We start from the raw sequence: 55,856 nt of genomic DNA, 5'->3' as shown, positions 1-55,856 counted from the left end.
GTTCATGGCCATGATCATCGGCATAATCGCCTCGGTCGAGGGCATGAAGGTTGGCGGCAGCGCCGAATCGCTCGGCCAGCATGTGACCGCCTCAGTGGTGAAGTCGATCTTCGTGGTCATTATCCTCGACGGGCTTTTCGCCATGTTCTATGCAGCGATCGAGTTCTGAGATGGCGCTGCCGGGCACAAACACGACCAAGGTGGCGACGAAGGCCAAAGAAGACGAGATCGTGCTGTCGGCACACGACATCACCGTGTCGTTCGCCGACCAGGTCGTTCTCGACAAATTGTCGCTCGATATCTGGCGCGGGGAGATTCTCGGCTTTGTTGGTGCCTCCGGTGCGGGCAAATCTGTTCTCCTGCGCACCATCCTTGGCTTGACGCGCAAGCAATCGGGAACAATCAAACTGTTCGGCGTCGACGTCGAGAAGGCAACCGAAAGGGAGCGCCTTCGCATCGACATGCGGCTTGGCGTGCTGTTCCAGCATGGCGCCCTTTTTTCGGCGCTGACGGTCCTCGAAAACGTCCAGGTGCCGATGCGTGAATATCTCGATTTGCCGAAGAAGCTGATGGACGAACTTGCCATGCTTAAGGTGGAGTTGGTCGGACTGCCGCCGGAGGCGGCGCAGAAATTCCCCTCCGAGCTCTCCGGCGGCATGATCAAGCGCGCCGCCTTGGCGCGCGCCCTGGCGCTCGATCCGGACATCGTTTTCCTCGACGAGCCGACGTCAGGCCTCGATCCAATTAGTGCGGCTGAATTCGACGAATTGGTCGTCAAGCTGCGCGATACGATGGATTTGACCGTGTATATGGTCACGCATGATCTCGACACGCTGTTTACCGCGTGCGACCGCGTGGCGGTGCTTGGCAACAAGAAAGTGCTGGTCGAGGGCACGATCGACGACATGCTCAGGAGCGAGGAACCCTGGGTAAAATCCTATTTCCGCGGAAAACGCGCCCGGCAACTTGATCTTGCGGCGCGCGCATAGCCATAAGTGAGCAATGGAAACCAGGGCCAACTACGTCATTGTCGGCATTTTCACGCTGGCCGCGATCCTCGCGGCTTTCGCTTTCGTCTATTGGACGGCGGCTATCGGCGAAAGGGGCGAGACGGCGGTGCTGCGCGTGCGCATTCCAGGCTCCGCTTCGGGGCTCGGCCGTGGCAGTTTCGTGCTGTTCAATGGCGTCAAAGTCGGCGACGTGCGCCGTGTCTATATCGACGTCGACAATCCGACTGCTGCTATCGCCGACACCGAAATAGACCGGAATACGCCTATCACCAAGTCGACGCAGGCCGATATCGGGCTTGCCGGCCTCACCGGCCAGGCCAACATCGAGCTCAAGGGCGCCGACCCCAAGGAGCCAAAACTCCTCGACGAGGCGGAAAAGGAAGGCCGCGTCGCCGAGATCGTTGCCAACCCGTCGGCGGTCACCAACCTGTTGCAGACGGCGCAGAACATCTTCACCCGGGCCGACAAGGTCCTTTCGGAGCTCGAAGGCTTCACCAAGGATGTTCGCGGGCCGCTGACGCAGACCGTCAACAATGTCCAGACCTTCTCCGATGCACTGGCCAGGAATGCGGACGGCGTCGACAAGTTCCTGGCCAGCGTCAGCTCGCTGGCGGACGAACTGAAGGGTGTTTCGGGCAAGCTCGACGGCACCCTAAAGGCGGCGGAAGGGCTACTCAATGCCGTCGACAAGGACCAGATCAAGAGCATCGTCGCCAACGTTGACACGGTCACTTCCAACCTCAAGGAAACCAGCAAGCAGTTCGACACGGTTATCAAGAACGTCGACACGGCGGTCGGCTCGATCAACGACTTCGCCCAGAAGACGCAAGGCACGCTGGCCAAGGTCGACGGCGTTCTCGACGGCATCGATCCGGCTGAGGTGCGCACCGCGCTGGCCAATATCCAGAAGGCCAGCGAAAACGCCAACGAGGTTGCCGCCGACATCGCCAAGGTGACCAACAAGTTCGCCAACCGAGCCGATGACATCGATGAAACCATCAAAGACGCGCACCAACTCGCAGGACGCCTCAACGATGCCTCGGTGCGAGTCGACGGTATCCTTGCCAAGGTCGACAAACTGCTCGGCTCCGGCCAGGCCGACGGCGTCATGGCCGACGCCAGAGCGACGCTGAAATCGTTCAAGCAGGTCGCCGACACGCTGAACGCCCGTCTCGGTACCATTACCGACAATCTGGCGCGGTTCTCGGGACAAGGGCTGCAAAACTTCGAAGCGCTGGTCCAGGACAGCCGCCGTTCGATCAACCGCATCGAAGAGGCGGTAACCGATCTCAGCCGCAACCCACAAAGGATCTTGTCCGGCGGCGAGGGCGAGGTCCGGCAGTTCGACGGCAGGGTGCGCCGTTGACTTCGATCCCCGACCACCGCAAGAACATAGCTGGCAGATGCGCATTGTTTCCACGATCCGGGGGGGATCGCGTTTGAAGTCGATCAGTTCAGGCAGCATCACATCGGGCGGGTCTAAGGTCGGGGCGATGTTGCTGGCGCTTTCGCTTGCAAGCTGCGCAGCCTTGCCGGGCGGCAGACCGGCGCCGCTGGATACGTTCGAGCTTTCGGCGCCGTCGCTGGAAGCGCGTGCCCGCAGCCGGCGCCAGATACTCATCGCCCAGCCTTCGGCGCTCAAGGCGCTGGATAGCCAGAACATCGTCATCAAGCCATCACCGCGATCGATCCAGTATCTCAAGGGCGCGCAATGGGCCGACCGGCTGCCGATGATCGTACAGGCGCGGCTGGCAGAGACGTTCCAGCGCTCGGGCAGCTTCACCGGCGTCGGCAAGCCAGGCGAGGGGCTGGCGATCGACTATCAGGTGATCGTCGAGATCCGCTCGTTCGAGGTGCGTGTCGATGGCGGCGAACATGCCGAGGTCGAGCTGTTCGTGCGCCTGTTGAACGACCGCAACGGTGAAGTGCGCGCTTCGAAGACGTTTAGCGCCATCGCGCCCGTTTCGGGCAATGGCAACCAGGCCTATGTCGGCGCGCTCGATGCCGCGTTCGGCGATGCGGCCGGGCAAATCGTCCGCTGGACCGACACTGTGATCTGACGCGGCCGGAACTGCTGGCACGGCACTCTACAGCGCCAATGGAATTCAGTACGGCATGAAAAAGGCGGGAAATCCCGCCTTTTCGTTTATTCTCTATCGCCCGCTCTAGTGAAGGCGGCCGCTGGCGTGTGCCAGCATCGTGTAGACCTTGCCGGTATCCGAGGTCAGGTAGGTCTGTGCCATGATGTTGTCGCGGTCGTTGCGCGACACGTCCTTGAGCAGCTTTTCGAAATCGTCGCAGTAACGATCGACAGCAGCTCGGAACTCCGCCTCCGACTGATATTTGCGGCGGATCTCGTCGAACGTCTGCTGGCCCTTCAGCGTGTAAAGTCGGCGCGTGAAGACGTCGCGCTCGCCGCGCCGGTAGCGGTTCCAGAGCTCGATCGAGGCATCGTGATCGATGGCGCGCGCGATATCGACCGAGAGCGAGTTCAGCGATTCCACGACATGAAGCGGCGAACGAGCAGCGGGAGCAGGGCGCGGCGCTTCGGCGGGCACCGCCGGCTTGGCGTCGTCTTCGCGCGATGCACCGGTCAGGAGGTCGCGCACCCAGCCGCCTTGCGGCGTGCGGCCGTTGGGGTCGCGCTGGCGTGGCGCTTGGTCTGCGGGACGTTCGAGGTCGAGCGTGCCGCGCAGCGCCGCCTCGCCCGAAGGCGCCTGCGGGGGACGGCGCTGTTCTGGAGCCGGAGCCGGGCGACGTGGCGGCTCAGCGGCGCGTGCGGCAGGCGCTTGCGGCGCCGGACGCAGGTTGCGCTGTTCCGAACTGTCGGCGCTACGGCCAGATTTCGCAACGATTTCAGAAAGTTCCTTCAGCGCATTGATCTGCTCTGAAACGGCACGGCGGATAGCCGTGGTCGATTCCTTTGCCTCTTCCGGCATCTCGATGACGCCTTTCTTGAGCTCGGCGCGGGTGAGGTCGAGCTCGCTCTTGATCGAGCCGGCGGTACGCCGCATCTCCTCGGTCGCATCGGCAAAGCGCTTGGTGGCCGAATCGACCACTTCGGAAATCGCGGTACGGATCTTGTCGGCGGATTCCAGCGTCTTGCCTTCGGCGTTCTGCAGCGTTTGGCCGACCAGATTCTCGAACGAGCGCATGACCCTTTCGAGATCTTCCGATTTCTTGACAAGGCCGACGGCGAGGTCCTCCAGCGACGATTGCCTTTCGAGCGTGTGCTCGAGATTGCTCTGGGCCGAGCTCAACAGGTCCGAGGCACTGGAAAGCAACCGGCTGTGCTCGTCGAACTTGGTGGCGATGGAAGCAACCTCGCGCAAGGTCGAGGACGACAGCTCGGTGAGCCGCGTCGTGTTCGAATCGACCAGGCGCGCCGAACTGGCGAAGGTCTGCGCGGTCTTTTCCGTGGTCGCTGCGAAGCTTTGCGTGCTCCCGGTCAGGCGTTCTTCAACCTGGCCGAGATTGCCCGCCGCCTGCTCGATCAATTGACCGAGCTGCGAGCTGGAGGTGGTCATGCGGCCGATGAGGTCGGCAACGCTGTCGGCAAGCGTCGAGCGTGCGCCTTCGACGGCCGACAGGGTTTCTGCCGTGCGGCTGGCGAGGGCGTCGACGAGGGCGGCGTTTTGAGTGCGCAGCTTCTCGGTCGCACGTTCTGTGACCTCTTCCATGCTCTTTTGCAGCTCGGAGCCGCCCTGGGCAAAGCGCTCGACCAGAGGCCGTGCCGTCTCGTCCAAGATTTTCGATATTTCAGCCGAACGTGCCGCAAGCATCGTATTGAGCTCGCGAGTATTGGCACCGATGGTCTTTGCAGCGTCATTGGTGCTCTGGCCGATATGCTGGCCGACCGCGGTGAAGGTTTCGGCGATCGTGTTGGCACGCGAGACCAACTGCGCCTCGGCGTTCGCGACCTGCTCGTTGAGCTTTTGGCCCATTGTCTCGGCGGAGTAGGCGAGGCGGTTCTCGACGCCGGCGACCTGCTCCTCGACGCGGGCCGCTGTGGCAGCCGCACTCGATGCCAGGCGTTCATCGGCACCGGCAAGCACCTGCTCGATTTCACGGGCATGGACGGCGAGTTCCTGGCCAGTCTGCCTGGCGCGCTCGGCAACCCGCTGCTCGGTGCTGGTGAAGGCGCCGACAATGGTGTCGGCATGTTCGCCGATGGCGGTGCTGCTGTCGGCGATACGGGATACCAGGCGATGATCCGCCTCCTCAAAGATGCGGCCGATCTCGGACGCACGGGCCGAAAGTGCTTCGGAGCCTTCGGCAATGCGCGAAATAAGTTGCTGGTCGGCGGCATCGAAAATGCGACCCAGATCCGACGCGCGTGCCGCGAGCGCTTCGGCGGATTCGCCGATGCGCACGCCCAGCCGCTCGTCGGCCGTTTCGAAATTGCGCAGGATGTCGCCGGCACGTGCCGCCAGCGACTGGGCCGTTTCGATGGCGCGAGAGACAAGCCTGTGGTCCGCCGCGTCGAAGGTGCCGGCAATCTCACTTGCTCTGGCTGCCAGCTGATCGGCCGTTTCCTGGGCGCGCGCGAGCAAGGTGTTCGACGTGTCGTCGACGCGGGCAATCAGTGCGCTCGACGTATCCTCGGCGCGCGCGGCAAGGCGACGGTCCGCCTCTTCAAAGGTGCGGGCGATGTCCTCCGCCCTGGCGAGCAGGGCAGCGGAGGTCTGCTCGGCGCGCTCAGCGATCTTGCGGTCGGCATCGCTGAATGCCGCGCCCGCCTGCTCATGCAGCGCGCTGGTGACTTCCAGGACCTTCTCGCGCAGCGCCCCGGCGACGAAGACCGCGCTTTTTTCGAGCACACTGCGAACGTTGTCGACACCCGTCGACAGCGCCCGCTCCATGGTGCTGGCGCGCTCCTCGATGATGCCTGTCTGCCGGCTGAACGCCTGCTCGATCTTTTCTACGTCGGCAGCGATTGCATCGGAGATGTCGGTGCTCCTGGCAGCGATCTGGTCGATATGGCCGGACAGCGAACGGTCGACATCCTTGCGCGTTTCGGCGAGCCTGGAGAGATCGTCCTGCAATGCGCGGGTCAGCATGTCGCGGCCCTCGCTCAGCTTGCCGACATGACCGGCGACGATCTCGTCGACCTCGCTGCGGCTCATTGCAAGCCTCTCCAGGTCGGCTTCCAACGCGCGCCTGAGGATGTCGCGGCCTTCCGCCAGTTTCTCCACCTGGCCGGCAACCAGCCCATCGATGCTCGAACGGCTTTCGGCCAGCTTGGCGAGATCGTCCTCGAGCGCCTTCGACAGGGTCGAGCGGTCCTGGACGAGCTTCTCTGCGTGGGTTGCGACAAGGCTGTTGACGTTGCCGAGATCGGCTTCCAACGCACGCGAAAACTGCGCGCGATTATCGGTCAATAGCTGCGACTGATCGGCGATGGCGCCCCTGATCGTGTTGAGATCGGCCTCCAAGGCGCGCTTGAGGATATCGCGGCCTTCGGCCAGTTTCTCGACCTGGCCGGAAACCAGTCCGTCGATGCTCGAGCGGCTTTCGGCCAGCTTGGCAAGATCGTCTTCCAAGGCGCGCTTGAGGATGTCGCGACCCTCGGCCAGCTTCTCGACCTGGCCGGCGACCAACCCGTCGATGCTCGAACGGCTCTCTGCCAGCCTGGCAAGATCGTCCTCGAGCGCTTTCGAGAGGGCCGAACGCTCTTCGGTAAGCTTGTTCATATGTTCGGAGACGACGCCCCGCACGGTCTCGAGATCGGTCTCCAGTGCCCGCGACAGCTGACCACGGTCTTCCGCCAGCTTTTCGGACTGGCTGGCGATGACGCCCTTGACAGTGCTCAGATCGGCTTCGAGCGCACGCTTGAGGATGTCGCGGCCCTCTGCCAGCTTTTCGACCTGGCCGGCAACCATCACATCGATGCTCGAGCGGCTTTCGGCCAACTTGGCGAGATCGTCTTCGAGCGCCTTCGAAAGGGTCGAACGGTCTTCGGCAAGCTTGTTCATGTGATCGGAGACAACGCCCCGCACAGCCTCCAGGTCGCTCTCCAGCGCCCGTGACAACTGGCCACGGTCTTCCGCCAGCTTTTCAGACTGGCTGGCGATGACGCCCTTGATCGCGTTCAGGTCCGATTCGAGCGCGCGCTTGAGGATGTCGCGGCCTTCCGCCAGCTTCTCGACCTGGCCGGCAACCAGCCCATCGATGCTCGACCGGCTTTCGGCCAGCTTGGCAAGATCGTCCTCAAGCGTCTTCGAAAGCAGGCTGCGGTCATCGGCGAGCCTGCCAGAATGATCAGCGATCAGACTCCTGATGTCGGAGAGGTCGTTATCGAGTGACTGGGAAAGGCCGCTGCGGTCTTGCGCCAATTTCGCCGAATGCGCCTCGATGAGGCCATTGATGCCGGCGATGTCGGCTTCCAGCGCACTGGCGAGTATGGCGCGACCCTCGGCGATCTTTTCGACCTGACCGGCGACGAGGCCGTCGATGGCGGCGCGATTCTCTGCCAACTTGCCGAGGTCGGCCTCGAGCGCGCGCGAAAGGATGCTGCGGCCTTCGGCGAGCTTGCCGACGTGCCCGGCAACCATTTCATCAATTATCGTACGAGCTTGCACGAGTTTTCCGGAGTCTTCGTTCAGGGCCTGGGCCAGCCTGTTGCGACCCTCTTCAAGGCTTTCGAGATGGCTGCCCAGTGACGCGTCGATCGCTGCGCGCGATTCGTTGACCTTGCGCAGATCCTCCTCAAGGGCGCGCGAGATAAGGCTGCGGCCTTCGGCAAGCTTCTGCACCTGGTTGGCCACCGCTGCGTCGATTTCGGCGCGACCCTCGGCGAATTTCGCCAGATCGGCCTGCATTGCCGCCGCCATCCGGTCGCGGCTTTCGGAAAGCTTGCGGCTATGGTTTTCAACGGCTTCCTCTATGCCGGCGCGAGCATCGGCAAGCCGCTGGATGTCCGTGTCGAACGAACGCGATACGACATGGCGTGCCGCTTCCATGCGCCCGGCGAAATCGCCGGCGCGGGCTTCAAGCATGGTCGAGGTCGATGAAATGATGTCGGCCATGTCGGCACCGATCTGGGTCTTGCCCTGATCGATCATTGCCGACAGCGTCTCCTTGCTATCCTGGAAGGTGTGGGCGATTTCGCGCGCGCGCTCGACCAGCGTCTCGTTGATCTGGCGTGCGCGAGCCTCCAGCGCGGCGTTGAGCTTCTGCGTGCCGGTGTCGAGCGCCTCGGCGCGGGTCTGGAACTCGCTGATCAGCGCCTGGCCACGTTCGGCAAGCGTCCGCTCAATGCCGTTGAGGCTGGCTTCGAATTCCGAATTGAGTGTGCGGGCGGCGCCGCCGAGCAGCGACACCATGCCGCTTGTGCGGTCGTCGAGCAGGTCGGTCAGCGACCGCGTCAGGCCATCGGTGGTGTCCGTCAGCTTGGCGATGCGGGTGTCGAGCAGGCTGGCGAAGGCCTCGCCCGACGTCGACAGCCGATCGGTGATCGATTCGAGCCGGCCTTCCACCGAATCGAAGATCGACATCGAGCTTCCGTTGATCCTGTCGATCAGCGTGTCGCCGGATTCGTTGATCGTCATCGACAGCTTGGTCGAGGCATTGAGAATGCTGTCGCGAATGATATCGCTGGCGGCGTTGATCTCGTCTTTCAGTGTCTCGTGGGCGCCGGTGATCGAAGCGCGCACGCGCTCGGCATGGGTGACGACTGCTTCGCGCTCGCTGCCCAGCCCATCGACCAGCGAGCGGATGCGGGACTCGTTCTCTGAATAGGAGCGCTCGATCTGGTTCACCTCGCTGTGAACCAGCGTTTCGAGCTCGACGGCACGCGCAAGCGTGCGTTCGATGCCTTCGCCCATGGCTGCCACCTCGCGGCGAACCGCTTGGCCGATCATCATGACGCGATCCTGGGCAAGATTTTCCGGCTCGGCCAGACGGAAGGCCACCTCGGTCATCGACTGCGCGGCAAGGCGCATCTCCTGAGCGCGGCGAATCATCACTGCGAATGCCCAGAACAGGATGACAGGCACGATTGCCGCGACCGCCAGGCCGATCAGCTCGGGACGGGCGAAAAACTGATCGAAGGTGCGGATGTTCCAGATGCCAGGTCCGAACAACAGGTTCGCAAGGCCGCCAGCACCGGCGATCCAGGCAAGCGACACGAAAGCCACGACCCAATAGATCGTGTTCGAGGCGCGCCGATTGAGGGTGTGCAGGAGCGTCTTATAGTCTTTTTGACGATCGTCGTTGGCCGGCGAGAAAGCTGCCGGCTGCGAGCCATTGCGCGTTGCGACAGGACGCAACTCAGCTGGCTTGGCCTTTGGCGCGGAATTTGCGTTCTGGCTTTGATTGGCGGCTGGTGCCGCGTTCTGGGTCTGGTCCGGCGCAGGCGGTTCGTTCTGGCTGCGACCTTCGCGCGCCAGCTCGTCGGCGGCTTGCGATATTTGCGCTTCCAGATCTTCCATGGATGCCGCCATGTCGAAGTCGCCGCCGGCATCGCCGCTCAGGTCGATATCGAGTGCCTTTTCGAGTTCCCTGGCTACGTCGCTGTCGAGCGTTCTTGTCGTCGTTGGTTTCTTCGCCATGCCTTCGCTACCCTGTACAAGCTGCGGCGGGACTTATGGTTCTGCTTATTGATTCTGCCTAGCGTGTCCCGCGCAGGAGGCTGAAAATGGACCTGTCGTATCGTAATGACACAGCCGGGTAAAGAAAACATGCATTCCGCCCGATACGTAAAACTTTAAATATAAGGTTAACACAGCCGTGATTCCGGCGCCGTTATCGCGACATTTTTCCGGGCCAATCATTAACCCGTTGTCCACCGGATACGCCTAGTTTTTGCGGCGGTCGAAGAACGGAGTCTCAAAGTGATACGTGGCGAAAACGGCATTGCCTTCTCGATGCCCGGCGGCGATGTGTCGGGGACAGCCGGGGCGCGGCCGATCGACCTGGGGCATCTTGCGCGCCAGACGATGGGCGATCGGAGCCTCGAGCAGGAGGTGCTGGCTCTGTTCGTGCAGCAGGCGCTGTCGGTGCGCGACAAGATCGTCGATGCGGATGTCGGGCAGCGGCTGCTATTGGCACACGGGCTCAAAGGCTCGGCGCGCGGGGTCGGCGCCTTCGCCATCGCCGATTGCGCCAGTGCGATCGAATGCCGGCCCGAAGACGCCGGCACGCTGAAGCGGCTTGGCTCGCTGATCGAAGAAGTGCGCGACTTCGTCGCCGCCATCAGCCGATAGCACTTATTCCCGAAACGCCACACAGCGGCGCTTTGGCGCCGCAGTTGACTTGTCCGGCAGAGTGATTATGTCGGCTCAGACTCCCTTCAGGTGACAAATGACCAAGCTGACCTTCATCGCCCATGACGGCACGCGTTTTGACGTGGATGCCGAAAACGGCTCAACCGTCATGGAAAATGCGATCCGCAATGCGGTGCCGGGAATAGAAGCGGAATGCGGCGGCGCCTGCGCCTGCGCGACCTGCCATGTTTATGTCGACGAAGCCTGGACGGCGGAGGTCGGCGAGCCGGAAGCCATGGAAGAGGACATGCTGGATTTCGCCTACGACGTCCAGCCGAATTCGCGGCTGTCATGCCAGATCAAGGTGCGCGACGCCCTCGACGGGCTGGTCGTGCGCGTGCCGGCCCGCCAGGGCTGAAGCCGATTTTTGCCGCTGCCGCTTGGCAGCGGACCAATGGTCATGCAGTGTCGCGCCGTTTTCCCATAAAGGCGCATGCTTCATGACCGCTATCATCAAGACAGACGTACTCATTGTGGGGGCAGGGCCTGTCGGCCTGTTTGCGGTATTCGAGCTCGGCCTCTTCGACATGAAGTGCCATCTGATCGACATACTCGACCGGCCCGGCGGGCAGTGCGCCGAACTCTACCCGGCAAAGCCGATCTACGACATTCCGGGCTGGCCCTCGATCTCGGCACAAGGCCTGGTCGACAAGCTGCTTGAGCAGATCGCGCCGTTCAAGCCCGAATTCACCTATAACCGCATGGTTTCGGGCCTGGAAAGACTGGAGGACGGCAGCTTCCGCGTCACTACCGACGAAAACGAGGTGTTCGAAGCCAAAATAGTCGTGATAGCCGCTGGCGGCGGCTCTTTCCAGCCGAAGCGGCCGCCGATTCCGGGCATCGAACCCTATGAAGGCAAGAGCGTGTTCTACTCGGTGCGCCGGATGGAGGACTTTCGCGGCCATGACCTCGTTATCGTCGGCGGCGGCGATTCGGCGCTCGACTGGACGCTGAATCTGCAGCCAGTGGCCAAGAGCGTGACACTGGTGCACCGGCGGCCCGAATTCCGTGCAGCGCCCGACAGCGTCAACAAGATGTATGCCATGCAGGAGATGAAGCAACTGGAATTCCAGGTCGGACAGGTGACTGGCCTGACCGGCGCCGACGGCCAGCTCGCCTCCGCCATCATCAAGGGACCGGAGGGCGATATCGAAGTACCGTGTACGCGGATGCTGCCATTCTTCGGCCTGACGATGAAGCTCGGCCCAATCGCCGAATGGGGCCTCAATCTCCACGAGAACCTGATCCCGGTCGACACCGAAAAATTCCAGACGTCGGTGCCTGGCATCTTCGCCGTAGGCGACATCAACTGGTATCCCGGCAAGTTGAAGCTGATCCTGTCAGGCTTCCATGAGGTCGCTTTGATGGCGCAAGCAGCCAAGCGCATCGTCAGCCCCGGCGAGCGCATTGTGTTCCAGTATACGACCTCGTCGACCAGCTTGCAGAAGAAGCTCGGCGTGGTCGACTGACCCTCGCTGTATTTTTGTCGGGCCGGTCTACTCCGCCAACGCTGGGGCCACAGCCTCGGCATGGCCTCGAAGCGCTTTTTCCGGCATCAGCCAGAGCGTGATGAACGACAACAGCAAGGTTGCGGCCGCTGCAAGAAAGATCATCACGAACGGCATGGCCGAGGCAACATGGCCGGCCGGCTGCGTGCCTTCGCTGGCCAGCGGCAGGCCGTAGCCAAGGGCGACGGCACCAAGCATGGCGACGCCAAGCGCACTGCCCAGCGAGCGGAGGAAGGTGAGAACGCCGGTCGCCACGCCAAGGTGCATACGATCGACGGCGTTCTGGACCGAGACAGTGGCAACCGGAAAGGTCGTGCCTGTGCCCAGGCCTACGCAGGTCGTCAACACCTCGACGAGCAACAGTGAGGCATGCCCGGCGACCAGGCTGAGCACGCCGAGGCACAGGATCGAGAAGACCGTTCCGATCATGGCAATGCGTTTATAGTGGAAAAAGCGCGGGATCATTCGCGCGCTGAAGGTCGCACCGGCCACCGTGCCGAGCATCAGCCCAAGCAACGCGGTGCCCGATTCGCTGACCGATAGGCCGACGACCGATTGCAGGTAGACCGGCAGATAGACCGACAAGCCGACATTGGCGGCCTGCAGCAGGAACATCGACAGCGTCCCGGCGAGAACGATCGGATTGCCGAGCACTTCGAGCGAGATCAGCGGTTCGGCCGCACGCAGCAGCCGCAGCGCGAACGCGCTCCAGAACACCGCTGAGCAGATGAGCAGTCCAAGGATTTCAGGCGACAGCCAGGGATACTCGCTGCCGCCCCAGTTCAAGGCAAGCAGCAGCAGCGAGGTGGCCGCGACCAGAAGCAGGGCACCGAGGCCGTCGATGCGGTGATGTTTTGCGGAGATCGGCAGCTTCTTGAGCGGGTTGTTGATGATCGCCATCGCCAGCAGGCCGAGCGGAATGTTGATCCAGAAGATCAGCGACCAATGCAGATGTTCGGCGAAGGTGCCGCCGAGCAGCGGCCCGGCGATGCTGGCGACGGCCCAGGTGCCCGAGATCCAGGCGGCGTAGCGAGCCCGCTCGCGCGGCGGCACGAGGTCGCCGATCACGGTCTGCGTCAGGGCGAACAGCCCGCCGCCGCCGGCGCCCTGGATCGCCCGGCCGACAACCAGGACCAGCATGTTGGGGGCGGTGGCGCTGACCAGCGAGCCGGCGAGAAAGATCAGGATTGCAGCATAGACGGTCGGCCGGCGACCATAAATGTCGGAGATCTTGCCGTAGAGCGGCGCCACGGCGGTCGCGGTCAGAAGATAGCCGGTCACGATCCACGGCAGATACTCGGCATGCCCGAGCAGACGTGCCATCGTCGGCATCGCCGGCGCGACGATGGTCTGGTCGAGCGCTGCCAGCAGCATCGACAAGAGCACGCCGCCGATGATGGCGTTTTTCTCGGTTTCGGTCAGCGGCGTGCTGGTTTCCACCATCGCTTGCTTGTCGATAGCCTGGTCCATATCCATTCATCCCATTACGCTTGGGTGCACGTCCGCGAGGCGCTGGAGTGCGTCGAGTGTACAGATTGGCCGTGTTCTCGTGCCTTTGAGATGAGCCCTGCGAACTCGATATATGTCGTTCGCTATAGGCCGATTTCGACAGCGGCTCGAAAGTTTTTCGAAGCTGGCACCATGTTTCGGCAAAATTGGCTTTGTCCGACGACGCGGAGTTCAGCCGGGAGCGAGTCGGCCGTTCTCAATGCGCTCGATGCGGTAATTCAAGAGCCGCAGGATGCGGCTTTGGAAATTGACGCTTTCCACACGATCGAAGCGCATCTGCTCCTGGTCGTGCTTGGCGAGCATGGCCGCCGTTATTTTTGCGGCCTTGGCCTTGGCCAGTTCGCAGGTCTTTTCCGGGTAGCTCGCCTTCAAGGCGTCTTCGAGTTCGCGGCCATGGTTCTTGGCAATCTCGACGTGGCGTTCCTCATGGCGCTTGATGTCGGCGGACAACGTATCCCAGAACAGCCTGACGCCTGCATCGGCTTTCCGCGGGCGGCGCCACTGCGGAAGGATCACCTTGACCTTGACGATGACGACAGCGTCGGCAATCCAGCACGAGCCCGGCTTTTGTGCATAGCTGACGCGGGTGGTGAACGCCATCTGGGTAGCGCCTGGATGCCGCGACCCGGTGCTTTTCACCTGAGGCCCGAGTTTCGACAGTTGGGTCTCGATGTCGTCGAGCGTCCTGCCGCCGATCGGGAAATAACTATATGTCTTGACGAGAGTTGCAGCGCTGGCCGGGAATGCGGTCAGGGCGAGCATCAGGGCGCAAAGGAAGGATCGTTTCATCGTGTTGCCTCTTTGCCCACCTTGCTTTACCGCCGTCTCCGGCGCAACGGAATTGATCCCCGGCCACGCCGCGGGATCGGACATGGTTGATGGGCAATGATGACAGGGCGATGGCAGTTAGCCCACGGACGCCATCTCGACATTGGTGGCAAGGCCGTGGTCGTCGGCATCCTCAACATCACGCCGGACAGTTTTTCCGACGGCGGCCTGTTCGATGCGCCTGAAAAAGCAGTTGACCAGGCGCGCCGCATGGTCGGGGAGGGGGCCTCCGTCATCGACATCGGGGGAGAATCGACACGTCCCGGGGCGTCTGCGGTCTCCGCAAAGGAAGAGCAGGCGCGCATATTGCCGGTCATCGAGGCGCTCGCGACGTCTGGCGGAACGCTGATCTCGGTCGATACCTATCGCGAGGATACGGCCCGGCTCGCCGTCCAGGCCGGCGCACATATCGTCAATGATGTCTGGGGCCTGCAGCGCGAACCGGGCATTGCCCGCGTCGCGGCCGAAACCGGCGCCGGGCTTGTCATCATGCACACGGGACGGGATCGACAGAAACTACCCGACGTGATTGCCGATCAGCTCTTCTTCCTCAGGAAGTCGCTGGAAATTGCGCGACGGAGCGGTGTTGCCGACGACCATATCGTGCTCGACCCGGGCTTCGGCTTCGCCAAGGAGACGGCCGCTGAAAATCTTGACCTGATGGCACGGTTTTCCGAGCTTCGTGCGCTGGGTTTTCCACTGATGGCCGGCACATCGCGAAAGCGCTTTATCGGCACCGTCACCGGCCGCGATGCAGCCGCAAGGGGCGCCGGAACCGCGGCCACCAGCGTCATCCTGAGGCTCAGAGGCGCGCATCTCTTTCGCGTCCACGATGTCGCAATCAACGTGGATGCGTTGGCCATTGCCGATGCTATGCTGGCGCGTGAGATCGGGGAAAGCTGAGCCATGTATGTCATCCGCATGAAAAACTGCGCTTTCTTCGCTCGGCACGGTGTGCTGGACGAAGAAGAGACGCTCGGCCAGCGCTTTTATGTCGATGCGGCACTCACGGTGGATCCCGGGCGGGCGCTGGTCGAGGATTCCATCGAGGACACCGTCAATTACGGCATCGCTTTTGCGGTCATCGAGAAGATCATTACAGGCGAGCGGCGCTTTCTGATCGAAGCGCTGGCGCTCGAAGTGGCGAGGGCGCTGACGGCGCGGTTTCCGCAGATAAAAAAGGCCGAGATCACCGTGCGCAAGCCGAATGCCCCGGTGCCGGGTGTGCTCGATCATGTCGAGGTGACCGTTGTCTGGCCAGAATAATACCGTCTATCTCAGTCTCGGCGGCAATCTCGGTGATCCGGCGAGGTCGATGGCTGCGGCACTGGGCATTCTGGATGCCGACGAGAGCACGCGCGTCGTTGCCGTTTCGTCGCTCTACCGCACGCCGCCTTGGGGCAAGCTCGATCAGCCGGATTTCCTCAATGCGGCGGCCGAAATCTGGACCGCGCTCGCACCGCGAGAGTTGCTGGACCTCTGCCTTGATGCCGAGCGAAAACTGAAGCGGGTGCGCGAGGAGCGCTGGGGGCCGCGCCTGATCGATATCGACATTCTGGTGTTCGGCGACCGCGTTATCCACGAGACCGGGCTGGAGGTGCCGCATCCGCGCATGCTGGAGCGCGCCTTCGTGCTGGCACCGCTGGCAGAAATTGCGCCGGAGCTCGTGGTCGACAGCAAGAGCGTGTCGGAGCGGCTGGCCGCAGTCGACACATCGGGCATTGAACGGCTGCCGTCAGGCCGGGATTGGTGGAAGGCCTGACGCTGCCGCCATCGGAGCCCGAAATCAGCCGGAAAACCCACCTCCGTCGAGGAACATTTGTTCGTCCGGTGTCGTCTCGCGGCCAAGCATCCTGTTTCGGTGCGGAAAACGGCCGAAGCGCTGGATGATGTCGCGATGCTCGCTCGCATATTTCAGGTAGGATGGCGCCTTGGCGGCTGTAAGCTCCACCGATTTGAGCTGATCGGCGAGGTCCTCCGAATGCTCATAGGGCAGATAGAGAAAAACGCGGAGCTCTTCGTCGAGCGCCAGGTCATGGCCGTCAGCGATCGCCTTCCCGGCGAAATGCCGCGCCAGCGGATCCGTGGCGTACATGTGGCCGGTGCCGCGAAAGCAGTTTCGCGGAAACTGGTCGAGGAGGATCATCAGTGCCAGCGACCCTTCGGCGTGTTCAGACCAGCCGTCGCATTCGCGGCCGGCGGCGGCGAAGTGCAGATCGAAAAACCGGGTGCGGAAGTCGGCATCAAAGGCGTCGTTCTTCTCGAACCATGCCTCCTCCCCGGCGTCGCGCCAGAATCTGGTGACGGAGAGAGCGCGCTCGTCCAGTTCGTTCATCATTCGCGTCATTCCAAGGTTTAATCGGCCGGTTCGGATTTCTGCAGCACGCCGGCGGTCTCTTCGTTGAGCGCCTGGCCCGCGCGTCGTGGCGTGCTGAGCGGCGTCGGAATGGGGGTGCCGATATTGCCTTTGAGAAAGCGTCGCCCGGCGCGGATGCCTTCGGCCAGCTGAAGTTCGAAACGGGCAACGTCGCGGCGACGGACATCCTCGATGACCTCGGCGACCTCTTCCGGGTCGACGCCAAGGGCTTCCAGTGTCGAGCCGCCGAAGACAAGCGCCGATTCGAAGGTCTCGCGGAGCTGATAGTCGACGCCGGCACGAATGAGCTGCAACGCCGTACCGCGGTCGAAAGCCCGTGCCAGCACCGTCAGCAAGGGAAATTCCGCCTTGATCAGTTCGGCGATGCGCACGGCGGCATCGGGCTTGTCGACGCAGATCAGCACTGCGCGTGCCCGCCCGGCTCCCGCGGCACGCAGGATGTCCAGCCGCGTGCCGTCGCCATAATAGACCTTGAAGCCGAAATCGGCTGCCGCCTGGATCATTTCGACCTCATTGTCGATGATCGATACGTCGATGCCGCGCAACAAAAGCGGCTGGCTGGCGATCTGGCCGAACCGGCCAAAGCCGATGATCAGCACGCTGCCGGTCAGGCCGTTGGCGACATCAACGCCTTCAAGCGACTGCTCGTCGCGCGGCGTCAGATACCGCAGGGCTACGATTGCCAACGGCGTCAGCACCATGGAAATGATGACGATAGCGGTCAGCATCGCATTGGCCTGGCTATCGATGATCCCGACTGCCGCTGCTGCGGAATAGAGGACGAAGGCGAATTCGCCGCCTTGCGCCATGAAGACCGCGCGCTCGAGCGCTTCCCGGTGGCCGGTTTTGAGGACGCGGGCAACGATATAGATGCCGATCGCCTTCATCATCATGTAGGCGACGACATAGATGGCAATGAGCTGCCAGTTGACGACGACCACATGCAGGTCAAGTGACATGCCGACGGCGAGGAAGAACAGCCCGAGCAGAATGCCGCGGAACGGTTCGATGTCGGCCTCCAGCTGGTGGCGGAAGGTCGATTCCGACAAGAGTACGCCGGCCAGGAAGGCGCCCATCGCCATCGACAAGCCGGAAAGCTGCATGGCGAGCGCCGATCCGAGAACGACCAGAAGGGCGGCTGCGGTCATCACCTCGCGGGCGCGCGCATCCGCCAGGATACGGAAGAACGGATTGAGCAGATAGCGTCCTGCAAGCACCAGCCCGACGATCGCGGCAAGGCCGATACCGACCTCCGTCAACCGATCCGACAGGCTCATATCGGCACCGCCCGGCGCGAGGAAGGCGATCAGCGCCAGCAGCGGCACGATGGCCAGGTCTTCCAAAAGCAGGACCGAAACGATGCGCTGGCCCTTGGGCGTGGCCAGCTCGCCGCGTTCTTCCAGCAATTGCATGACGATGGCCGTCGAGGTGAGCACGAAACCGGCGCCGGCGACGAAGGATTGCGCGATAGGAAAACCTCCCGCCAGCCCGACGCCGGTCAGCAGGACCGCGCAGACGCCGACCTGCAGCGCGCCAAGCCCGAAAATCTCGCGGCGCAGGCCCCACAGCCGTGACGGCTGCATCTCCAGTCCGATGATGAACAGGAACATGACGACGCCGAGTTCGGCGACATGAAGAATGGCTTCCGATTCGGAAAAGATGCGCAGCCCAAACGGGCCGATCACGACGCCGGCCGTCAAATAGCCGAGGATGGAGCCAAGTCCCATGCGCCTGAAGATCGGCACCGCAACGACGCCGGCGGCAAGCAGCGCCACCACCTGGATCAGATCGCTGTTCGATGCCTCTGCCGCCATGCCTGCCGTTCCGCTCTCTTGCAACAAGCGGCCAAGATAGGGGCTTCGGAGCGGATCGAACAGTGCGAATCCGGTGCGTCGTGGAAGCGATATTGCAGGCGCACTGCACAGGATAATGGGCCTCCGGGCGTTGCTTGTTCCAGCGATCCGGCGCTAAGGACGCCCGGCTTCGGCCAGTGGAGGGTGAGCGACGATCAAGTCGCGGCCCTTTTTGAGGAGATGACTGACATGAAGACGTTTTTGCTGGTTGCCGTTGGTATCGCGGCACTTGCCGGCTCCGCCTGTTCCAAGGCACCGGAGTGCACGACCGAGATGCTGAGCAAGAAGGCTCAGGACATGACTGCAGCGCTTCAGGCTGCGATTACCAAGGATCCGGCCAAGGCAGCCGATCTCACAGCCAAGGTCCAAGCGGTCACAACCAAGTATCCGGGTGGCACAACAGCGGCTGACGCCTGCAAGGCCTATGACGAGCTGACTGCGGCGATCAAAGGCTGAGCGCCCATTGCATGTCAAAGAGGGCGGCGCCGTTTGGCTGCCGCGTTTTTCATGCCGGAGGCTCAGTTCGGAGCGATGGAGCCAACTTCTACCCCATCGACCCGCTTCAACTTCATCCCGATGACCGGGACCAGTTGCTGGTCGACGCGCACGGCAACGGTCACCGTCATCGAGTTGTCGTCTGGGACAAGCGCCTGCATAACGCCGCGCAACTGATTGCGATTGATGGTGAAAACCACCTTGTGCGCATCGACGACATTACCACCGATAATGTCGAGGCCGGACCCGGCGGCGCCGCCCATGAAGCTGCCCTTGTAGCCCTGGCGGCCCTTGTGCTCGATCGTTGCCGACATCTGCTGGGTGAACATGCCGACCCGGCAGCCGCCGTCGAGCGACATGCCGACTTTGCCGTCAGGCGTCGAGCCGGTGAAGCTGCAGGTGAATTTCGTGCCCTTGTATTTGCCAGCGACGATTTCTCCGGGGCCGACCCATTTGCCTTCGACCGATCGAAAGAACTGCTTGTCCGGTTCCGCCCCCGTAGCCCTTCCGGCAATGCCGACGGTTGCGACAAGCGCGAGCGCCACGGGCAGCCCGCTGGACAGAATAACGCTTTTCATCGACGACACCCGGCAACAAAGAGACTGGTTTGGACGCTTCCGACCATGAACAAGATTGGTTAATGCTTTGTCACCCCAAGGCAATAGTCACGTTCGCGAAACGGATGTTTCTTTTTCTTTCTTTGCTGCAAAGGACGTCAGCGCGGAGAGGAAATCGCCTAATCCAGGCCGCCTGACCGCGTAAAAGGGCAGGGGCCTTGCGGTTTCCATCGCTGCAATGCCGATGCGCGCCGTCATCATGCCGTTGACGACGCCTTCGCCGAGCTTTGCCGACAGCCGGGCCGCAAGGCCGTGGCCGACGAGCTGTTGGACGAAACTGTCGCCGACGGCGATCGACCCGGTGACCGCGAGATGGGCGAGAACGCTGCGCGCCAGGCGAAAGAAGCCAAGCGTGCCCGGGCGGCCGCCATAGAGCTCCGACAGTCGCCGAATCAGCCGCCCGGCTTCGAATACGACATAGGCGACGTCGACCAGCGCGCGCGGGCTGACCGCGGTCACCAGGGACACACGCTTTGCCGCCTCGAGGATCATCACCTTCGCGCGGGCGTCGAGCGGGCCGAGGATCTCGGTCTCGGCCAGGCGCACCAGATTGCCGCCGTCAATGATCTCGCCGCGCAATTCGGCCAGCGAGCGCCTGCCGGCCGCGGTTTCGGGCTTGGCCGAGACAAAGACCGACAACTCGTCGACCACGGCTCGGGCGGTCTTCGGATCGTCACGGGCAATCGCATCGAGCGCCCGCTTCTGCAACTTTTCGACCTCGGCAAGCCGGGCAATCGCCATGAACTCGCGCACGAGGATGATCAGAAGCGCCAGGATGGCGATCGCGGCCATGCCGGCGGCCAGCCAGCCCAGCCACTCGGCGCGCTCGAACAGGTCGCGAATCAGCTGGTCGGTCCAGAGGCCGACGGCGAGCGAAACCAGAACGCCCAGCGCGCCGAAGAACAGGCTGCCAAGCAGCGAACGTTTTCGCGGCGCAATCGCCGGCGGCGGCTCGGCAGCGACGATATCAGGCTCGTCGAAGACGTCGATCTCCGCCGGTGTGACCACAGCTAGATCCGCCTTCACGGTACGCGGCTTTCGCGCCGGCGCGGCCTCGGACGCAGCATGGCGAGCCGTCGAATCTTCCTTCTGCTGGGGCTCCGGCTCGATGCGAAAGGCCGCCGGTCTGCGGGGCGCACTCATGCGAGATGATCTCCGATCAGGAACTGCAGCGCGCGGTCGAGCCTGATATGTGGCAGCGACAGCGTGACGCCCTCGGCGGTGCGCTCGAGCTTCGGCGGGCGAAAGCGCACGAAGCGGATTGCGGGGTCGTCATTGTTCTGCCGGCGGATCGATTCGGCAACGTCGAACAACGCATCAACTTTCTCCGGCAAGTCTCCGGGAAATATGGCTGTTTCGGTCTTTCCGTCAAAGGTTTCGCCGTTGATTTTTTCGCCACGCAACGGCGTGCCGATAATGACCGGCAAAGTCTCGCGGCCCTGCTTGACCGTGCCTTCACGGGTCGCGCGCATGGCCGCCATGGCGACGACGTCGACGTCGGCTCCGGTGAAATTCGCCCGCGCCACGGCGCGGTCGGCTAGCCGCCGCACGATGGCCTGCAGGCGGTCGTGGCTTTCGTGGTGCAGGTGGTCGGCCTTGGTCGCGGCCACCAATATGCGGTCGATGCGCCTCGAAAACAGGTCGGTCAGGAGGTTGCCCCGGCCGGGCCGGAAACAGGACAGGATTTCGGTGACCGCGCGCTCCAGATCGGCCATCGCGCCGGGGCCCGCATTCAATGCCTGCAATGCGTCGATGAGCACGATCTGGCGGTCGAGACGCGTGATGTGTTCGCGAAAGAACGGTTTAACGACATGCGTCTTGTAAGCCTCGTAGCGCCGCTCCATCATAGCCTGCAGCGATCCCGAGCGGGAGCGCCGGCCGTCCAGATTCGGCAGCGGCGCGAAGGTGAGAGCGGGCGAGCCTTCAAGATCGCCGGGCATCAGAAAGCGGCCGGGCGGCAAGGTCGAAAGCGCCCGCTCATCGAGCTTGCAGGCCTTGAGATAGGCCGCGAAGCTCTCGGCGAGACGGCGCGCCGTCATCTCGTCGGCGTCGGCGTTGGGGTCGACCGGATTGGAGAGCGCCCGCCATTCCCGCGAAAGATCGACACGCACCGGCAACACGGCCATCTCGAAGGCCTCACGCGAAAAATCGGCGTAGGACTTGCCGAGCAGCGGCAGGTCGAGCAGCCATTCGCCGGGATAATCGACGATGTCGACCGACAATTTGCCGGCGGAAAACATGCGGCTCCAGCCAGAGGCCGATTCGTATTCGATGGTGAGCCTCAGTTCGGAAATCGCACGCGTCGAATCCGGCCAGACGCGCTCGTCGACAAGAGCCGCGATGTGATCCTCGTACTGGAAGCGTGGTACGGCGTCGTCCGGCTGCTCTTCGAGAAAAGCCCGGGCGATGCGCCCCGATTTTTGTGCCTCAAACAGCGGCAAGCGTCCACCATGGACCAGATTGTGTACAAGGGCCGAGATGAACACCGTCTTGCCGGCGCGGGACAGCCCGGTCACGCCAAGCCGCAGCGACGGAGCGAAAAGCCCGGCAGCGCGGCCTGACAACGTATCCAAGGCAATCTTGGCCTCGTCGGTAAAAGTCGTCAGCGATGATGCCAAATCTGTTCTCGCGGGCCGGTCAGGCTCCGATATAGGCTTTGATGCGCGGCTTTGAAATGGCCTCAGATATCCGCAGGCGTCAGGAAGGCTTCGAGATAGCCGGTGCCTGGCGCAGCCTCGGCAAGTCCGCCGTTGAACCGGACCACGGCAAGTGCGGAGGTCGGGAAGCCGTGGTTCAGCATGGCCCGCGCGGTCTCGTTGCCGTCGCCCGACAGCGCCATGGCGAGATCCCCAATCATCGGCTTGTGACCGATGACGAGCAAGGCATCCAGCCCGCCATTTTGCCGGATGGCAGTGAGGTACGCCGCGGCATCGTCGCTGTAGAAGGTGTCACAGAACAGCACCCGGCCCGTGTTGGTATGGCCAGCCAAGCTTTCCAGCGTCTGGCGGGCGCGCTTGGCGCTTGAGCAAAGGGTGAGGGCCGGTGCGTATTTGCGGGAACGCATCAGCACGCCCATCGCTTCGGCGTCGGCGAAGCCGGATGGATCGAGCGGGCGGTCGAAGTCAGTCACGCCAGGCAGCGCCCAGCCGGCCTTCGCATGCCTCAGCAGGTAAAGTTTGGTCACGAAACCCCCGATATGTCGGGTACCGACCGGTCAAATGCGGCCGCAGGAATTAGCCATCAGAAGCGCTTCGCGCGCAATGCCGATGCCCCCTCAAGCATAATGAATCATGCGCGAATTCGGGCGTGCCGTTCATGCGAATGATGTCGCCAATGTCGGTTTGTCCCACATAAACAAATGCGTGAAACTGTCGTCGATTGCGCTTGTGCAGTTTTCGGTCCGCGAATATATAGGCGCCAAATTTGGGGTTTGTTGGGTGAGTCGAATGAACGACATCGTTACCGCCGATTACGTACCCTCCGAAGACGAGCCGTTTATGAACGAGCGGCAGAAATCCTACTTTCGCATGAAGCTCGTCACCTGGAAGAACGACATCTTGCGCGAAGCGCGCGAAACTCTCGAAATCCTGCAGCAGGAAAACGCCAACCACCCTGACCTCGCCGATCGCGCCTCCTCCGAAACCGACCGCGCGATCGAACTTCGCGCCCGCGATCGCCAGCGAAAACTCATCTCCAAGATCGATTCGGCCCTCCAGCGCCTTGACGAAGGCACTTACGGTTACTGCGAGGAGACGGGCGAGCCGATCGCGCTGAAGCGGCTCGACGCGCGCCCGATCGCCACCTTGTCGATCGAGGCACAGGAGCGCCATGAGCGGCGCGAGAAGGTCTACCGCGACGACTGAGCAGGCGGGAAAAACACGGCATCGGTAGAGCGTTCAAAATGGCCGGTTTTCCGGCCATTTTCATTGGCCGTTCGCTATCGCCCTATCTTTTCTGATTGGACAACTCGCCGAGGAGCTTCGTCATCTCGTCGTCGAGAGAGGGCGATGCCTTCGCCACCGGCTTGCTCGCCGTTTGGCTGAAGCGTGGCTCGTCGAGGGAAACCTCCAGCTCCTTCATCAGCGCATCGTCGATCGACTCATGCTGTGCCGGCGGCTCGTATCTTGCCGGGGAGTCCTGTCTTGCCGGCTGCGGCGCATGCCGCGAGGCATTGGCATTGACGGATCCATAACTTGGCAACGGTGTAACGTTCGATGCCGGTTTCGGCGCCGGCGTAGGCGCCGGCATTGTTGCCGCCATCGTCGCCGTCTGGCGGGCTCGGACAGGGGGTGTGGCCGCGCTTGCCGGCTGCGGCGGCGCTTGCCTCGCCGGCGCGGCTGTGGTCTGAGCTGGCCTTGCTGCCGGCTGATGGCTGTTGTCTCCGGTCAATGCCGGGCGGCGCAGCGCCGAGAGCCTGATGTCGCGCTCGACGACGACGTCGGTCGGACCACCGATCAAGAGCAGGTGCTCGATATCGTCGCGGCGCACCAGCACCAGCCGCCGGTGACTGTCGACCGCTGTGGCATCCATGACAGCCAGCCGCGTCTTGCGGTTCCTGCCCCCGGCGACGAATGTTCCGAATGTCAGGCTGCGGACCAGCCTGATGATAAGAAGAATGATGAGCAGCAGGACAAGTACTGCAAACGTCCATAGGATTGCTGCGGCATAACCAGGCCCCGCCACGCCATCCAGCCATTGCAGCATTGGTTCCCCCAAAATCAGCTTTCGAAGAGAGGCGACACTAGACTGTTGCGGCAGGCCACCGCAAGTTGCCTTTCACGCTTCGTGAACAGCTCGAAACCGGGAGCCGAACGGCGTCATTTTTAGCGGACATCTGCCGCCGGGCCTTTTCCCGACCCTGAGAATATGATTCAACCGACGCCGGAATTCACGAGCAGGGGGCACATGGCCAAGGAAGCGCGCGGCGATTTCTATCCGGTACCTATCGTCGACCAGAACACGCGACCGGGCGCGGTCACCCGGCTCATCGTTTTCATCGTCGTCCTGACAGGGGCAGCGATCGTCTTCGGCCTTTTCCGAGAGCGACTTGGCGATCCATTCCTGCTCGGCATGCTTGGCGTGCTGGCGATGATCGGCGTCGGCTTTCTATTCGCCACTGCGATCGGCTTCGTGCATATCACGCCGCGCTCGACAAGCGACGAACTGTCGAAAGCTTTCGTCGATTCGATGTCACAAGGTCTCCTGGTCACCGACACCAAAGGCCGTATCATCTACGCCAACCGGACCTATGCCGATATGACGGGTGCCGAGTCGGCCGCCGACATCAAGACGGTCGAAGGTTTGCTTTCAGACGTTCCCGAGGCCTCGGTGACCATATACCGGCTGGCGTCGGGCCTGCGCGACGGCCAGCCGGGCGACGGCGAGTTTCGGCTTGCGCAGTCCATTCGGCCAGGCGCCGAACCGGGCGCGCGCTGGTACCGCGTCCGGGCCCGCGCGTTCAGCGTTCCAGGCCAGCGGCTGCCGATGCTTGCCTGGCAGCTTGCCGATATCTCGCAGGAACGGGCCGAGCAGGAGCGGTTCTTTCTCGACCTGCAAAAGGCGATCGATCACCTCGATCACGCGCCGGCCGGTTTCTTTTCGGCCGACCAGGAAGGCCGCGTCACCTATATCAACGCGACCCTTGCGGAGTGGCTGGGCATCGACCTGGCCAGCTTCACTCCCGGCGCCATCACGCTGCCGGAGATCGTCGCCGGCGACGGCATGGCGCTGGTCCGTTCGGTCAAGGCCGACGCTGGTACCACGCGCAATGCCGTTATCGACCTCGATCTGACGACGATGACCGGCGAGGCGCTGCCGGTGCGCTTCATGCATCGTGTCTCGGCCAGCCGAGAGGGGCTCAACGGCCCGACTCGCACCATCGTGCTCAACCGGACGCAAGGCGAGGACGCTTCGGCCGACCTCCGTGCATCGGAAATACGCTTCACGCGGTTCTTCAACTCGACGCCGATGGCGATAGCCGGCGTCGATCATGCCGGCCGCATCCTGCGCACCAATGCGCCGTTCCTGTCGCTGTTTTCCTCGGTCGTCGACCGCGACGCGGTCGATCGGCGTGTGCGGCTGGATACGGTGATCCACGAGCGCGACCGGCCGGCTTTCGCCGCGGCCTTTGAAAAGGCACGTCAGCAACAGGCTGACATCGAGCCGATCGATACGGTGCTGCCCGGCAATGAGGAGCGCCACATACGCTTCTACGTCAATGCGGTCGCTGACGGCACCGGCGGCGAGGGCGCCGAGGAATCGGCCATCGTCTATGCCGTGGAGACCACCGAGCAAAAGGCCCTCGAGGGCCAGATGGCGCAGAGCCAGAAAATGCAGGCGGTCGGCCAACTCGCCGGCGGCATCGCGCATGATTTCAACAATGTGCTGACCGCCATCATCATGGCCTCGGACCTGCTGTTGACCAACCACCGGCCGTCCGATCCGTCATTCCCGGACATCATGAACATCAAGCAGAACGCCAACCGGGCGGCCTCGCTGGTGCGTCAGTTGCTGGCCTTCTCGCGCAAGCAAACGCTGCGGCCGGAGGTGCTCAACCTGACCGACGTGCTCGCCGATCTAAGGATGCTGCTTGCCCGGCTGGTCGGCAACGACATCAAGCTCAAGATCGACCATGGCCGCGACCTGTGGCCGGTCAGGGTCGATATCGGGCAATTCGAGCAAGTGGTGGTCAATCTGGCGGTCAATGCACGCGACGCGATGCCGGCCGGCGGCGAACTCACCGTACGTACCCGCAACGTCAGCGCCGGGGAATGCAAGACCTTTTCCTATCGCGAACTTACACCGGCCGACTATGTGCTGGTCGAGGTCGAGGACAGCGGCAGCGGCATCGCGCCTGATGTGCTGAAAAAGATCTTCGAGCCCTTCTTCACGACAAAGGAGGTTGGCAAGGGAACTGGCCTTGGTCTGTCCATGGTCTATGGCATCATCAAGCAGACAGGCGGCTTCATCTTCTGCGATTCCGAAGTCGGCAAGGGATCCGTGTTCCGTATCTTCCTGCCGCGGCACATTGCGGAGGCAAGGAAGGCGGGCGAGGCTGGAGAGGCGCCGGCCGCACCTGCCAAGATCGCCGACTCAGCCAAGGACCTGTCGGGCTCGGCCACGGTGCTGCTGGTCGAGGACGAGGACGCCGTGCGCATGGGCGGTATGCGGGCGCTGAAATCGCGCGGCTACACCGTCCACGAGGCGTCGTCCGGCGTCGAGGCGCTTGAGGTCTACGAAGCGCTCGGCGGCAAGGTCGACGTCGTGGTGTCGGACGTGGTGATGCCGGAAATGGACGGCCCGACGCTGCTCGGCGAATTGCGCAAACGGCAGCCCGACATCAAGTTTATCTTCGTGTCCGGCTATGCCGAAGACGCGTTCGCCAAGAACTTGCCGGCCGACGCGCATTTCGGCTTCTTGCCGAAGCCGTTTTCGCTCAAGCAATTGGCCACAATCGTAAAGGACATGCTGGAATCCTGACCCTTCCAACGCTCCGCTTGCGCAATGTCGTGAGACTGCCATGATTGCAGGTGAAACGGGCGACGGGTTTTGGAAAGCATGCCGTGACGCCACACAACGAAGCTAGCAAAGGCGACTACGCAAGCACGGTGCTGCTGCCGGGCGACCCGCAGCGCGCTGAATGGATGGCGGAGGCCTTTCTGGAAGCGCCGCGCTGCGTCAACCGCCGCCGCGGCGCGCTCGGCTTTACCGGGCTGTTTCGCGGCAAACCTGTCAGCATCCAATCCACCGGCATCGGCGTCTCTTCGTTCCTGGTCTATGTGCATGAGCTGCTGGACTTCTATGGTGCGAAAACACTGATCCGCACTGGTACCTGCGGTGGCCTGACCGCCGAGATGGCGCTGCGCAGCCTGGTGATCGCGCAATCGGTGCGTGGCGAAAATGCGGAGAGCGGCCAGGTTTTTGGGCTCTATCGTGCCGATGCCGGTCCCGATCCGGCATTGTTGACCCAGGCATTGGCCCGAGCTTCGGAACTCGGCATCGACCATCGGGCCGGGCTGACCATTTGCAGCGATATTTTCTATCATCCGCTGGGGCGCGAACGCTTTGCCGAAGCACAGGCACAGGGCGCGCTCGCCGTGGACATGGAAACCAGCGCACTCTACCGCATTGCGGCCGATTTCGGCGCTCGGGCGCTGTCGATCCTGACCGTCGTCGACAACGTGGCAACCGGCGAGCAGACCGACTATTCCGAACGCCAGGGGCTTTTCACCGATATGACCCGGCTGGCGCTCGATCTGGCGGCGGAGAGCTAGGCGGCTTTTGTGCTTCGGAGTACGGAACCTCGCCAGGTTCCGTACTTTTTTCAACGCTTCGTGCAGGTCGAGGCGGTAAAGGCGCCGTCTGGCTGCTTCATGATGATGTCGAAGGACGGGGTGGTTCCGCTTTCCAGCGTCGCCTGCGTAAGCGAGATCGAGTTGCCGCCACTGGTATAGCCACCCAGCGGACCTAGCCAGGTGATCACGCCGTCTGCATCCATCTGGTAATTGTAGCTCTGCGGCGCGATGCCGAAGCTCACAGGACCGCTATAGACGTTTCCCTTGATGGTGATGTCGCCGAGGCTGAGGAACATGCCAAGCAGGTAGACTTCGCAATGATAGGAGCCGTCCGGCAGCTTGCCGTCGCTGAAGCCGGCGCGCGCTACGGTCGTCGCCGCCAGCAGAAGCATGGCGGTGAAAATGCAAGAAGCTCTGAAAGCCATATGATCGCTCGTTAAAGGGGTTCAAACTTGCCCATTTCGCTGCGGCGCTGCAATCCTCACCAGCGCTCATATGATGCTGCTCAAAATTCATGCATTGGCCTATATGTGAGTAAAACTTAGGCTGATATGGGTGATCCTTTCTCGTTTCGAACATAGCAGGCGGGGTTCATCTCCTGCAGCTAATACATTAACCGACTGACAGAGCTGGGAAATCTCAAATCCTCCGAACTTGCTCCGGTGATTGGCACAGCCGTTGCATGGTCTGTCCCGATGCAGTTAACCAGCTTGGGAGTTTAAAAGTATGAGGGGCAGTTTCTCGACAATAGCAAAAATGTTTTCGGCCGGCGTGGTCACCGCCGGCCTGCTGATGAGCGTTCCCGCCAAGGCGGCCGACGACACCATAAAGGTCGGCATCCTCCATTCGCTGTCGGGAACCATGGCGATCTCGGAGACAACGCTGAAGGACGCCATGCTGATGCTCATCGAAGAGCAGAATGCCAAGGGCGGCCTGCTCGGCAAGAAGCTCGAGGCGGTGGTCGTCGATCCGGCTTCCAACTGGCCGCTGTTCGCCGAAAAGGCGCGCGAGCTGATCTCGAAGGACAAGGTCGCCGCGGTGTTCGGCTGCTGGACCTCGGTGTCGCGCAAATCGGTGCTGCCGGTGTTCAGCGAGCTCGACAACATCCTGTTCTACCCGGTCCAGTATGAGGGTGAGGAAAGCGAGCGCAACGTGTTCTACACCGGTGCGGCGCCGAACCAGCAGGCCATTCCGGCCGTCGATTATCTGATGAGCGAGGATGGCGGTTCGGTGAAGCGCTGGGTGCTCGAAGGCACCGACTACGTCTACCCGCGCACCACCAACAAGATCCTCGAGGCCTATCTGAAGGCGAAGGGCGTTGCCGCCGAAGACATCATGGTCAACTACACGCCGTTCGGTTTCTCCGACTGGCAGACCGAAGTCTCGGCGATCAAGAAGTTCGGCTCGGCCGGCAAGAAGACCGCCGTCGTCTCGACCGTCAATGGCGACGCCAACGTGCCGTTCTACAAGGAGCTCGGCAACCAGGGCATCAAGGCCGAGGACATCCCGGTCATGGCCTTCTCGGTCGGCGAGGAAGAGCTTGCCGGTCTGGACACTGCGCCGCTGGTCGGCCATCTCGCCGCCTGGAACTATTTCGAAAGCGTCGATACGCCCGAGAACGCGAAGTTCATCGCCGACTGGCACAAGTTCATCAAGAACGACAAGCGCACCACCAACGATCCGATGGAAGCCCACTATATCGGCTTCAACATGTGGGTGAAGGCGGTCGAGAAGGCCGGCACCACCGATCCGGACAAGGTCATCGACGCCATGGTCGGCGTCTCGGTGCCGAACCTGACCGGTGGTTATTCGACCATGATGCCGAACCATCACATCACCAAGCCGGTGCTGATCGGCGAAATCCAGGCCGACGGCCAGTTCGAAACCGTCTCGCAGACGCCGGGCCTGGTGATGGGCGACGAGTGGTCCGACTACCTGCCTGACTCCAAGGACCTGATCTCCGATTGGCGCGCGCCTCTGTCCTGCGGCAACTTCAATGTCGCCACAGGCAAATGCGGCGGCAAGGGAACCAACTGATCCTCCCGGTCTGTCCTCCCAGACCGCAAAAGCCTCCGGGCGGGCTCGTCCTCCAGCCTGCCCGGAGGCGACATTCAACCTCCAACAGCCACCAGAAACCGATGATCCTGATCCGCGCGATTGGCCTGATGCTGCTCCTCCTTCTGGGAATGCTGCTGCCGTCGAACGCCAGCGAATCCGATCTGCGCGCGGTCGTCGCCAAACTCGCCACCGCCTCCAATTTTTCAGCGATCGAAGCTGTCGTGCGCGAGCTTGCGGCAACCGGCGACACAGCCGTCGAACGGCCGCTTGCCGCGCTTGCGGAGGGCAGCCTTTACGTCCGCAAGGCCGATTCAGTAGTCTTTGTCGGCAAGGAGAGCGGCGACAGCATCGAACTGCTCGATGCGCTCACCGGCGAAAAGTCTGGCGAAGCAGCCAAGGCCGACATCACCAAGATCAAGGTCAACAACACGCTGCGCCGCGTCATCCGCGACGCGCTGGGCACGCTGACGCTGGGCTCCAAGGATCCGGCCGTGCGCATTGCCGCCGCCGACACCATGTTCAAGACGCCGGATGCGGCAAACATCGACCCGCTCGACACCGCGATCGCCAATGAGAGCGCGGCAAGCGTCAAGGCGCTGCTCGAACAGGCCCGTGCCGCATCGGTTCTCGTTTCAGACAGGCCGGAGGCCGACAAACTGGCGGCGATAGCGCTCATCGGTGCGCGCGGCGACCGGGATGCGGTGTCGCTGCTCACGTCGGTGGAGGCCAGTTCCGAAGGTGCGGTGAAGGACGCGGCGACTGCGGCGATATCCAACATCAATTCGACGCTGGCGCTGTGGGATGCCGGCCAGAATATCTGGTACGGCATATCGCTCGGATCGGTGCTGCTGCTGGCGGCGATCGGCCTTGCCATCACTTTCGGCGTCATGGGCGTCATCAACATGGCGCATGGCGAGATGGTCATGCTGGGCGCCTACACGACCTTCGTCGTGCAGGAGGTTATCCGCAATTCCTTTCCCGGCCTGTTCGACTGGTCGCTGGTCATCGCCCTGCCGCTGGCCTTCCTGGTGGCGGCGCTCGTCGGCCTTGTCATCGAGCGCGGGCTGATCCGCTTCCTCTATGGCCGGCCGCTGGAGACCCTGCTGGCGACATGGGGTGTCTCGCTGATCCTGCAGCAGGCGGTGCGCACCATCTTCGGGCCGACTAACCAGGAGGTCGGCAACCCATCCTGGATGTCAGGTTCGTTCGCGATCGGCCAGCTTTCGGTCACCTGGAACCGGCTCTGGATCCTGGCTTTTGCGCTCGGCGTCTTCGCGGTGCTGCTTTACGTGATGAAACGCACGCCCTGGGGGCTGCAGATGCGTGCCGTCACGGCCAATCGCCGGATGGCCGCCTCTATGGGCATCAGGACGCCGTGGGTCGATGCCCTGACCTTTGCATTGGGGTCCGGCATTGCCGGCATCGCCGGCGTCGCGCTCAGCCAGATCGACAATGTCTCGCCCAATCTCGGCCGCGGCTACATCATCGACAGCTTCATGGTCGTCGTTTTCGGCGGCGTCGGCAATCTCTGGGGCACGCTGGTCGGCGCCTTCTCGCTCGGCATTGTCAACAAATTCCTCGAACCCTATGCCGGAGCGGTGCTCGGCAAGATCGTCGTCCTGGTGCTGATCATCCTGTTCATCCAGAAACGCCCGCGCGGTCTGTTCGCGCTCAAGGGCAGGTCGGTGGAAGCATGATCACGGGGCGCTTCTTTGCCGCCGGCGCCGACCGCCGCGTCGCCATCACCATCTTCATCTTGCTGGCGGTTGCAATCGTCGTGCCGCTGCTCAATCTTGCGGTCTCGCCGACAAGTGCGTTTTACGTGCCGTCCTATATCGTCGCGCTCACCGGCAAATATCTCTGCTATGCACTGCTCGCCTTGGCGCTCGATCTCGTCTGGGGCTATTGCGGCATCCTCTCGCTCGGCCACGGCGCCTTCTTCGCGCTCGGCGGCTATGCGATGGGCATGTATCTGATGCGCCAGATCGGCTCGCGCGGCGTCTACGGCAATCCGCTGCTGCCGGACTTCATGGTGTTCCTGAACTACAAGGAACTGCCGTGGTTCTGGTACGGTTTCGACCATTTCTGGTTTGCCGCGATCATGGTGCTTGCAGTACCCGGCCTGCTCGCCTTCGTCTTCGGCTGGTTTGCCTTCCGCAGCCGCGTCACCGGCGTCTATCTGTCGATCATCACCCAGGCGATGACCTATGCGCTGCTGCTTGCCTTTTTCCGAAACGACATGGGTTTCGGCGGCAATAACGGCCTGACCGACTTCAAGGATATTCTAGGCTTCAACGTGCAGGCCGACATGACACGCTCGGCGCTGTTCGCGGCTAGCGCCGTCATGCTGGCGCTCGCCGTCTTCGTCACCTGGGCAATCGTCGGTTCCAAATACGGCAAGCTTTTGATGGCGGTGCGCGACGCCGAAAGCCGCACGCGCTTTCTCGGCTGGCGGGCGGAGAACGTCAAACTGTTCGCCTTCACCGTGTCGGCGGTGATGGCCGGCATCGCCGGTGCGCTTTACGTACCGCAGGTCGGCATCATCAACCCTGGCGAATTCGAGCCGTCCAATTCGATCGAGGTGGTGGTGTGGGCGGCCGTCGGCGGGCGCGGCACCATCGTCGGGCCGATCATCGGCGCGCTTTTGGTCAATGCCGGTAAATCCTGGTTCACCGGCGTGCTGCCTGAATTCTGGTTGTTTGCGCTGGGCGGACTGTTTGTCGCCGTCACGCTGTTCCTGCCCAAGGGCATCATCGGCATGTGGGATTCCTGGCGCGGCAACGCCAAGGCGTTGCGGGCGGCCTCGGTTGCCGAGGAAGCCGGGATCGATCCCGATGCGCCGGTGCCGCCGAAAACCGACCGTTCGGCGGCGAGAAGGCCGGGCGACTGGTCGGCCTCCAGCGCCGAACCGCAGCCGGCGGAGTGATGGTCTGATGTCGAAGAGCAACACCATCCTCTATCTCGACGGCGTTTCGGTTTCCTTTGACGGTTTTCGCGCCATCAACAACCTTTCGCTGGTGCTCGACAAAGGCGAGATGCGGGCGATCATCGGCCCCAACGGCGCCGGAAAGACGACGATGATGGACATCGTCACCGGCAAGACGCGGCCCGATGCGGGCGAGGTTTTCTTCAACGGTGAGGTCGATCTGACCAAACACGACGAGGCCGAAATCGCCATGATGGGCATCGGCCGTAAATTCCAGAAGCCGACCGTCTTTGAAAGCCACACGATCGAGGACAATCTGATGCTGGCGCTGAAAGGCCCGCGCTCGATCTTCCCGGCACTGTTCCATCGTCGCTCGGCCGCGGAAGTGCGGCAGATCGACGACATCCTCGGCATCATCCGGCTTGGCGACAAGCGCGACGAACTCGCCGCCAATCTGAGCCACGGCCAAAAGCAATGGCTCGAGATCGGCATGCTTCTGGCGCAGGATCCGCTGCTGCTGCTGGTCGATGAGCCGGTTGCCGGCATGACCGACGCCGAGACCGAGGAAACCGCGCGGCTGCTCAGGGATATCGCGCGCGACCATTCGGTCATCGTCGTCGAGCACGACATGCATTTCGTGCGCGAGCTCGGCGTCAAGGTTACCTGCCTGCACGAAGGCTCGGTGCTTTCCGAGGGCAGCCTCGACTTCGTTTCGGCCGACGAGCGCGTCGTCGAAGTCTACCTGGGGAGATGATCATGGTCTGGCGCGTTCCGTTCCATCATTTCGACCTTTCGTTCTTCACGCGTTGGAGAAAGCGCTGACCATGCTCGAAGTCTCCAATGCCACGCTGCATTACGGCGCCGCTCAGGCGCTGCGCGGTGTCTCGCTGACAGCCCGCGCCGGCAAGATCACCTGCGTGCTCGGTCGCAACGGCGTCGGCAAGACCAGTTTGATGAGATCGATCGTCGGCCATCATCGGCTGACGAGCGGAAGCGTTGCCTTCGAGGGGAAGGCGCTCGACCGGAGCGCGGCGTATGATCGCGCCCGGTCGGGCATCGCATTCGTGCCGCAGGGCAGGGAGATATTTCCGCTGCTTACGGTGCGGGAAAACCTCGAATCTGGCTTCGCGCCGCTGAAGCGCGCCGACCGCAACATTCCCGGTCACGTCTTCGAATTGTTTCCGGTGCTGAAGCAGATGCTCGCGCGCCGAGGCGGTGATCTTTCCGGCGGCCAGCAGCAGCAGCTTGCCATCGGTAGGGCACTGGTGATGCGGCCTAAACTGCTGGTGCTCGACGAGCCGACCGAAGGCATCCAGCCGTCGATCATCAAGGATATTGGCCGCGCCATCCGCTATCTGCGCGACCAGGCCGGCATCCCCGTGCTCCTGGTCGAACAGTATCTCGACTTCTGCCGGGAATTGGCCGACGAGGTCAACATCATGGACCGTGGCCAGATCGTTCATACCGGCTCGGCCGAGGATCTCGACCGGGCGGACGTCCGCAAATTCCTGACCGTCTGAATTCTTATTGATTCTATTACTTTGCAACTCTGGCGCGCTGCAGATTGCGTGCTAGATTTTGCTTGGCCTTGGTGAGTCGGCCGCTTTCCGTACCAGTTTCAACTTGGCAGATCAGGGGAAGGCGCGGATGCGTCGGCACGCTTGCGCGCAAGCCCTTCCCTTCGAGCGATCTGTTGTCGTCCAACATTTCGGGTGCTTGGGAGCCAGGGCCAGTCAATGGAGTGCTATGTCGAGGACTACCAGAAACGACGGCTCACGGAGCGCGTCGACATCCTGACAGCCATCAACATTCTGAAATCGCAGGGGTATGACCACGACGAACTCATCGCGGAGATCACCAAGGTCTTCTATGTCGATCTCGATGCCTTTAACGAGATCGTCAGGGTTGATCGGCGTCCGGACGAACGCGCCGCATAGCCGGTAGTTTAGGACCAAGCCACGCGGACCACCGACAGCGGGCGTCAGCCTGCGACCCGCTTCATCAGGGCGATGGCGCCGAATGGAGCGCGGACCTTGCCCTCTGTGATGAAGTAGACGAACACATCGCGTGGCTTGACCGGCGCGTCGGTTGAAGGATCGGCACGCGAGAGGTCGGCCGGCACCTTGCCTTCCGCCCAGGTTTTTGCGCGCGCCGCCCATTCGTCGAGCGCCTTTGGCGTGTAGCAATCGGGATTGTCGTCGTTCCCGGTCTGCAGCCGCGCATAGATGAAATCGCCGGTAACGTCGGCAATCCCCGGATATTTGGCGTGGTCGGCATAGACGATGGCGGCCTTGTGCTTTCGCGCCAAGGCGGCGAACTCCGGCACGACGAAGCTGTCGTTGCGCACCTCGACCGCGTGACGCAGCGCAACGCCGTCCTGCTTTTCCGGCAACAGCTTGAGGAAGGCCTCGAAATCGTCCGGGTCGAATTTCTTGGTCGGCGCGAACTGCCACAGGATCGGCCCGAGCTTGTTGCCAAGTGCCGCGACGCCCGACCCGAGGAAGCGCATGATCGAATCCCCGGCCTCGCCGAGCACGCGGCGGTTGGTGACGAAGCGGTTGCCCTTCAGCGAATAGACGAAACCATCCGGCGCCTCGTTGGCCCATTTGACGAAGGTCGGTTCCTTGAAGCTCGAATAATAGGTGCCGTTGACCTCGATGGTGGGCACCTGCCGGCTGGCATAATGCAGTTGCTTGGCCTTCGACAATTTGTCCGGGTAGAAGGACGTGTCCCACGGCTCGAAGGTCCAGCCGCCCATGCCGGCGCGGATTGTTCCTGATTGAGTCATGGTCGTCCTCCCGGTTCGCAGAAAAGGATCACGCGATGGCGGTCGTCTCGACGGCTTTCGCCATGTCGACGACCGTCCATCCTGGCCGATATGGATTGGGCCGGCGACCCGTTTCGCGAAAGCCGTAGGCCTTATACAACGAAACGTTCCGTTCCATTCTGGCATTGGTGTAGAGTCGGATTTCAGGCAAGCTCCACAAGCGCGTCTGTTGCTCGGCCCAGTCGAGCAGCCCGATGCCGAAACCCTTGCCCTGAAAGGCTGGCGCAACGGCAACGCTGAAGATCATTGTATGGTCCGCATGTCGTTCGAGAACGATCAAGCCGGCCGGCTGTCCGTTCTGCTCCAAAAGCCAGACCTCGCCGCGTTGGATGCGCGGCGCATAGTCCTCGGTGACTGGGATCGGCGGCGCTCCGAACAGGGCAGTGTAGGGCGCGTAGGCGTCGGTGGTGAGCGAAATCACCGTGGGGAGATCATCGGCCCGAGCGGCTCTCATCATCAAAACTGGCCCGCGCCGGCAGCGGCCGCAATCACCTTGTCCATGCCGTCGGCGATAGCAGCGACGGCATTGCGACTGGCGTCGCCCAAGCCATGGCGCTCAGCGAGCCAGCGTGCGTCATTGTAGGAAAGCCAGACCTCGCCTTGCTCGTCCTCCCAAGCCAGTGCCTTGACCGGCAGATCGATGCCGGCAAGCTGCCGGTCCTGCATCAGTGGCGTACCGCCTTTCGGATTGCCGAAAATCAGGAGCTGGGTTGGACACAGTGATGTTTCGACGCTGCGCGCACCAGCGGCGTGATCAATGCGGGCGAAGACCAGCAATCCTGCACGTTCGACAGTTTCGACCGGGCGATCGATGGTTTCGGTCACGCCGAAGCGGCTTTGGACCGTGATGAGACCGTTCTTTGCCATCACTCCGCCGCTTCGCGCTTGCCTCCGGGGCGCCGCTCCAGCAATTCCCTCAGGAACTGCCCGGTATAGCTGCGTTTTTCGCGGACGATGTCCTCCGGCGTGCCGGACGCCACCAGCTCGCCGCCGCCGTCACCACCTTCGGGGCCAAGATCGAGAACCCAGTCAGCGGTCTTGATCACCTCTAGATTGTGCTCGATGACGACGACCGTGTTCCCCTGGTCGACCAGCTCGTGCAGCACTTCAAGCAACTTGGCGACGTCGTGGAAATGCAGGCCGGTGGTTGGCTCATCGAGAATGTAGAGCGTCTTGCCAGTCGCCTTGCGCGACAGTTCCTTGGCAAGCTTGATGCGCTGCGCCTCGCCGCCCGACAAGGTCGTTGCCTGCTGGCCAACATGGATGTAGCCGAGGCCGACCCGTTTCAGCGTCTCCAGCTTGTCGCGCACGCCTGGCACGGCGGCGAAGAAATCGACGCCTTCCTCGACCGTCATGTCGAGAACGTCGGCGATCGACTTGCCCTTGAACAGGACGTCCAGTGTTTCGCGGTTGTAACGCTTGCCGTGGCAGACGTCGCAGGTGACGTAGACGTCGGGCAGGAAGTGCATCTCGATTTTGATGACGCCGTCGCCCTGGCAGGCCTCGCAGCGGCCGCCCTTGACGTTGAACGAGAAGCGGCCCGGCTGGTAGCCGCGCGCCTTGGCCTCCGGCAAGCCGGCGAACCAGTCGCGGATCGGCGTGAAGGCGCCGGTATAGGTGGCGGGGTTGGAGCGCGGGGTGCGCCCGATCGGCGACTGGTCGATGTCGATGACCTTGTCGAGGAATTCCAGCCCCTCGATGCGGTCGTGCTCGGCCGGATGCTCGCGCGAGCCCATGATGCGGCGCGACGCCGCCTTGAACAGGGTCTCGATCAGGAAGGTCGACTTGCCGCCGCCGGACACGCCGGTGACGGCGGTAAACGTGCCGAGCGGGATTTCGGCGGTGACGTTCTTCAGATTGTTGCCGCGCGCGCCGACGACCTTCAGCCGGCGGTTCTTCTTGGCCTCGCGCCGCACTGCCGGCGTCGCCACTTCGAGCTCGCCCGACAGATATTTGCCGGTGATCGAAGCGGGCGTCGCCATGATCTGCTGCGGCGTGCCCTGGGCGATGATGTGGCCGCCATGAATGCCGGCGGCCGGGCCGATATCGACGACATAGTCGGCGTGCAGGATGGCGTCCTCGTCATGCTCGACGACAATCACTGTGTTGCCGATGTCGCGCAGATGCTTCAGCGTATCGAGCAGGCGGGCATTGTCGCGCTGGTGCAGACCGATCGACGGCTCGTCCAGCACGTAAAGTACGCCGGTCAGGCCGGAGCCGATCTGCGAGGCAAGACGGATGCGCTGGCTCTCGCCGCCTGACAGCGTGCCGGAGTTGCGCGACAGCGTCAGATAATCGAGCCCGACATCGTTGAGGAAGCGCAGCCGCTCGCGGATTTCCTTGAGCACGCGCACCGCAATCTCGTTCTGCTTGTCGTTGAGCGAAGCGGGCAGATCGGTGAACCACTGGTCGGCCTTGCGGATCGACAGCTCGGTGACCTCGCCAATGTGCTTGCCGGCGATCTTGACCGCGAGCGCCTCGGGCTTCAGCCGATAGCCGCGGCAGGCCGGGCAGGGCGTGGCCGACATGAAGCGCTCGATCTCCTCGCGCATCCAGGCGGATTCGGTTTCCTTCCAGCGGCGCTCGAGGTTGGGGATGACGCCCTCGAAGGTCTTGGTCGTCTTGTAGGAGCGCAGGCCGTCATCGTAGTGGAAGGTGATTTCGCGCTCGCCGGTGCCGTGCAGGATGGCTTGCTTTGCCTCTTCGCTCAGATCCTTGAACTTGTCGCCGAGCTTGAAGCCGTAGGCAACGCCCAGCGCTTCCAGCGTTTGCGCATAATAGGGCGACGTCGATTTCGCCCAAGGGCTGACGGCGCCGGCGCGCAGCGAGACATTCTCGTCGGGCACGACCAGGCTGGCGTCGATGGCGCGTTGGCTGCCGAGCCCATCGCAGGTCGGGCAGGCGCCGAACGGATTGTTGAAGGAGAACAGCCTGGGCTCGATCTCGGGAATGGTGAAACCGGATACCGGGCAGGCGAACTTTTCCGAGAACAGCATGCGTTCATGCGTCTCGTTCTTCGATTTGTTGACCGAATCCTCGCCGGTCTGGCTGGCGTCGAGCGGCCTGTCGGCAAATTCCGCTACCGCCAGTCCGTCTGCAAGTTTCAGCGCGGTCTCGATGGAATCGGCGAGCCGCGTCGCCAGATCGCCGCGCACGACGATGCGGTCGACGACAACGTCGATGTCATGCTTGTATTTCTTGTCGAGCGCGGGCACGTCGGCGATCTCGTAGAAGACGCCATCGACCTTGACGCGCTGAAAACCCTTCTTCTGCAGCTCCAGCAGTTCCTTGCGGTACTCGCCTTTGCGGCCGCGCACCATCGGCGCCAGGATGAACAGCCGGGTGCCTTCCTCGACTGCAAGCACCCGGTCGACCATCTGCGAGACCGTCTGGCTCTCGATCGGCAGGCCGGTGGCCGGCGAATAGGGTACACCGACGCGGGCGAACAAAAGCCGCATATAATCGTAGATCTCGGTGACGGTGCCGACAGTCGAACGTGGGTTCTTCGAGGTGGTCTTCTGCTCGATGGAGATGGCTGGCGACAGGCCGTCGATCTGGTCGACGTCCGGCTTCTGCATCATTTCGAGGAATTGTCGTGCATAGGCCGAAAGGCTCTCGACATAGCGGCGCTGGCCCTCGGCATAGATCGTGTCGAAGGCAAGCGACGACTTGCCCGACCCCGACAGACCGGTCATGACGATCAGGCTGTCACGCGGCAGGTCGAGATCGACATTCTTCAGATTGTGTTCGCGTGCCCCGCGAATGGAGAGATATTTATGGTCGGCCATCGCCGGTCGCCGCCTCAGAATCTGGAATTCGTGGGATGGGCGGGTTTTCCCGACCATCCCCTATGTAGGTAATTTCGCCGCCTTTTCGAGAGACGCCACAACTCTCGACCAAAGCGTTTAACCGCCTTTCGCGCGAACGGGCAAGCGGAAAGAACAAAGGCCGAACACGCTCCTGACAAAAGCTGCCCGTGCGGCTGGGTTCACCCGGGGTTCACAAAGCGTCTCGCGATCACATTTTTCGGCAATCGGCCATTCAAGGTTGACGTCCATCTGTCACGGGGGCAGACTCCAAACGTCAACGAAGCCGGCCGTCTTTCGATGGCCTCGCGGCCTGGGGCTAGCCTGCGAGACGCCGCGGGTTATGCGATGAGCGCTTCGACGACGACAGTCGCAACGAACAGAAGGAGAGCAGAGGCATGACTCCACCGGACAGTTCCTTGAGGCTCCACGTGTCGCTGGAGCCGCGGCAGGTATAAGTGGCTAGGCCAGGCATTTGCGCTACCTGCCAACGTTGACCTGCCGATCCCCACAACAATCAGAGACTGCTAGTCGGATCGTCGGCTGAACGCCGCGAAGCATCCGAAATAAAAAGCCGGCAGTACACTCCCGGCAATTTGGATTTTAGATCCAAGAAGCCCCGTCAATTGCACAAGCAATGACGGGGCTGTTCGTTTGAAGCGCACATTTGTGGTGCATGCCAGGCGAACTTACCGGCTGGGGGGCCTGATCCCGCCGGTAGCGACATCGATGGTTATGCTGCCGGAAATCCGAACGTCGGTATCGCCGATCTTGAACGTGCCGTTGCCGCTGCTTGGAACCGCGTCGTCGGGCTCAGGCTGCGGCGCTGGCTCGGCGATGCGATAGTCGCTGGTCACGCCGGGCAGGGCGCCCTTTTGCGAAGACGTCGAATTATCTTGGGCAAATGCCATGTCCACCAGCATGTTCGTGCCGGCCACAGTAGCGGTAGCAAGGCATAACAGGCTGGACGAACGGCTGGCGGTCATCCCCGGACTATAGTGCCGTGATGGCGGCAAGACCAGACCGATGGCGCTGAAGTTGCGGGCGCTCAATCGCCTCGGTTGCGTCCGCCGGCCCAACTCGTTCATGCGGCCTGCTTGCGAGTGTCGAAAACATGGTCGACGAGTCCCCAATCCTTGGCCTCCTGGGCGGTCATGAAAAAGTCGCGGTCGAGCGTGCGTTCCACTTCTTCGTAGGTGCGGCCGCAATGGTGGGCGTAAAGATCGGTCATGCGCCGCTTGGTGCGAAGGATGCCCTCGGCATGGCGCTGGATATCGGAGGCTTGGCCCTGGAAACCGCCGAGAGGCTGATGCAGCACGATGCTGGTGTTGGGTAGCGCGATACGCCGCCCTGGCGTGCCCGCCATCAGGAGAAACGAGGCCATCGAGGCGGCGAAGCCCATACAAACGGTGGAGACCGGGCAGCTGATATACTGCATCGTATCGTAGATGGCGAAACCGCTGGTCACCACGCCACCCGGCGAGTTGATGTAGAGCGAGACCTCCTTGTCGGGATTGTCGGATTCCAGCGACAGAAGCTGGGCGCAGACCAGCGCCGAGGTGCCGTCGTCGATCGGCCCGTTGATGAAGACGATGCGCTCGCGCAGCAGCCGCGAAAATATATCGAAGGCACGTTCGCCGCGACTCGATTGCTCGATCACCATCGGCACCAAATTGGCAAGGCCGCTCATCGTTATCTCCTTTGACGGTCGTCGTTCAGGCCGCGCGCATAAAGAGGCGCGGGGTGTTTGCGGCGATCTGCTTGTACTTGGGAGTACGCGCTTCAAACGAAAGTCGGCAACCGGCGCCTGCCATCGCGATCTCCGGCACTGCTGCCCGAGCAAAACCATCATGGACGATGCGCAGATGCGTGCCGCCGGAAACGGTGCGGTCGAGCGTAAAGGTGACGATGCTGTCCACTGGGCTATCGTTCATTGGGCTTTCCACCGGGCTACCGGGCGGCACCTGCGTATCGCCGGGCGCCGGCCGCTCCCGCCAGGAATAGCGCAGCAGCCGTCCGGGATCCGCGTCGAGGATTTCGCACTCGATCGGCGCATTCGGCGCTTTAAAGGCAAAACGGTTGCCGATTTCGGGCTTGATGTCGTTCGGCATCATCCAGGCCGCGAGCAGGTCCGGCACCGTCAGCGCCCGCCACACCTTTTCCGGCGGTTCGGGCCGCTCGCACTCGAACTCGATCTTGTCTGCGGCCATTTCGGCGCGTTCTTTGCCTCGGCTGGTCATTGGTCCATGTCCTTCAAAACCGTCTTGAGCCTTTCGATGCGCTCTGGCCAGAACGCACGGTAGCGTTCGATCCAGCCGAGCAGTGGCGCAAGCCCCTTCGGATCGACGCGGTAATAGGCGTTGCGACCGGCCCGGCGCTCGACCACGAGGCCGGCGCCGCGCAGCACTGCGAGATGTTGCGATACCGCCGGCTGCGATACCGGTATGCCAGTGCGCAGTTCCGACACCGTCATCTCGCCGTCGGCGAGCCGCTCATAGACGGCGCGACGCGTTGGATCCGCCAGTGCCCGAAAAATGTCTGCTTCGATCATGTCGAAAGCATAAGTCAATACTTATCGGTTTGGCAAGCCGTGTTTTTTAAGACAGGCGGTGTTTTTTAAGACAGGCGAGGTTTTACAAACTCGCTGGAAGCCAGCGTCTCACCATGTCGGGGGATCCGTTGAACGTCGCCTCGAAAACTGGTGACGCGAGCACAGCATGAATATGAAGCAATTCGGAGCCGACGTTTCGGAAGCCATGTTGCCTGTGCGCGGCAACAACTAGCGACTGTCCGGCAGTCAAGACGAGATGCTCGTCATCGATCCACATCTCGGCTCTGCCAGCGATGACGGTAAGCACTTCCTCGACCGGGTGCCAATGTGTCGGGGCGCCAACCGCGGGTTCGACCCATTGTTCGAATATGCAAAGTTGAGTTGCGCCGTTGCAGGCCGAGACATGCATGCGGGTCTTTACTCCCGTCCGCCACTCTTCTTGCGGCTGATCGTCATGCGCAACCATCTTCATTGAGTTCGCCTCGATCCCATGGTCTGTGGAAATTCGACGCCAAGACACTACTTCTTACTGACAACTATTGACAGTGCAGGGCCTCTCCTATAGAACGAAAAGAGAACAAAAACGTTGTGGGAAAAGGCAGCGACGGCAGGCAGGGATTGTCCATAGCCTGTAAGGTGCGGCGACAAAAATCTGGTTTCGGATGAGCGCGGAGAAGTATCATGGCGGGTAGTGTCAACAAGGTCATTCTGGTGGGCAACCTCGGGGCGGACCCTGAAATCCGCCGCCTGAATTCGGGTGACCCGGTCGTCAACATCCGCATCGCGACGTCGGAAAGCTGGCGCGACAAGACGTCCGGAGAGCGCAAGGAAAAGACCGAGTGGCACAATGTCGTGATCTTCAACGACCAGATCGCCAAGGTGGCCGAGCAGTATCTGAAGAAGGGCATGAAGGTCTATGTCGAGGGCCAGCTGCAGACGCGCAAATGGCAGGACCAGACCGGCAATGACCGCTATACGACCGAAATCGTGTTGCAGAAATTCCGCGGCGAGCTGCAGATGCTCGATGCGCGGGGTGAGGGCGGCGGCCAGGTCGGCAACTATGCCGGTGGTGGTGCGAGCCGCGGTTCCGATTTCGGCCAGTCCGGCCCGGGCGAAAGTTTCAATCGTGGTGGCGCCAACAAGGGCGGCGGCGGTGGTTCGTCGCGCGAGCTGGACGACGAAATCCCGTTCTGATTTCTCGGGGCGGACTGCCCTTGCGGCGAAAAGCGCCGGCACCTTGGCCACGAAATGGCGTCCCGAAAATCTGTCTTGGATTTTCGGGACGTTGTGCGTTTGAGCGGTGAAAGGACGTATCAGGTGAAGGCAAGGGTCAAATGGGTCGAGGAGCGCACTTTCGTCGGCGAGTCCGCCAGTGGGCACAAGCTGGTGCTAGGCACTGCGTTCGGGCCGGAGGGCAAGACGCCGGGGCCGAGCCCAATGGAACTGATGCTGATCGGCACTGGCGGCTGCTCGGCCTATGACGTGGTCCATATCCTCGAAAAGGGGCGCGAGGCGGTCGAAGATTGCGTGGTCGAACTCGATGCCGACCGTGCAGAAGCCGATCCCAGGGTGTTCACCCGCATTCACATGCATTTTGTCGTCAAGGGCCGGGCGCTATCACACGACAAGGTGAAGCGGGCGATCGGGCTTTCGATCGAGAAATACTGCTCGGCCTCGGCAATGATGGCCAAGACTGCCGAGATTACCCACGACTTCGAAGTCATTGAAACGACAGCGAAGTAGGGCTGTTCCTACGTCGCCATCAGCGCCTTGATGCCGTCGGCGACGAACTGTACGGCGAGCGCCGCCAGGATGACGCCGAGCAGCCTTGTCAGGATCGAACGGCCGGTTTGGCCGAGGATACGGTCGATGCGCTCTGACAGCACGAACACCAGGTAGGTGATGACGAGGCAGATGGCGATGATGCCGACAAGCGCTATCTGCGCGCCCAAACCCTGAAACGAGCTTGAGAGCAGGACGGTCGCCGAAATCGCGCCGGGACCGGCAATAAGCGGGATCGCCAGCGGAAAGGCGGCGATGTTGTGGATCATGTCCCTGGTGATGGCGACGTCGCCGATCTTCTCCTTGCGGTCCTGCCGGCGCTCGAACACCATTTCGAAGGCGATGAAGAACAGCAGAAAGCCGCCGGCGACGCGGAAGGCCGGCAGAGTGATGCCGAAGACTGACAGGATCGACGCGCCGGCGATTGCGAACAACGCCATTACCAGGAAGGCGATGACCGAGGCGCGCACGGAGACCTGGTTGCGCTCCTCGCGGTTCATGCCGCGGGTCACGGCGAGGAAGAGCGGCGCCAGGCCGGGCGGATCGATCGTCACCAGTATGGTGACGAAGGCGTTGAACAGGCTGTCGAAGCTCGGCATGCTGACCCTCCCCGCCGGCAAAGCCGGATAACGGGATTGGTAGAGCAAAGCGGAGCCAGTGGAAACGGTGCGGATCAGGGGCTGTCGGCCCGGCGCGCCAGAAACTCGACTTCGAGACGCCAGGTGGCGCCGTCGTCCTGTGAGCGTTCGCCCAGCCAGCGGAACGAATTTTCGGTGATGCGCGAAAAGCTCCAGCGCACAGCAGATCCGGTGCCGTCTGCGCCTTGCTGGATGATGGTGTCGCCCTCGGCACGGCCGAGCTGGCGGCTGTAGTACTGATTGCGCGGATCGCTCCAGAAGATGTGCCAGGCGTCAACGCCGGGATCGTAGACGCGCAACGTCGTGCCATAGAAGGTCCATTTGCCGAGCGAGGGCGAGGGGCCGGCGTCACGGGCAGGCAGGATCCATACGTCCTGGATCGCGCGGCCTTCGAGCACCCAGCCGAAATGCACTTCGCCGCGCCCGGTCAGCACCTGACCGTCCTCGAGATGGCGCGTGGCGTCGAACGTCCAGGCGCCGACGAAGCGGCCATAAAGATTCAGTTTCTCGGCAAGGGCCGGTACGGGCCCATCGCTGTGCAGGGCCTTGGCAAAGGAATTGGACATGGCTTCGCTCTCATCTTGTCAGGAGACCGGCAAGCATAGAGGCCGACAGGGGTTCTGCGCTTGGGAAAAGTTGCTATGTTTCGGCGATGACGACGAGCGCGCACAGGCTGGCGTCGGGCCGAGGCTGGCAGGTGTCGGATGTCATCTGCACCGCCAGCGCCGCCGACAGGCCATTCGAGGAGGAGCATCGGGATTTCTGCGTTGCCGCCGTAACCAATGGCACCTTCCGCTATCGTGCGCGCGAGGGCACGGCGATGCTGGCGCCGGGCGCGCTCCTGCTCGGCAATCCCGGCACATGCTATGAATGCGGTCACGAGCATGGCGCCGGCGACCGCTGCCTCTCCTTCCATTTCGGACCGGCCTATATGGAGCGGATCGTCGCCGCCGTGCCGGGCGCCAAGACGCTCGATTTCGGCACGCCGCGCCTGCCGCCCTTGCCGGCGCTGGTGCCGCTGCTTGCCGAAGCGGAGGCGGCGCGCGAGATGGCCGACACCGGCGCGTTCGAGGAACTCGCCCTGCGCATTGCCGGTGCCGCGGTAACAGCGGCTTGCAGCGCTACGGATCGGGGACGGACGCCGAGCCGCCGTGACCAGAAGCGTGTCGCCGAAGCGGTGCGGCGCATCGAAGTCGATGCGGACCGGCCGATCTCGCTTGCCGAACTCGCCGACGAGACCGCCACCAGCCCTTACCATTTCCTGCGCACCTTCCGGCACGTTGCCGGTATGACGCCCTACCAATTCCTGCTGAGAGCGCGGCTGCACAGGGCAGCCGTGCGGCTGCGGACGTCGGATCAGACGATTTCGGCGATTGCCTTTTCGGCGGGATTCAACGATCTATCAACCTTCAATCGCCGTTTCCGGCGGCTGATGGGCGAGGCGCCGGGTACTTATCGCGCCCGCCGGCGACGCCCGTGAAAGGGTGCACGGCCATATCGTCGCAATTGGTTTATCCTTTTGAATTTGCCGCTAAAAACCACACTGGAAAACTGCCGCGATTGTTGGAGTTTCAGGCTGGCTTCCTATATAAGCACCAAGTGATTCCTGATTAGATTGTGATCCGATTTGACCGACCAAAAGACACCGCGCGGCGCCGACGGCGGCCCCACCGGCATCGAGCCGATATCCATCATCGAGGAGATGCAGCGCTCCTATCTCGATTACGCCATGAGCGTGATCGTCAGCCGCGCGCTGCCGGACGTGCGCGACGGCCTCAAGCCGGTGCATCGCCGCATCCTCTACGCCGCCTATGAGAGCGGCTATCACTGGAACCGCAAATATGTGAAATCGGCACGCCCGGTCGCCGACGTGATGGGTAAATACCATCCGCATGGCGACGCCTCGATCTACGACGCTTTGGTGCGCATGGCGCAGGATTGGTCGCTGCGCGTGCCGCTGATCGACGGGCAGGGCAATTTCGGCTCGATCGACGGCGATCCGCCGGCGGCGATGCGCTACACGGAATCGCGGCTGACCAAGGTCGCGCATGAGTTGCTGGAAGACATCGACAAGGACACCGTCGATTTCCAGGACACTTACGATGCGTCGGGCAGCGAACCGAAAGTCCTGCCGGCGCGCTTCCCGAACCTGTTGGTCAACGGCTCCGGCGGTATCGCCGTCGGCATGGCCACCAACATCCCGCCGCACAATCTGGGCGAGGTCTGCAACGGCGCCATTGCCCTCATCGACAATCCGGCGATCGACCTTCCGGCACTGATGGAGATCATTCCGGGGCCGGATTTCCCGACCGGCGGCATCGTGCTCGGCCGCTCCGGCATCTACAGCGCCTATTCGACCGGCCGCGGCTCCATCGTCATGCGCGGCCGCGTCAACGTCGAGGCGCGCGGCAACGATCGTGAATCGATCGTCATCACCGAGGTTCCCTATCAGGTGAACAAGGCGTCGATGATCGAGAAGATGGCCGAGCTGGTGCGCGACAAGCGCATCGAGGGCATTTCCGACATTCGCGACGAGAGCGACCGCCAGGGCTACCGCGTCGTCATCGAACTGAAGCGCGACGCGGTCGCCGATGTCATTCTCAACCAGCTTTACCGCTTCACCCCGCTGCAGACGTCCTTCGGCGCCAACATGGTGGCACTGAACGGCGGCAAGCCGGAATTGCTGACTCTGACCGATATGCTGAAGGCGTTCGTCGCCTTCCGTGAGGAGGTGATCAGCCGGCGCACGAAATTCCTGCTGCGCAAGGCGCGCGACCGCGCCCATGTGCTGGTCGGCCTTGCCATCGCTGTTGCCAATATCGATGAAGTCATCAAGCTGATCCGCAGCGCTCCGGACCCGCAGACGGCGCGCGAGCAGTTGATGGAGCGGCGCTGGCCTTCGGGCGACGTGGAATCACTGATTCTTCTGATCGACGACCCGCGCCATCGCATCAACGAGGACGGTACCTACAATCTCTCCGAGGAGCAGGCGCGCGCCATCCTCGAACTGCGCCTGCAGCGCCTGACCGCGCTCGGCCGCGACGAGATCGCCGACGAGCTGAACACGATCGGCGACGAGATCAAGGACTACCTGGACATCCTCTCGTCCCGCGCCCGCGTCCAGCAGATCGTCAAGGACGAGCTCATCGCCGTGCGCGACGAGTTCGGCACGCCGCGCCGCACCGAGCTCGCCGAGGGCGGGGCGGACATGGAAGACGAGGACCTGATCCAGCGCGAGGACATGGTCGTCACTGTCAGCCATTCCGGCTATATCAAGCGCGTGCCGCTGTCGCTCTACCGGGCGCAGCGCCGCGGCGGCAAGGGCCGCTCCGGCATGTCGACCAAGGAAGAGGATTTCGTCACCCGGCTGTTCGTCGCCAACACGCACACGCCGGTGCTGTTCTTCTCCTCGCGCGGCATCGTCTACAAGGAAAAGGTCTGGCGCCTGCCGATCGGCAACCCGCAATCGCGCGGCAAGGCGCTGATCAATATGCTGCCGCTCGAACAGGGCGAGCGCATCACCACGATCATGCCGCTGCCGGAGGACGAGACGAGTTGGGGCGAGCTCGACGTCATGTTTGCCACCACGCGCGGCACCGTGCGTCGCAACAAGCTGTCGGACTTCGTCCAGGTCAACCGCAACGGCAAGATCGCCATGAAGCTGGACGAGGAAGGCGACGAGATCCTCGGCGTCGAGACCTGCACCGACAATGACGACGTGCTTTTGACGGCAAGTTCCGGCCAGTGCATCCGCTTTCCGGTCAGCGACGTACGCGTCTTCCAGAGCCGCAATTCGGTCGGCGTGCGCGGCATTGCGATGGCCGATGGCGACCGGGTGATCTCGATGGCGGTGATCGAGCATGTCGATGCGCCGCCGGCGGAGCGTGCCGCCTATCTCAAGCGGGTGGTGGCCGAACGCCGGCTCGCTGCTGACATCGCGGCCGGCGAGGAGGAAGAAATCCAGCTCACCAATGAAGAGGTCGGCGAAGAGGCGGAGCTTTCGGACGAGCGCTACGAATTCCTCAAGGCACATGAGCAGTTCGTGCTGACGGTGACGGAATATGGCTACGGCAAGCGTTCGTCGTCGTACGATTTCCGCCTGACCGGTCGCGGCGGCAAGGGTATCCGCGCCACCGACGTGTCGAAAACGGCCGAAATCGGCCGCCTGGTGGCGACCTTCCCGGTCGGCAATGATGATCAGATCATGCTGGTTTCGGATGGCGGAACCGTCATCCGCGTCCCGGTCAACGGCATTCGTTTCGCCAGCCGCGCCACCAAGGGCGTTACGATCTTTAATACCGCAGAGGGCGAGAAGGTCGTTTCGGTGGAGCGGATTTCGGAGCCGCAGGCAGACGAAGAGATCGAAGAGAGTGTCGAGGCTGAAAGCGGCGCTGCTACCGAAGGTGGGGAGCCTGACAACAACAACGTCGAGTGAGTTGCCACGACGCCGCCAGCCCGATAGGTCGGTCCGGCGTTGTCAACAAACACTCTAGAAATGCCGATAAGGCCTACGGATGCCGAAGCCTTCGAACTGCTTGGTATTGGCCTTGGCGCGGACGCGCTGTGCTTCCTGATGCAACCCGAATACGGTAGCGATCAGCATGGCGACGGTCATTGCGGTGGCAAGCATGTAGATCAGCATGTGCGTGTTCTCCTGCGCCTAACAACGATCAGGTGGGTGTTTGGTTTCATCTTTTGCAGCTGCAACTTAGTGAACACTGCGTGAAGCCGTTGTGAGCGGCACATTCATCTGTCGTTCACGTCGGCCAAAAGGTTCATGGGGCGGGCCTGTCGATCGGATTTGCCTTTAGGGGAGAGGCTCGCTAGAAGCACCTGCCATGACCGAACGCATCGCCCTTTATGCCGGCTCTTTCGACCCGCTGACCAACGGGCATCTCGACGTGCTGAAGGCATCGCTGGCCGTGGCGGATACAATCTATGCAGCGATCGGCACCCATCCCGGCAAGAAGCCGTTGTTTTCCTTCGAGGAACGGGTTGGCCTGATCGAAACGGCCGCGAAGGCGGAATTCGGCAGCGACGGTGCGCGTATCAAAGTGGTCGCCTTCGACGGGCTGGTCATCGATGCGGCCAGGAAGCATGGCGCCTCGATCATGATCCGCGGCCTGCGCGACGGCACCGATCTTGACTATGAGATGCAGATGGCCGGCATGAACGAGACCATGGCGCCGGAGCTGCAGACGGTGTTCCTGCCCGCCAGCCCCTCGGTGCGCACCATTACCGCCACACTTGTGCGCCAGATAGCTTCGATGGGAGGCGACATCCGCCCCTTCGTGCCGGCGGCCGTGGCCGGCGCGCTCGCCGCCAAATTCGCGAAATAAATGCATGTCACCCAAAAGTGGAACCCGGCTTTGGGTAACGACATGCATGAACGAAGATATTCGGAGAAAGATCCCATGCAGCTGAAAAAGCTTGCCTTCTTGCTTGCCGTGTTTGCCGGTCTTGTGACCGCATCCGTGTCGGCCTTTGCCGCTGATCCGGAAAACACCATGATCGTAACGCTGAAGGACGGCGACGTGACCATCGCGCTGAGGCCCGACCTTGCGCCAAAACACGTCGCGCAGATCAAAAAGCTGGTGCGCCAGGGCGCCTACGACAACGTCGCCTTTCACCGCGTCATCGACGGCTTCATGGCGCAGACCGGCGACGTCAAGTTCGGCAACATGAAGAGCGGCTTCAATGCCGACGCTGTCGGCACCGGCGGCTCCGATCTTCCTGACCTGCCGGCCGAATTCTCCAGTACCGAGCACTACCAGCGCGGCGTGGTCGGCATGGCCCGCTCCGACGATCCGAATTCCGCCAATTCGCAATTCTTCATCATGTTCGCGCCGGCACCGCCGCTCGATGGCCAGTACACCATCGTTGGCAATGTCGTCAGCGGCATGGAGCTGGTGGACCACATCAAGAAAGGCGACGAGGCGCAGAACGGGACGGTGACCGATCCCGATCGCATGATCAAGGTGCGCATCGCCGCCGACGGCAAGTAAACCCAAGTTTCAAAAGGATATTTCTGACATGGCCGAAATCAAGGACCGCGAGAACGCGCTCATCATGGACACGACCAAGGGCAAGGTCGTCATCGAATTGTTTCCAGATCTGGCGCCCGGCCATGTCGGCCGTATCAAGGAGTTGGCACGCGAAGGCGCCTATGACGGCGTGGTCTTCCACCGCGTCATCGACGGCTTCATGGCGCAGACCGGCGACGTGAAGTTCGGCAATTCCAACAAGCCGTCTTTCGCGCCGTCGCGCGCCGGCACTGGCGGTTCCGACAAGCCCGATCTGAAGGCCGAGTTCTCCAACGCCAACCATGGCCGCGGCACCTGTTCGATGGCGCGCTCGCAAAACCCGAACTCGGCCAATTCGCAGTTCTTCATCTGCTTCGACGACGCCGCCTTCCTCAACCGCCAGTACACTGTATGGGGCCAGGTCATCGAAGGCATGGACAATGTCGACAAGATCAAGCGCGGCGAACCGGTGCAGGACCCCGACAAGATCGTATCGCTCAAGGTTGCGGCCGACGTGAAATGACCAGCCGGGCTGTCGCGGCCATCGCACTTGTGCTCGTCGCGGCGGCCACTCCGGCGCTGGCGACGGAATCGATCGTTTGCAGCGCCGACGGCGGCGCGGCATCGATTGATGTTTTGATGGGACACACGGCCGTCATTGCGGTGGCGCGGGTGTGGCTGGATGCCGGCGGCAAGACATGGACCACGGACGGCCAGCCAGGCTCAACGAAAGTCATCGTTGGACAGGCATTCGAAGACGACGAGCGCATGCTGATCGATCTCACTGATGAGGGCCTCAGCTCGATCGTCGCCAAATTGCGGCTGGTCAAGGCCAGCGAGCAGTCCAGTTTCGCAATGGGCGGCACGTTGAGCATTGACGGCGTCGGTGCCTGGGCGGTGACCTGCCCGGAACCTTGAGGCGGGGTTTTCTTGCGCGTCGACCTTTTCGACTTCGATCTGCCGGAAGAACGCATCGCGCTTCGCCCAGCCGAGCCGCGCGACAGCGCCAGGATGCTGGTGGTCAGGCCGGGTGAGGGGCTCGAAGACCGGACGGTGCGCGACCTGCCGGCCCTGCTCAAGGCTGGTGATGTGCTGGTCTTCAACGACACCAAGGTCATTCCGGCGCAGCTGAAAGGCATCAGGCGGCGCGGCGAAGCAGCAGCGCAGGTCGAAGCCACGCTGCATATGCGGATGGCGCCCGACCGGTGGCTAGCCTTCATGCGTCCGGGCAAGCGCATCGCCGCCGGCGATCGCATCCATTTCGGTCATGACGCCAATTCCTGCTTTCTCGGCCAGCTCGACGCGACAGCGATCGAGAAGGGAGAAGGTGGCGAGGTGCTGCTCGGCTTCGACCTGTCAGGTCCGTTCCTCGACGAGGCGCTGCACGCTGTCGGCCACATTCCGCTGCCGCCCTACATCGCCTCCAAGCGTGACGACGACGAACGCGACCGCAGCGATTACCAGACCATTTATGCCAAGGAGGAGGGCGCCGTGGCCGCGCCGACGGCAGGGCTGCATTTCACGCCGGAGCTGTTTGCGACGCTCGACGCCAAGGGCATAGAGCGCCGTTTCGTCACGCTGCATGTCGGCGCCGGCACGTTCCTGCCGGTGAAGGCGGACGACACCGCCGACCACAAGATGCACGCCGAAACCGGTTCGGTCAGCCCGGAAACCGCCGAGGCGCTGAATGCGGCGAAAGCAAAAGGAGGGCGCATTATCGCCGTCGGCACGACATCGCTGCGCTTGTTGGAGAGCGCGGCTGGCGAGGACGGCAGGCTGGCCGCATGGTCAGGCCCGACAGACATCTTCATCACGCCCGGCTATCGCTTCAAGACCGCAGACATGCTGATGACCAATTTCCATCTGCCGCGTTCGACGCTGTTCATGCTGGTTTCGGCCTTCTGCGGTTTGCAGACGATGCGCGCGGCCTATGCGCATGCGATCGAGAACCGCTACAGGTTTTATTCCTATGGAGACGCAAGTCTTCTGTTCAGGGAGGATACCGATGGACGATGACCTGGAAACCTTCGACCAGGAAGCCTTGATCGCCGAGGTCAGGAAACTGCGCGCCGGCATCCGCCAACACCGCGACGCCACCGGCCATGATCTGTGCTGGCACCATCCCGACCTCTGGTCGCTTTTGCCCGAAAAGACCGAGCCGGCGATTGCCGTGCCGCCGTGGCCGAAATTCATGCGCGGCTGCATCCGCTACCGGCAATCACTCGACAAGCAGGCCCCGGACGCGCCGGTATTCGACAAGGAGTTCGATGGCTAGGGAATTCAATGACTGACGCATTCACCTTCAAGGTGCTGGCGACCGACGGCAGGGCGCGGCGTGGTGCAATCACCATGCCGCGCGGGGAAATCCGCACGCCTGCCTTCATGCCGGTCGGTACCGGCGGCACGGTGAAGGCCATGTATATGGATCAGGTGCGCGGCGTCGGCTCGGACATTATCCTCGGCAACACCTACCACCTGATGCTGAGACCCGGCGCCGAGCGCGTGGCGCGGCTCGGCGGCCTGCATGAATTCGCCCGGTGGCCGCATCCAATCCTGACCGACAGCGGCGGCTTCCAGGTGATGTCGCTGTCGAAGCTGCGGAAACTGACCGAGAACGGCGTTACCTTCCGTTCGCATATCGACGGCGGCGCCTACGAGATGTCGCCGGAGCGTTCGATAGAGATCCAGGGGCTGCTCGATTCCGACATCCAGATGCAGCTCGACGAATGCACGGCGCTGCCGGCCAAACAGAACGAGATCGAGCGTGCCATGGAGTTGTCGTTGCGCTGGGCCGAGCGTTGCAAGACGGCATTCGGCGAGCAGCCCGGCAAGGCGATGTTCGGCATTGTGCAAGGCGGCGACGTGCCGGATCTGCGGCTGCGCTCGGCGCAGGCGCTGAAGGCAATGGAGCTGAAGGGCTACGCGATCGGCGGGCTGGCTGTCGGCGAGCCGCAAGCGGTGATGCTGGAGATGCTCGACATCACTTGCCCGGAGCTGCCGGCTGACCGGCCGCGCTACCTGATGGGCGTCGGCACCCCGGACGACATCTTGAAGTCGGTGGCGCGCGGCATCGACATGTTCGACTGCGTGATGCCGACGCGGGCAGGGCGCCACGGCCTTGCCTACACACGGCGCGGCAAGGTCAATCTGCGCAACGCCCGCCATGCCGACGATCCGCGTCCGCTCGATGAGGAAAGCGACTGCCCGGCCGCACGCGATTATTCGCGGGCCTATTTGCACCATCTGGTGCGCTCGCAAGAGGCGCTTGGGGCGATGCTCCTGACCTGGAACAATCTGTCCTATTACCAGCAGCTGATGCGCGACATTCGTGAAGCGATCGAGGCTGGCAGGTTGGAAGCACGCTCAGCTGAGATTTCCGAAAGCTGGAGGCGGGGCGATCTCCCAGTGAGGTGATCGAAGGCTCAAGTGCTGAGCGACGTGGACGCGCGCAGGCTGCAGCCGGTGATCCGAAAGCTGCCGTCAGGCTGTAGTTCGAGCGTGTAGACCGCCTCGTAGTCCTTGCCATCCGGGCCGACGATCAGCACTTGCTGGATGATCGAGGTCGGGCTCGTCTCGCGAACCTTGCCGAAGGAGTAGGTCTGCGGCTGGCGCACCGGCGGATAGCCGTTGGTCACCATGTTCATGAAGGTATCGACGGTCGGAAACATGCGCTTCACATTCGGTGCGGCAAAGCTGTAGGCCGTCATTCCGTCATTGGCGATGAAGGCCCTCAACTGAGCATCGATGACCGTCTGCGCCGCTTTGACTTCGGCGTCGCCAGCAAAGGCCTGGGATGCGAAAATGAATGGAACGACTGCGAATGCGAAAAACGCGCGGCGCATGGCCTGTCTCCGTTGTCCCCGAGAAATCGCTGCCTGAAGATACATGATACCATACGCTTTGCCGTGCTTCAGGGTTTCAGCCGAGCGTAAACATTCGGCGTGGCAGTCCGTGTCCGAGCCGAAAAAGCATTGTCGAGGCGAGACAGCCTGAGCGATTGGCGATGCTTGAAAGCCGGGCGGCAGTCTGCCACAAGGGCCGCTCGATTAGAGCGTGCGATGTTGGACAGGACCAGGCAATGAAGGCATTTTTCGTGCAGATAAAGTGCGATCTGGGCAAGGCCTACGACGTTGCCAGCGCCCTGGCCGATGCCGAGATTGCTTCGGAAATCTACTCGACAGCCGGCAACTACGACCTGCTCGCCAAATTCTATGTCGACGATGAGGAAGACATCGGCCACTTCGTCAACGAGAAAGTGCAGATTCTCCCGGGCATCAAGGATACGTTTACGGTCGTCACCTTTCGCGCGTTTTGATCTCCATCCGACATTTGCCCGGACACCAGGCAAAGCCTGATCAAGGCCCTATTGGTGCTGCCTTAATTTTAGGCAACCGCGATATACTGATCGCCGGCGCCCGCCAAATCGCCGATTGCGCTTGATTTTCTCCAGCGAGGCCAGTGAAATGGCGTCACAGGGGAGTATGCGATTGGCAGCGTTCGACGAAATGCTTCCGGAAGTTTCCGGGCTGAGAAAACCGTATTCGGCTTACGATCGCTGGCTGAAGGAACAGGACCCGGCCAGACTTACCGAGAAGATGCAGGACGCCGAACGCGTCTTTCGCAAGACAGGCATCACTTTCGCCGTCTACGGCGAGCAGGAAGCATCGGAGCGGCTGATACCCTTCGACATCGTTCCGCGCATCATTTCGGGCAATGAATGGCGACGGCTAACGCAAGGCATCGAGCAGCGCGTCCAGGCGCTGAACGCCTTTCTCGACGACATCTACCATCGCCAGGAGATCTTGCGCGCCGGCCGGGTGCCGAAGGAGTTGATCGCCAGGAACGAGGCGTTCCTGCCCGAGATGATCGGGGTGCGGCCGCCGGCCGGCGTCTATACCCACATCATCGGCGTCGACATCGTACGCATTAGCGAGAACGAGTTCTACGTACTGGAGGACAATGCGCGCACGCCGTCCGGCGTCTCCTACATGCTGGAGAACCGCGAGACGATGATGCAGCTGTTTCCCGAGTTGTTCCAGCAGATCAAGGTGCGGCCGGTGGAGAATTACCCGCAGCTCCTGCGCCAGTCGCTGGCGGCGGTACGGCCGCAAAGCACCAAGGGCACGCCGACGATTGCCGTGCTGACGCCGGGCAGCTTCAACTCAGCTTATTTCGAACATGCTTTCCTTGCCGACCAGATGGGCGTGCAGCTCGTCGAAGGGCAGGATCTGCGCGTCGTCGATGGCCATGTCGCGATGCGCACGACCGAGGGCTACAAGCAGATCGACGTGCTATACCGGCGTGTCGACGACTCGTTCCTCGATCCGCTGACCTTCCGCCCCGACTCGGCACTTGGCGTGCCGGGCATTATGGACGTCTACCGCGCCGGCAACATCACGATCGCCAATGCGCCGGGAACCGGCATCGCTGACGATAAGGCGATCTATTCGTACATGCCCGAGATCGTCGAATTCTACACCGGCCGCAA

General features: G+C 62.4%; 57 protein-coding genes (2 of these 57 only partly in view). 33 read left to right on the top strand and 24 right to left on the bottom strand.

The genetic code is table 11. From position 1 onward, the window contains the following. The 4 genes from NKJ12_RS24460 to NKJ12_RS24445 all read left to right on the top strand — a co-directional run. Positions 1-169: the 3' portion of an ABC transporter permease gene (locus tag NKJ12_RS24460; protein ID WP_352705546.1), read on the top strand. The gene continues 1,016 nt to the left of window position 1, outside the view; the window shows 169 of its 1,185 coding nt (coding positions 1,017-1,185); its start codon lies off the left edge, out of view; it ends in the stop codon at positions 167-169. Between the two features lies 1 nt (position 170). Beyond that, positions 171-989: an ABC transporter ATP-binding protein gene (locus NKJ12_RS24455; protein WP_352705544.1), complete on the top strand. Its 819-nt coding sequence runs from the start codon at positions 171-173 to the stop codon at positions 987-989. Between the two features lie 13 nt (positions 990-1,002). Beyond that, positions 1,003-2,376, top strand: coding sequence for an MlaD family protein (locus tag NKJ12_RS24450; protein WP_352705542.1), 1,374 nt, complete (start codon positions 1,003-1,005; stop codon positions 2,374-2,376). A 127-nt stretch (positions 2,377-2,503) separates the two neighbouring features. Continuing rightward, positions 2,504-3,070: an ABC-type transport auxiliary lipoprotein family protein gene (locus NKJ12_RS24445; RefSeq protein ID WP_352479047.1), complete on the top strand. Its 567-nt coding sequence runs from the start codon at positions 2,504-2,506 to the stop codon at positions 3,068-3,070. A gap of 105 nt (positions 3,071-3,175) precedes the next feature. Here the strand turns inward: NKJ12_RS24445 and NKJ12_RS24440 are convergent, their stop codons facing one another. Then, positions 3,176-9,562, bottom strand: coding sequence for an apolipoprotein A-IV repeat region-like domain-containing protein (locus NKJ12_RS24440; protein ID WP_352705540.1), 6,387 nt, complete (start codon positions 9,560-9,562; stop codon positions 3,176-3,178). A 285-nt stretch (positions 9,563-9,847) separates the two neighbouring features. On the opposite strand from NKJ12_RS24440, the gene NKJ12_RS24435 reads away from it, so the two are divergent. From NKJ12_RS24435 to NKJ12_RS24425, 3 genes are all read left to right on the top strand, one after another. Continuing rightward, entirely contained in the window at positions 9,848-10,216 is a 369-nt protein-coding gene (locus tag NKJ12_RS24435) for an Hpt domain-containing protein (RefSeq protein WP_254817406.1), read from the top strand. A 97-nt stretch (positions 10,217-10,313) separates the two neighbouring features. Further along, positions 10,314-10,634 carry a 2Fe-2S iron-sulfur cluster-binding protein gene (locus NKJ12_RS24430; RefSeq protein ID WP_254817397.1) on the top strand — a complete coding sequence of 107 codons (321 nt, stop codon included), beginning with the start codon at positions 10,314-10,316 and terminating at the stop codon, positions 10,632-10,634. Between the two features lie 82 nt (positions 10,635-10,716). After that, on the top strand, positions 10,717-11,745 hold the full coding sequence (locus NKJ12_RS24425) for an NAD(P)/FAD-dependent oxidoreductase (protein WP_352705538.1): 1,029 nt from the start codon (positions 10,717-10,719) through the stop codon (positions 11,743-11,745). A 27-nt stretch (positions 11,746-11,772) separates the two neighbouring features. Here NKJ12_RS24425 and NKJ12_RS24420 read toward each other — a convergent pair whose 3' ends face one another. Next, entirely contained in the window at positions 11,773-13,254 is a 1,482-nt protein-coding gene (locus NKJ12_RS24420) for an MDR family MFS transporter (RefSeq protein WP_352705536.1), read from the bottom strand. Positions 13,255-13,464: 210 nt separating this feature from the next. Continuing rightward, complete coding sequence (locus NKJ12_RS24415; RefSeq protein WP_352507857.1) at positions 13,465-14,082, bottom strand: DUF922 domain-containing Zn-dependent protease; 618 nt, start codon at positions 14,080-14,082, stop codon at positions 13,465-13,467. A 96-nt stretch (positions 14,083-14,178) separates the two neighbouring features. Here NKJ12_RS24415 and folP point away from each other — a divergent pair, with 96 nt between their 5' ends. The 3 genes from folP to folK are packed head-to-tail and all read left to right on the top strand — an operon-like array spanning position 14,179 to position 15,883. Beyond that, complete coding sequence (folP, locus tag NKJ12_RS24410) at positions 14,179-15,024, top strand: dihydropteroate synthase (protein WP_352705534.1); 846 nt, start codon at positions 14,179-14,181, stop codon at positions 15,022-15,024. A gap of 3 nt (positions 15,025-15,027) precedes the next feature. Next, positions 15,028-15,387: a dihydroneopterin aldolase gene (gene folB / locus NKJ12_RS24405; RefSeq protein ID WP_023674838.1), complete on the top strand. Its 360-nt coding sequence runs from the start codon at positions 15,028-15,030 to the stop codon at positions 15,385-15,387. Continuing rightward, on the top strand, positions 15,371-15,883 hold the full coding sequence (folK, locus tag NKJ12_RS24400; RefSeq protein ID WP_352507859.1) for a 2-amino-4-hydroxy-6-hydroxymethyldihydropteridine diphosphokinase: 513 nt from the start codon (positions 15,371-15,373) through the stop codon (positions 15,881-15,883). The genes folB and folK overlap by 17 nt, the downstream gene beginning before the upstream one ends. A gap of 24 nt (positions 15,884-15,907) precedes the next feature. Here the strand turns inward: folK and NKJ12_RS24395 are convergent, their stop codons facing one another. Together NKJ12_RS24395 and NKJ12_RS24390 are read right to left on the bottom strand one after the other, a co-directional pair. After that, positions 15,908-16,459: a DUF924 family protein gene (locus NKJ12_RS24395; protein WP_502896223.1), complete on the bottom strand. Its 552-nt coding sequence runs from the start codon at positions 16,457-16,459 to the stop codon at positions 15,908-15,910. A gap of 17 nt (positions 16,460-16,476) precedes the next feature. Continuing rightward, positions 16,477-18,312 (bottom strand): monovalent cation:proton antiporter-2 (CPA2) family protein, encoded by a 1,836-nt coding sequence (locus tag NKJ12_RS24390; protein ID WP_352705532.1) that lies wholly within the window; start codon positions 18,310-18,312, stop codon positions 16,477-16,479. A 228-nt stretch (positions 18,313-18,540) separates the two neighbouring features. Between NKJ12_RS24390 and NKJ12_RS24385 the strand changes: the two genes are divergently transcribed. Next, positions 18,541-18,807 carry a hypothetical protein gene (locus NKJ12_RS24385; protein WP_352507861.1) on the top strand — a complete coding sequence of 89 codons (267 nt, stop codon included), beginning with the start codon at positions 18,541-18,543 and terminating at the stop codon, positions 18,805-18,807. Positions 18,808-18,869: 62 nt separating this feature from the next. Here the strand turns inward: NKJ12_RS24385 and NKJ12_RS24380 are convergent, their stop codons facing one another. The 4 genes from NKJ12_RS24380 to NKJ12_RS24365 form a co-directional block, all read right to left on the bottom strand. Continuing rightward, on the bottom strand, positions 18,870-19,424 hold the full coding sequence (locus tag NKJ12_RS24380) for a hypothetical protein (protein WP_352705529.1): 555 nt from the start codon (positions 19,422-19,424) through the stop codon (positions 18,870-18,872). An 87-nt stretch (positions 19,425-19,511) separates the two neighbouring features. Continuing rightward, positions 19,512-20,606, bottom strand: a complete 1,095-nt coding sequence (locus tag NKJ12_RS24375; RefSeq protein ID WP_352705527.1) for a YcjF family protein — start codon at positions 20,604-20,606, stop codon at positions 19,512-19,514. Beyond that, complete coding sequence (locus NKJ12_RS24370; RefSeq protein ID WP_352705525.1) at positions 20,603-22,081, bottom strand: YcjX family GTP-binding protein; 1,479 nt, start codon at positions 22,079-22,081, stop codon at positions 20,603-20,605. Before NKJ12_RS24370 ends, NKJ12_RS24375 begins: the two co-directional genes overlap by 4 nt. 62 nt (positions 22,082-22,143) lie before the next feature. Continuing rightward, the gene (locus tag NKJ12_RS24365; RefSeq protein WP_352705523.1) at positions 22,144-22,647 is read right to left on the bottom strand and encodes a SixA phosphatase family protein; all 504 of its coding nucleotides are present in this window, start codon (positions 22,645-22,647) and stop codon (positions 22,144-22,146) included. 262 nt (positions 22,648-22,909) lie between these two features. Here NKJ12_RS24365 and dksA point away from each other — a divergent pair, with 262 nt between their 5' ends. Further along, entirely contained in the window at positions 22,910-23,326 is a 417-nt protein-coding gene (dksA, locus tag NKJ12_RS24360) for an RNA polymerase-binding protein DksA (RefSeq protein ID WP_023674847.1), read from the top strand. Between the two features lie 82 nt (positions 23,327-23,408). On the opposite strand, the gene NKJ12_RS24355 is transcribed toward dksA, so the two are convergent. After that, complete coding sequence (locus NKJ12_RS24355) at positions 23,409-24,167, bottom strand: hypothetical protein (RefSeq protein ID WP_352705521.1); 759 nt, start codon at positions 24,165-24,167, stop codon at positions 23,409-23,411. A 201-nt stretch (positions 24,168-24,368) separates the two neighbouring features. On the opposite strand from NKJ12_RS24355, the gene cckA reads away from it, so the two are divergent. After that, the gene (cckA, locus tag NKJ12_RS24350) at positions 24,369-26,942 is read left to right on the top strand and encodes a cell cycle histidine kinase CckA (protein ID WP_352705519.1); all 2,574 of its coding nucleotides are present in this window, start codon (positions 24,369-24,371) and stop codon (positions 26,940-26,942) included. Between the two features lie 83 nt (positions 26,943-27,025). Beyond that, positions 27,026-27,736: a purine-nucleoside phosphorylase gene (locus NKJ12_RS24345; protein ID WP_352705517.1), complete on the top strand. Its 711-nt coding sequence runs from the start codon at positions 27,026-27,028 to the stop codon at positions 27,734-27,736. A 50-nt stretch (positions 27,737-27,786) separates the two neighbouring features. Here NKJ12_RS24345 and NKJ12_RS24340 read toward each other — a convergent pair whose 3' ends face one another. Further along, positions 27,787-28,182, bottom strand: a complete 396-nt coding sequence (locus NKJ12_RS24340; RefSeq protein ID WP_023674851.1) for a hypothetical protein — start codon at positions 28,180-28,182, stop codon at positions 27,787-27,789. Between the two features lie 301 nt (positions 28,183-28,483). On the opposite strand from NKJ12_RS24340, the gene urtA reads away from it, so the two are divergent. The 6 genes from urtA to NKJ12_RS24310 all read left to right on the top strand — a co-directional run bounded on the left by urtA (position 28,484) and on the right by NKJ12_RS24310 (position 34,678). Then, positions 28,484-29,794 (top strand): urea ABC transporter substrate-binding protein, encoded by a 1,311-nt coding sequence (urtA, locus tag NKJ12_RS24335; protein WP_502894309.1) that lies wholly within the window; start codon positions 28,484-28,486, stop codon positions 29,792-29,794. Positions 29,795-29,895: 101 nt separating this feature from the next. Then, positions 29,896-31,512, top strand: a complete 1,617-nt coding sequence (gene urtB, locus NKJ12_RS24330; RefSeq protein ID WP_352705516.1) for an urea ABC transporter permease subunit UrtB — start codon at positions 29,896-29,898, stop codon at positions 31,510-31,512. Continuing rightward, positions 31,509-32,741, top strand: coding sequence for an urea ABC transporter permease subunit UrtC (urtC, locus tag NKJ12_RS24325; RefSeq protein WP_352705514.1), 1,233 nt, complete (start codon positions 31,509-31,511; stop codon positions 32,739-32,741). The genes urtB and urtC overlap by 4 nt, the downstream gene beginning before the upstream one ends. 7 nt (positions 32,742-32,748) lie before the next feature. Next, positions 32,749-33,495, top strand: coding sequence for an urea ABC transporter ATP-binding protein UrtD (urtD, locus tag NKJ12_RS24320; RefSeq protein WP_352478979.1), 747 nt, complete (start codon positions 32,749-32,751; stop codon positions 33,493-33,495). 70 nt (positions 33,496-33,565) lie between these two features. Continuing rightward, positions 33,566-34,261 (top strand): urea ABC transporter ATP-binding subunit UrtE, encoded by a 696-nt coding sequence (urtE, locus tag NKJ12_RS24315; RefSeq protein WP_352688276.1) that lies wholly within the window; start codon positions 33,566-33,568, stop codon positions 34,259-34,261. A gap of 216 nt (positions 34,262-34,477) precedes the next feature. After that, a complete protein-coding gene (locus tag NKJ12_RS24310; RefSeq protein WP_352507871.1) occupies positions 34,478-34,678 on the top strand; it encodes a hypothetical protein in 201 nt (66 codons plus the stop codon). A 44-nt stretch (positions 34,679-34,722) separates the two neighbouring features. On the opposite strand, the gene NKJ12_RS24305 is transcribed toward NKJ12_RS24310, so the two are convergent. From NKJ12_RS24305 to NKJ12_RS24265, 9 genes are all read right to left on the bottom strand, one after another. Continuing rightward, positions 34,723-35,529: a DUF72 domain-containing protein gene (locus NKJ12_RS24305; protein WP_352705512.1), complete on the bottom strand. Its 807-nt coding sequence runs from the start codon at positions 35,527-35,529 to the stop codon at positions 34,723-34,725. A 28-nt stretch (positions 35,530-35,557) separates the two neighbouring features. Then, entirely contained in the window at positions 35,558-36,028 is a 471-nt protein-coding gene (locus tag NKJ12_RS24300; protein ID WP_352645580.1) for a GNAT family N-acetyltransferase, read from the bottom strand. Continuing rightward, positions 36,025-36,435 carry a DUF302 domain-containing protein gene (locus NKJ12_RS24295; protein ID WP_352705510.1) on the bottom strand — a complete coding sequence of 137 codons (411 nt, stop codon included), beginning with the start codon at positions 36,433-36,435 and terminating at the stop codon, positions 36,025-36,027. Before NKJ12_RS24295 ends, NKJ12_RS24300 begins: the two co-directional genes overlap by 4 nt. Next, positions 36,435-39,356 (bottom strand): excinuclease ABC subunit UvrA, encoded by a 2,922-nt coding sequence (gene uvrA, locus NKJ12_RS24290; protein ID WP_352645584.1) that lies wholly within the window; start codon positions 39,354-39,356, stop codon positions 36,435-36,437. The genes NKJ12_RS24295 and uvrA overlap by 1 nt, the downstream gene beginning before the upstream one ends. Before the next feature lie 707 nt (positions 39,357-40,063). Continuing rightward, complete coding sequence (locus NKJ12_RS24285) at positions 40,064-40,360, bottom strand: hypothetical protein (RefSeq protein WP_352705562.1); 297 nt, start codon at positions 40,358-40,360, stop codon at positions 40,064-40,066. A gap of 98 nt (positions 40,361-40,458) precedes the next feature. Then, a complete protein-coding gene (locus NKJ12_RS24280) occupies positions 40,459-41,064 on the bottom strand; it encodes an ATP-dependent Clp protease proteolytic subunit (protein ID WP_254817374.1) in 606 nt (201 codons plus the stop codon). 25 nt (positions 41,065-41,089) lie between these two features. Next, complete coding sequence (locus NKJ12_RS24275) at positions 41,090-41,614, bottom strand: SRPBCC family protein (RefSeq protein WP_352705508.1); 525 nt, start codon at positions 41,612-41,614, stop codon at positions 41,090-41,092. Beyond that, positions 41,611-41,925 (bottom strand): ArsR/SmtB family transcription factor, encoded by a 315-nt coding sequence (locus NKJ12_RS24270; RefSeq protein WP_352448759.1) that lies wholly within the window; start codon positions 41,923-41,925, stop codon positions 41,611-41,613. Before NKJ12_RS24270 ends, NKJ12_RS24275 begins: the two co-directional genes overlap by 4 nt. A gap of 82 nt (positions 41,926-42,007) precedes the next feature. After that, positions 42,008-42,397 carry a cupin domain-containing protein gene (locus NKJ12_RS24265; protein ID WP_352620076.1) on the bottom strand — a complete coding sequence of 130 codons (390 nt, stop codon included), beginning with the start codon at positions 42,395-42,397 and terminating at the stop codon, positions 42,008-42,010. 209 nt (positions 42,398-42,606) lie between these two features. On the opposite strand from NKJ12_RS24265, the gene NKJ12_RS24260 reads away from it, so the two are divergent. Together NKJ12_RS24260 and NKJ12_RS24255 are read left to right on the top strand one after the other, a co-directional pair. Further along, positions 42,607-43,119 (top strand): single-stranded DNA-binding protein, encoded by a 513-nt coding sequence (locus tag NKJ12_RS24260; RefSeq protein WP_352448761.1) that lies wholly within the window; start codon positions 42,607-42,609, stop codon positions 43,117-43,119. Between the two features lie 123 nt (positions 43,120-43,242). Beyond that, on the top strand, positions 43,243-43,668 hold the full coding sequence (locus tag NKJ12_RS24255; RefSeq protein ID WP_352705506.1) for an OsmC family protein: 426 nt from the start codon (positions 43,243-43,245) through the stop codon (positions 43,666-43,668). An 8-nt stretch (positions 43,669-43,676) separates the two neighbouring features. Here the strand turns inward: NKJ12_RS24255 and NKJ12_RS24250 are convergent, their stop codons facing one another. After that, positions 43,677-44,306 (bottom strand): MarC family protein, encoded by a 630-nt coding sequence (locus tag NKJ12_RS24250; RefSeq protein WP_352705504.1) that lies wholly within the window; start codon positions 44,304-44,306, stop codon positions 43,677-43,679. Between the two features lie 74 nt (positions 44,307-44,380). Continuing rightward, the gene (locus NKJ12_RS24245; protein ID WP_352705502.1) at positions 44,381-44,911 is read right to left on the bottom strand and encodes a hypothetical protein; all 531 of its coding nucleotides are present in this window, start codon (positions 44,909-44,911) and stop codon (positions 44,381-44,383) included. Positions 44,912-44,997: 86 nt separating this feature from the next. On the opposite strand from NKJ12_RS24245, the gene NKJ12_RS24240 reads away from it, so the two are divergent. Beyond that, complete coding sequence (locus NKJ12_RS24240; RefSeq protein WP_352705500.1) at positions 44,998-45,825, top strand: helix-turn-helix transcriptional regulator; 828 nt, start codon at positions 44,998-45,000, stop codon at positions 45,823-45,825. Positions 45,826-45,972: 147 nt separating this feature from the next. Then, positions 45,973-48,780, top strand: a complete 2,808-nt coding sequence (gene gyrA / locus NKJ12_RS24235; protein ID WP_352705498.1) for a DNA gyrase subunit A — start codon at positions 45,973-45,975, stop codon at positions 48,778-48,780. A 54-nt stretch (positions 48,781-48,834) separates the two neighbouring features. On the opposite strand, the gene NKJ12_RS24230 is transcribed toward gyrA, so the two are convergent. Further along, positions 48,835-48,987, bottom strand: a complete 153-nt coding sequence (locus NKJ12_RS24230) for a hypothetical protein (RefSeq protein ID WP_352478968.1) — start codon at positions 48,985-48,987, stop codon at positions 48,835-48,837. A 196-nt stretch (positions 48,988-49,183) separates the two neighbouring features. Between NKJ12_RS24230 and coaD the strand changes: the two genes are divergently transcribed. The 7 genes from coaD (at position 49,184) to tgt (ending at position 53,782) form a co-directional block, all read left to right on the top strand. Then, positions 49,184-49,684 (top strand): pantetheine-phosphate adenylyltransferase, encoded by a 501-nt coding sequence (gene coaD / locus NKJ12_RS24225; RefSeq protein WP_352507881.1) that lies wholly within the window; start codon positions 49,184-49,186, stop codon positions 49,682-49,684. Between the two features lie 75 nt (positions 49,685-49,759). Beyond that, a complete protein-coding gene (locus tag NKJ12_RS24220) occupies positions 49,760-50,350 on the top strand; it encodes a peptidylprolyl isomerase (protein WP_254817364.1) in 591 nt (196 codons plus the stop codon). A gap of 28 nt (positions 50,351-50,378) precedes the next feature. Then, entirely contained in the window at positions 50,379-50,891 is a 513-nt protein-coding gene (locus NKJ12_RS24215) for a peptidylprolyl isomerase (protein ID WP_254817363.1), read from the top strand. Then, complete coding sequence (locus tag NKJ12_RS24210) at positions 50,888-51,286, top strand: hypothetical protein (protein ID WP_254817362.1); 399 nt, start codon at positions 50,888-50,890, stop codon at positions 51,284-51,286. Before NKJ12_RS24215 ends, NKJ12_RS24210 begins: the two co-directional genes overlap by 4 nt. Before the next feature lie 12 nt (positions 51,287-51,298). Then, entirely contained in the window at positions 51,299-52,384 is a 1,086-nt protein-coding gene (gene queA, locus NKJ12_RS24205) for a tRNA preQ1(34) S-adenosylmethionine ribosyltransferase-isomerase QueA (RefSeq protein ID WP_352705496.1), read from the top strand. After that, the gene (locus NKJ12_RS24200; protein ID WP_352705494.1) at positions 52,374-52,643 is read left to right on the top strand and encodes a hypothetical protein; all 270 of its coding nucleotides are present in this window, start codon (positions 52,374-52,376) and stop codon (positions 52,641-52,643) included. Before queA ends, NKJ12_RS24200 begins: the two co-directional genes overlap by 11 nt. 8 nt (positions 52,644-52,651) lie before the next feature. Continuing rightward, a complete protein-coding gene (gene tgt / locus NKJ12_RS24195; RefSeq protein ID WP_352705492.1) occupies positions 52,652-53,782 on the top strand; it encodes a tRNA guanosine(34) transglycosylase Tgt in 1,131 nt (376 codons plus the stop codon). 8 nt (positions 53,783-53,790) lie between these two features. Here the strand turns inward: tgt and NKJ12_RS24190 are convergent, their stop codons facing one another. After that, positions 53,791-54,210 (bottom strand): DUF4864 domain-containing protein, encoded by a 420-nt coding sequence (locus NKJ12_RS24190; RefSeq protein ID WP_254817358.1) that lies wholly within the window; start codon positions 54,208-54,210, stop codon positions 53,791-53,793. Positions 54,211-54,446: 236 nt separating this feature from the next. Here NKJ12_RS24190 and NKJ12_RS24185 point away from each other — a divergent pair, with 236 nt between their 5' ends. Beyond that, entirely contained in the window at positions 54,447-54,683 is a 237-nt protein-coding gene (locus tag NKJ12_RS24185; protein ID WP_023674883.1) for an Lrp/AsnC ligand binding domain-containing protein, read from the top strand. Positions 54,684-54,855: 172 nt separating this feature from the next. Then, on the top strand, positions 54,856-55,856 hold the 5' portion of the coding sequence (locus NKJ12_RS24180) for a circularly permuted type 2 ATP-grasp protein (protein WP_352478961.1). 412 nt of this gene lie beyond the right edge of the window; only the first 1,001 of its 1,413 coding nucleotides appear in the window; its start codon is at positions 54,856-54,858; its stop codon lies beyond the right edge, outside the window.

This window comes from Mesorhizobium sp. M0195 (genome assembly GCF_040322115.1).
In the GTDB taxonomy this organism is placed as follows: domain Bacteria; phylum Pseudomonadota; class Alphaproteobacteria; order Rhizobiales; family Rhizobiaceae; genus Mesorhizobium.
The sequence above is the reverse complement of the archived record's forward strand: the minus strand, read 5'-3'. Positions and strand labels throughout refer to the sequence as shown.

What these genes read in the sequence shown, in the direction of transcription:
- NKJ12_RS24395 (WP_502896223.1), bottom strand. Translation starts at nt 16,459, where the DNA reads ATGATGAACGAACTGGACGAGCGCGCTCTCTCCGTCACCAGATTCTGG.
- NKJ12_RS24245 (WP_352705502.1), bottom strand. Translation starts at nt 44,911, where the DNA reads ATGTCCAATTCCTTTGCCAAGGCCCTGCACAGCGATGGGCCCGTACCG.
- NKJ12_RS24450 (WP_352705542.1), top strand. Translation starts at nt 1,003, where the DNA reads ATGGAAACCAGGGCCAACTACGTCATTGTCGGCATTTTCACGCTGGCC.
- NKJ12_RS24380 (WP_352705529.1), bottom strand. Translation starts at nt 19,424, where the DNA reads ATGAAAAGCGTTATTCTGTCCAGCGGGCTGCCCGTGGCGCTCGCGCTT.
- NKJ12_RS24310 (WP_352507871.1), top strand. Translation starts at nt 34,478, where the DNA reads ATGGAGTGCTATGTCGAGGACTACCAGAAACGACGGCTCACGGAGCGC.
- NKJ12_RS24295 (WP_352705510.1), bottom strand. Translation starts at nt 36,435, where the DNA reads ATGGCAAAGAACGGTCTCATCACGGTCCAAAGCCGCTTCGGCGTGACC.
- NKJ12_RS24190 (WP_254817358.1), bottom strand. Translation starts at nt 54,210, where the DNA reads ATGCGCCGCGCGTTTTTCGCATTCGCAGTCGTTCCATTCATTTTCGCA.
- NKJ12_RS24270 (WP_352448759.1), bottom strand. Translation starts at nt 41,925, where the DNA reads ATGATCGAAGCAGACATTTTTCGGGCACTGGCGGATCCAACGCGTCGC.
- urtA (WP_502894309.1), top strand. Translation starts at nt 28,484, where the DNA reads ATGAGGGGCAGTTTCTCGACAATAGCAAAAATGTTTTCGGCCGGCGTG.
- NKJ12_RS24240 (WP_352705500.1), top strand. Translation starts at nt 44,998, where the DNA reads ATGACGACGAGCGCGCACAGGCTGGCGTCGGGCCGAGGCTGGCAGGTG.
- NKJ12_RS24390 (WP_352705532.1), bottom strand. Translation starts at nt 18,312, where the DNA reads ATGGCGGCAGAGGCATCGAACAGCGATCTGATCCAGGTGGTGGCGCTG.
- NKJ12_RS24415 (WP_352507857.1), bottom strand. Translation starts at nt 14,082, where the DNA reads ATGAAACGATCCTTCCTTTGCGCCCTGATGCTCGCCCTGACCGCATTC.
- NKJ12_RS24430 (WP_254817397.1), top strand. Translation starts at nt 10,314, where the DNA reads ATGACCAAGCTGACCTTCATCGCCCATGACGGCACGCGTTTTGACGTG.
- NKJ12_RS24340 (WP_023674851.1), bottom strand. Translation starts at nt 28,182, where the DNA reads ATGGCTTTCAGAGCTTCTTGCATTTTCACCGCCATGCTTCTGCTGGCG.
- NKJ12_RS24420 (WP_352705536.1), bottom strand. Translation starts at nt 13,254, where the DNA reads ATGGACCAGGCTATCGACAAGCAAGCGATGGTGGAAACCAGCACGCCG.
- NKJ12_RS24355 (WP_352705521.1), bottom strand. Translation starts at nt 24,167, where the DNA reads ATGCTGCAATGGCTGGATGGCGTGGCGGGGCCTGGTTATGCCGCAGCA.
- NKJ12_RS24215 (WP_254817363.1), top strand. Translation starts at nt 50,379, where the DNA reads ATGGCCGAAATCAAGGACCGCGAGAACGCGCTCATCATGGACACGACC.
- NKJ12_RS24280 (WP_254817374.1), bottom strand. Translation starts at nt 41,064, where the DNA reads ATGAGCGGCCTTGCCAATTTGGTGCCGATGGTGATCGAGCAATCGAGT.
- tgt (WP_352705492.1), top strand. Translation starts at nt 52,652, where the DNA reads ATGACTGACGCATTCACCTTCAAGGTGCTGGCGACCGACGGCAGGGCG.
- NKJ12_RS24220 (WP_254817364.1), top strand. Translation starts at nt 49,760, where the DNA reads ATGCAGCTGAAAAAGCTTGCCTTCTTGCTTGCCGTGTTTGCCGGTCTT.
- NKJ12_RS24455 (WP_352705544.1), top strand. Translation starts at nt 171, where the DNA reads ATGGCGCTGCCGGGCACAAACACGACCAAGGTGGCGACGAAGGCCAAA.
- urtC (WP_352705514.1), top strand. Translation starts at nt 31,509, where the DNA reads ATGATCACGGGGCGCTTCTTTGCCGCCGGCGCCGACCGCCGCGTCGCC.
- NKJ12_RS24445 (WP_352479047.1), top strand. Translation starts at nt 2,504, where the DNA reads ATGTTGCTGGCGCTTTCGCTTGCAAGCTGCGCAGCCTTGCCGGGCGGC.
- NKJ12_RS24275 (WP_352705508.1), bottom strand. Translation starts at nt 41,614, where the DNA reads ATGACCAGCCGAGGCAAAGAACGCGCCGAAATGGCCGCAGACAAGATC.
- NKJ12_RS24440 (WP_352705540.1), bottom strand. Translation starts at nt 9,562, where the DNA reads ATGGCGAAGAAACCAACGACGACAAGAACGCTCGACAGCGACGTAGCC.
- NKJ12_RS24260 (WP_352448761.1), top strand. Translation starts at nt 42,607, where the DNA reads ATGGCGGGTAGTGTCAACAAGGTCATTCTGGTGGGCAACCTCGGGGCG.
- urtB (WP_352705516.1), top strand. Translation starts at nt 29,896, where the DNA reads ATGATCCTGATCCGCGCGATTGGCCTGATGCTGCTCCTCCTTCTGGGA.
- urtE (WP_352688276.1), top strand. Translation starts at nt 33,566, where the DNA reads ATGCTCGAAGTCTCCAATGCCACGCTGCATTACGGCGCCGCTCAGGCG.
- coaD (WP_352507881.1), top strand. Translation starts at nt 49,184, where the DNA reads ATGACCGAACGCATCGCCCTTTATGCCGGCTCTTTCGACCCGCTGACC.
- NKJ12_RS24200 (WP_352705494.1), top strand. Translation starts at nt 52,374, where the DNA reads ATGGACGATGACCTGGAAACCTTCGACCAGGAAGCCTTGATCGCCGAG.
- NKJ12_RS24210 (WP_254817362.1), top strand. Translation starts at nt 50,888, where the DNA reads ATGACCAGCCGGGCTGTCGCGGCCATCGCACTTGTGCTCGTCGCGGCG.
- NKJ12_RS24425 (WP_352705538.1), top strand. Translation starts at nt 10,717, where the DNA reads ATGACCGCTATCATCAAGACAGACGTACTCATTGTGGGGGCAGGGCCT.
- folP (WP_352705534.1), top strand. Translation starts at nt 14,179, where the DNA reads ATGATGACAGGGCGATGGCAGTTAGCCCACGGACGCCATCTCGACATT.
- NKJ12_RS24250 (WP_352705504.1), bottom strand. Translation starts at nt 44,306, where the DNA reads ATGCCGAGCTTCGACAGCCTGTTCAACGCCTTCGTCACCATACTGGTG.
- NKJ12_RS24185 (WP_023674883.1), top strand. Translation starts at nt 54,447, where the DNA reads ATGAAGGCATTTTTCGTGCAGATAAAGTGCGATCTGGGCAAGGCCTAC.
- NKJ12_RS24285 (WP_352705562.1), bottom strand. Translation starts at nt 40,360, where the DNA reads ATGACCGCCAGCCGTTCGTCCAGCCTGTTATGCCTTGCTACCGCTACT.
- dksA (WP_023674847.1), top strand. Translation starts at nt 22,910, where the DNA reads ATGAACGACATCGTTACCGCCGATTACGTACCCTCCGAAGACGAGCCG.
- NKJ12_RS24375 (WP_352705527.1), bottom strand. Translation starts at nt 20,606, where the DNA reads ATGAGTGCGCCCCGCAGACCGGCGGCCTTTCGCATCGAGCCGGAGCCC.
- folB (WP_023674838.1), top strand. Translation starts at nt 15,028, where the DNA reads ATGTATGTCATCCGCATGAAAAACTGCGCTTTCTTCGCTCGGCACGGT.
- NKJ12_RS24265 (WP_352620076.1), bottom strand. Translation starts at nt 42,397, where the DNA reads ATGAAGATGGTTGCGCATGACGATCAGCCGCAAGAAGAGTGGCGGACG.
- uvrA (WP_352645584.1), bottom strand. Translation starts at nt 39,356, where the DNA reads ATGGCCGACCATAAATATCTCTCCATTCGCGGGGCACGCGAACACAAT.
- cckA (WP_352705519.1), top strand. Translation starts at nt 24,369, where the DNA reads ATGGCCAAGGAAGCGCGCGGCGATTTCTATCCGGTACCTATCGTCGAC.
- urtD (WP_352478979.1), top strand. Translation starts at nt 32,749, where the DNA reads ATGTCGAAGAGCAACACCATCCTCTATCTCGACGGCGTTTCGGTTTCC.
- NKJ12_RS24385 (WP_352507861.1), top strand. Translation starts at nt 18,541, where the DNA reads ATGAAGACGTTTTTGCTGGTTGCCGTTGGTATCGCGGCACTTGCCGGC.
- NKJ12_RS24230 (WP_352478968.1), bottom strand. Translation starts at nt 48,987, where the DNA reads ATGCTGATCTACATGCTTGCCACCGCAATGACCGTCGCCATGCTGATC.
- NKJ12_RS24305 (WP_352705512.1), bottom strand. Translation starts at nt 35,529, where the DNA reads ATGACTCAATCAGGAACAATCCGCGCCGGCATGGGCGGCTGGACCTTC.